Source organism: Pseudomonas sp. SWRI22, assembly GCF_014268395.2.
GTDB classification, from domain to species: domain Bacteria; phylum Pseudomonadota; class Gammaproteobacteria; order Pseudomonadales; family Pseudomonadaceae; genus Aquipseudomonas; species Aquipseudomonas paracarnis.
Genome location: NZ_JABWQK020000003.1, coordinates 56978 through 113443 on the forward strand (window position 1 = coordinate 56978; position 56466 = coordinate 113443).

Annotated in this window: 54 protein-coding genes (2 of these 54 only partly in view); 24 read left to right on the forward strand and 30 right to left on the reverse strand. The window is 61.4% G+C overall.

Annotated features, from left to right (window positions below; translation table 11 throughout):
* Positions 1-927, reverse strand: the 5' portion of a protein-coding gene (locus HU730_RS23190) for an L-cystine transporter (RefSeq protein WP_034128965.1). Its footprint begins 465 nt before the window's first position; only the first 927 of its 1392 coding nucleotides appear in the window; it begins with the start codon at positions 925-927; the stop codon falls past the left edge of the window.
* Between the two features lie 242 nt (positions 928-1169).
* Here HU730_RS23190 and HU730_RS23195 point away from each other — a divergent pair, with 242 nt between their 5' ends.
* The 4 genes from HU730_RS23195 (at position 1170) to HU730_RS23210 (ending at position 6492) form a co-directional block, all read left to right on the forward strand.
* Positions 1170-2231 (forward strand): phosphorylcholine phosphatase, encoded by a 1062-nt coding sequence (locus HU730_RS23195; protein ID WP_096142962.1) that lies wholly within the window; start codon positions 1170-1172, stop codon positions 2229-2231.
* A gap of 212 nt (positions 2232-2443) precedes the next feature.
* Positions 2444-2977 carry an RNA polymerase sigma factor gene (locus tag HU730_RS23200; RefSeq protein ID WP_034128963.1) on the forward strand — a complete coding sequence of 178 codons (534 nt, stop codon included), beginning with the start codon at positions 2444-2446 and terminating at the stop codon, positions 2975-2977.
* The gene (locus HU730_RS23205) at positions 2974-3921 is read left to right on the forward strand and encodes a FecR family protein (RefSeq protein WP_034128962.1); all 948 of its coding nucleotides are present in this window, start codon (positions 2974-2976) and stop codon (positions 3919-3921) included. Before HU730_RS23200 ends, HU730_RS23205 begins: the two co-directional genes overlap by 4 nt.
* Positions 3922-4050: 129 nt before the next feature.
* Positions 4051-6492, forward strand: coding sequence for a TonB-dependent siderophore receptor (locus HU730_RS23210; protein ID WP_186527469.1), 2442 nt, complete (start codon positions 4051-4053; stop codon positions 6490-6492).
* Positions 6493-6678: 186 nt separating this feature from the next.
* On the opposite strand, the gene ilvD is transcribed toward HU730_RS23210, so the two are convergent.
* Positions 6679-8520 carry a dihydroxy-acid dehydratase gene (gene ilvD, locus HU730_RS23215; protein WP_003195159.1) on the reverse strand — a complete coding sequence of 614 codons (1842 nt, stop codon included), beginning with the start codon at positions 8518-8520 and terminating at the stop codon, positions 6679-6681.
* Positions 8521-8906: 386 nt separating this feature from the next.
* On the opposite strand from ilvD, the gene HU730_RS23220 reads away from it, so the two are divergent.
* Positions 8907-9365, forward strand: coding sequence for a transposase (locus tag HU730_RS23220; protein WP_186527468.1), 459 nt, complete (start codon positions 8907-8909; stop codon positions 9363-9365).
* 130 nt (positions 9366-9495) lie between these two features.
* On the opposite strand, the gene HU730_RS23225 is transcribed toward HU730_RS23220, so the two are convergent.
* A complete protein-coding gene (locus HU730_RS23225) occupies positions 9496-10692 on the reverse strand; it encodes a class I SAM-dependent rRNA methyltransferase (RefSeq protein WP_003195152.1) in 1197 nt (398 codons plus the stop codon).
* Between the two features lie 276 nt (positions 10693-10968).
* Between HU730_RS23225 and HU730_RS23230 the strand changes: the two genes are divergently transcribed.
* A complete protein-coding gene (locus HU730_RS23230; RefSeq protein WP_169921966.1) occupies positions 10969-11781 on the forward strand; it encodes an HDOD domain-containing protein in 813 nt (270 codons plus the stop codon).
* A 21-nt stretch (positions 11782-11802) separates the two neighbouring features.
* Entirely contained in the window at positions 11803-12615 is an 813-nt protein-coding gene (gene mutM / locus HU730_RS23235; RefSeq protein WP_003195148.1) for a bifunctional DNA-formamidopyrimidine glycosylase/DNA-(apurinic or apyrimidinic site) lyase, read from the forward strand.
* A 123-nt stretch (positions 12616-12738) separates the two neighbouring features.
* Here mutM and HU730_RS23240 read toward each other — a convergent pair whose 3' ends face one another.
* The 5 genes from HU730_RS23240 to HU730_RS23260 form a co-directional block, all read right to left on the reverse strand.
* The gene (locus HU730_RS23240; RefSeq protein WP_003195146.1) at positions 12739-12990 is read right to left on the reverse strand and encodes a YfhL family 4Fe-4S dicluster ferredoxin; all 252 of its coding nucleotides are present in this window, start codon (positions 12988-12990) and stop codon (positions 12739-12741) included.
* Between the two features lie 162 nt (positions 12991-13152).
* On the reverse strand, positions 13153-13632 hold the full coding sequence (gene coaD, locus HU730_RS23245) for a pantetheine-phosphate adenylyltransferase (protein WP_003195136.1): 480 nt from the start codon (positions 13630-13632) through the stop codon (positions 13153-13155).
* 103 nt (positions 13633-13735) lie between these two features.
* Positions 13736-15331 carry a GMC family oxidoreductase gene (locus HU730_RS23250; protein WP_060763948.1) on the reverse strand — a complete coding sequence of 532 codons (1596 nt, stop codon included), beginning with the start codon at positions 15329-15331 and terminating at the stop codon, positions 13736-13738.
* 53 nt (positions 15332-15384) lie between these two features.
* On the reverse strand, positions 15385-15930 hold the full coding sequence (locus tag HU730_RS23255; protein WP_020301931.1) for a hypothetical protein: 546 nt from the start codon (positions 15928-15930) through the stop codon (positions 15385-15387).
* Positions 15931-15959: 29 nt separating this feature from the next.
* Entirely contained in the window at positions 15960-17387 is a 1428-nt protein-coding gene (locus tag HU730_RS23260; protein ID WP_060763946.1) for a coniferyl aldehyde dehydrogenase, read from the reverse strand.
* 145 nt (positions 17388-17532) lie between these two features.
* Between HU730_RS23260 and HU730_RS23265 the strand changes: the two genes are divergently transcribed.
* Together HU730_RS23265 and HU730_RS23270 are read left to right on the forward strand one after the other, a co-directional pair.
* Positions 17533-18204 (forward strand): TetR/AcrR family transcriptional regulator, encoded by a 672-nt coding sequence (locus HU730_RS23265; RefSeq protein WP_005792294.1) that lies wholly within the window; start codon positions 17533-17535, stop codon positions 18202-18204.
* A gap of 33 nt (positions 18205-18237) precedes the next feature.
* The gene (locus tag HU730_RS23270; RefSeq protein ID WP_054897588.1) at positions 18238-19092 is read left to right on the forward strand and encodes a sulfurtransferase; all 855 of its coding nucleotides are present in this window, start codon (positions 18238-18240) and stop codon (positions 19090-19092) included.
* 116 nt (positions 19093-19208) lie between these two features.
* Here the strand turns inward: HU730_RS23270 and HU730_RS23275 are convergent, their stop codons facing one another.
* The 4 genes from HU730_RS23275 to HU730_RS23290 all read right to left on the reverse strand — a co-directional run bounded on the left by HU730_RS23275 (position 19209) and on the right by HU730_RS23290 (position 23823).
* Complete coding sequence (locus HU730_RS23275; RefSeq protein ID WP_054897587.1) at positions 19209-20207, reverse strand: hydrolase; 999 nt, start codon at positions 20205-20207, stop codon at positions 19209-19211.
* A 160-nt stretch (positions 20208-20367) separates the two neighbouring features.
* A complete protein-coding gene (rsmD, locus tag HU730_RS23280; protein ID WP_034128953.1) occupies positions 20368-20985 on the reverse strand; it encodes a 16S rRNA (guanine(966)-N(2))-methyltransferase RsmD in 618 nt (205 codons plus the stop codon).
* Entirely contained in the window at positions 20985-22475 is a 1491-nt protein-coding gene (locus HU730_RS23285) for a pitrilysin family protein (RefSeq protein WP_186527467.1), read from the reverse strand. The genes rsmD and HU730_RS23285 overlap by 1 nt, the downstream gene beginning before the upstream one ends.
* A complete protein-coding gene (locus HU730_RS23290) occupies positions 22468-23823 on the reverse strand; it encodes a pitrilysin family protein (RefSeq protein WP_003195117.1) in 1356 nt (451 codons plus the stop codon). The genes HU730_RS23285 and HU730_RS23290 overlap by 8 nt, the downstream gene beginning before the upstream one ends.
* Positions 23824-24055: 232 nt before the next feature.
* Here HU730_RS23290 and ftsY point away from each other — a divergent pair, with 232 nt between their 5' ends.
* From ftsY to rpoH, 4 genes are all read left to right on the forward strand, one after another.
* Complete coding sequence (ftsY, locus tag HU730_RS23295) at positions 24056-25456, forward strand: signal recognition particle-docking protein FtsY (protein ID WP_186527466.1); 1401 nt, start codon at positions 24056-24058, stop codon at positions 25454-25456.
* Entirely contained in the window at positions 25453-26124 is a 672-nt protein-coding gene (ftsE, locus tag HU730_RS23300; protein WP_003195112.1) for a cell division ATP-binding protein FtsE, read from the forward strand. Before ftsY ends, ftsE begins: the two co-directional genes overlap by 4 nt.
* Entirely contained in the window at positions 26121-27143 is a 1023-nt protein-coding gene (gene ftsX / locus HU730_RS23305) for a permease-like cell division protein FtsX (protein WP_003195111.1), read from the forward strand. The genes ftsE and ftsX overlap by 4 nt, the downstream gene beginning before the upstream one ends.
* Before the next feature lie 130 nt (positions 27144-27273).
* Entirely contained in the window at positions 27274-28128 is an 855-nt protein-coding gene (gene rpoH, locus HU730_RS23310; protein WP_003176698.1) for an RNA polymerase sigma factor RpoH, read from the forward strand.
* Positions 28129-28316: 188 nt separating this feature from the next.
* On the opposite strand, the gene mtgA is transcribed toward rpoH, so the two are convergent.
* Entirely contained in the window at positions 28317-29039 is a 723-nt protein-coding gene (mtgA, locus tag HU730_RS23315) for a monofunctional biosynthetic peptidoglycan transglycosylase (protein ID WP_054897583.1), read from the reverse strand.
* A gap of 74 nt (positions 29040-29113) precedes the next feature.
* Here mtgA and HU730_RS23320 point away from each other — a divergent pair, with 74 nt between their 5' ends.
* The 4 genes from HU730_RS23320 to trmB all read left to right on the forward strand — a co-directional run bounded on the left by HU730_RS23320 (position 29114) and on the right by trmB (position 31352).
* Complete coding sequence (locus tag HU730_RS23320; RefSeq protein ID WP_054897582.1) at positions 29114-29488, forward strand: DUF423 domain-containing protein; 375 nt, start codon at positions 29114-29116, stop codon at positions 29486-29488.
* A gap of 79 nt (positions 29489-29567) precedes the next feature.
* A complete protein-coding gene (gene thiS, locus HU730_RS23325; RefSeq protein WP_186527465.1) occupies positions 29568-29768 on the forward strand; it encodes a sulfur carrier protein ThiS in 201 nt (66 codons plus the stop codon).
* A gap of 54 nt (positions 29769-29822) precedes the next feature.
* Positions 29823-30617: a thiazole synthase gene (locus tag HU730_RS23330; RefSeq protein WP_014720334.1), complete on the forward strand. Its 795-nt coding sequence runs from the start codon at positions 29823-29825 to the stop codon at positions 30615-30617.
* A 9-nt stretch (positions 30618-30626) separates the two neighbouring features.
* A complete protein-coding gene (gene trmB, locus HU730_RS23335) occupies positions 30627-31352 on the forward strand; it encodes a tRNA (guanosine(46)-N7)-methyltransferase TrmB (protein WP_003195101.1) in 726 nt (241 codons plus the stop codon).
* Positions 31353-31490: 138 nt separating this feature from the next.
* Here the strand turns inward: trmB and HU730_RS23340 are convergent, their stop codons facing one another.
* The 9 genes from HU730_RS23340 to HU730_RS23380 form a co-directional block, all read right to left on the reverse strand.
* Complete coding sequence (locus HU730_RS23340; protein ID WP_003195099.1) at positions 31491-31814, reverse strand: DUF3392 domain-containing protein; 324 nt, start codon at positions 31812-31814, stop codon at positions 31491-31493.
* Positions 31815-31833: 19 nt separating this feature from the next.
* Entirely contained in the window at positions 31834-33036 is a 1203-nt protein-coding gene (gene hemW, locus HU730_RS23345) for a radical SAM family heme chaperone HemW (RefSeq protein ID WP_054897580.1), read from the reverse strand.
* Positions 33033-33629, reverse strand: a complete 597-nt coding sequence (rdgB, locus tag HU730_RS23350; protein WP_072445592.1) for an RdgB/HAM1 family non-canonical purine NTP pyrophosphatase — start codon at positions 33627-33629, stop codon at positions 33033-33035. Before rdgB ends, hemW begins: the two co-directional genes overlap by 4 nt.
* Positions 33626-34060 (reverse strand): DUF4426 domain-containing protein, encoded by a 435-nt coding sequence (locus tag HU730_RS23355; RefSeq protein WP_057014172.1) that lies wholly within the window; start codon positions 34058-34060, stop codon positions 33626-33628. The genes rdgB and HU730_RS23355 overlap by 4 nt, the downstream gene beginning before the upstream one ends.
* A gap of 21 nt (positions 34061-34081) precedes the next feature.
* Positions 34082-34702 carry a methionine biosynthesis protein MetW gene (gene metW / locus HU730_RS23360; RefSeq protein ID WP_003195091.1) on the reverse strand — a complete coding sequence of 207 codons (621 nt, stop codon included), beginning with the start codon at positions 34700-34702 and terminating at the stop codon, positions 34082-34084.
* On the reverse strand, positions 34699-35850 hold the full coding sequence (locus tag HU730_RS23365) for a homoserine O-acetyltransferase (protein ID WP_034128945.1): 1152 nt from the start codon (positions 35848-35850) through the stop codon (positions 34699-34701). The genes metW and HU730_RS23365 overlap by 4 nt, the downstream gene beginning before the upstream one ends.
* A 216-nt stretch (positions 35851-36066) precedes the next feature.
* Positions 36067-36654, reverse strand: coding sequence for a YggT family protein (locus tag HU730_RS23370; RefSeq protein WP_003195087.1), 588 nt, complete (start codon positions 36652-36654; stop codon positions 36067-36069).
* A gap of 25 nt (positions 36655-36679) precedes the next feature.
* Positions 36680-37498, reverse strand: coding sequence for a pyrroline-5-carboxylate reductase (proC, locus tag HU730_RS23375; RefSeq protein WP_014720329.1), 819 nt, complete (start codon positions 37496-37498; stop codon positions 36680-36682).
* 34 nt (positions 37499-37532) lie between these two features.
* Positions 37533-38219: a YggS family pyridoxal phosphate-dependent enzyme gene (locus tag HU730_RS23380; RefSeq protein WP_054897577.1), complete on the reverse strand. Its 687-nt coding sequence runs from the start codon at positions 38217-38219 to the stop codon at positions 37533-37535.
* Between the two features lie 57 nt (positions 38220-38276).
* Here HU730_RS23380 and HU730_RS23385 point away from each other — a divergent pair, with 57 nt between their 5' ends.
* Entirely contained in the window at positions 38277-39311 is a 1035-nt protein-coding gene (locus tag HU730_RS23385) for a type IV pilus twitching motility protein PilT (protein WP_096142971.1), read from the forward strand.
* 148 nt (positions 39312-39459) lie between these two features.
* Here HU730_RS23385 and HU730_RS23390 read toward each other — a convergent pair whose 3' ends face one another.
* A complete protein-coding gene (locus HU730_RS23390) occupies positions 39460-40098 on the reverse strand; it encodes a C40 family peptidase (protein WP_034128941.1) in 639 nt (212 codons plus the stop codon).
* 249 nt (positions 40099-40347) lie between these two features.
* Here HU730_RS23390 and HU730_RS23395 point away from each other — a divergent pair, with 249 nt between their 5' ends.
* Complete coding sequence (locus HU730_RS23395; RefSeq protein WP_034128940.1) at positions 40348-40776, forward strand: TM2 domain-containing protein; 429 nt, start codon at positions 40348-40350, stop codon at positions 40774-40776.
* 125 nt (positions 40777-40901) lie between these two features.
* On the opposite strand, the gene HU730_RS23400 is transcribed toward HU730_RS23395, so the two are convergent.
* The 7 genes from HU730_RS23400 to gshB form a co-directional block, all read right to left on the reverse strand.
* A complete protein-coding gene (locus tag HU730_RS23400; protein WP_089041474.1) occupies positions 40902-42173 on the reverse strand; it encodes a dihydroorotase in 1272 nt (423 codons plus the stop codon).
* On the reverse strand, positions 42170-43174 hold the full coding sequence (locus HU730_RS23405) for an aspartate carbamoyltransferase catalytic subunit (protein WP_034128938.1): 1005 nt from the start codon (positions 43172-43174) through the stop codon (positions 42170-42172). Before HU730_RS23405 ends, HU730_RS23400 begins: the two co-directional genes overlap by 4 nt.
* A 24-nt stretch (positions 43175-43198) precedes the next feature.
* A complete protein-coding gene (pyrR, locus tag HU730_RS23410) occupies positions 43199-43705 on the reverse strand; it encodes a bifunctional pyr operon transcriptional regulator/uracil phosphoribosyltransferase PyrR (protein WP_019817751.1) in 507 nt (168 codons plus the stop codon).
* Between the two features lie 132 nt (positions 43706-43837).
* Complete coding sequence (gene ruvX, locus HU730_RS23415) at positions 43838-44275, reverse strand: Holliday junction resolvase RuvX (RefSeq protein WP_003195067.1); 438 nt, start codon at positions 44273-44275, stop codon at positions 43838-43840.
* Positions 44275-44844 (reverse strand): YqgE/AlgH family protein, encoded by a 570-nt coding sequence (locus HU730_RS23420; RefSeq protein WP_017139445.1) that lies wholly within the window; start codon positions 44842-44844, stop codon positions 44275-44277. Before HU730_RS23420 ends, ruvX begins: the two co-directional genes overlap by 1 nt.
* Before the next feature lie 173 nt (positions 44845-45017).
* Positions 45018-45923, reverse strand: coding sequence for an energy transducer TonB (locus tag HU730_RS23425; RefSeq protein ID WP_034128937.1), 906 nt, complete (start codon positions 45921-45923; stop codon positions 45018-45020).
* A 77-nt stretch (positions 45924-46000) separates the two neighbouring features.
* The gene (gshB, locus tag HU730_RS23430; RefSeq protein WP_034128936.1) at positions 46001-46954 is read right to left on the reverse strand and encodes a glutathione synthase; all 954 of its coding nucleotides are present in this window, start codon (positions 46952-46954) and stop codon (positions 46001-46003) included.
* A gap of 238 nt (positions 46955-47192) precedes the next feature.
* Here gshB and pilG point away from each other — a divergent pair, with 238 nt between their 5' ends.
* From pilG to HU730_RS23455, 5 genes are all read left to right on the forward strand, one after another.
* Positions 47193-47600, forward strand: a complete 408-nt coding sequence (pilG, locus tag HU730_RS23435) for a twitching motility response regulator PilG (protein WP_014720321.1) — start codon at positions 47193-47195, stop codon at positions 47598-47600.
* Positions 47601-47646: 46 nt separating this feature from the next.
* The gene (gene pilH / locus HU730_RS23440) at positions 47647-48012 is read left to right on the forward strand and encodes a twitching motility response regulator PilH (protein WP_014720320.1); all 366 of its coding nucleotides are present in this window, start codon (positions 47647-47649) and stop codon (positions 48010-48012) included.
* A gap of 11 nt (positions 48013-48023) precedes the next feature.
* Positions 48024-48548, forward strand: coding sequence for a chemotaxis protein CheW (locus HU730_RS23445; RefSeq protein ID WP_034128935.1), 525 nt, complete (start codon positions 48024-48026; stop codon positions 48546-48548).
* Positions 48545-50596 (forward strand): methyl-accepting chemotaxis protein, encoded by a 2052-nt coding sequence (locus tag HU730_RS23450; RefSeq protein WP_034128934.1) that lies wholly within the window; start codon positions 48545-48547, stop codon positions 50594-50596. The genes HU730_RS23445 and HU730_RS23450 overlap by 4 nt, the downstream gene beginning before the upstream one ends.
* Before the next feature lie 175 nt (positions 50597-50771).
* Positions 50772-56466, forward strand: partial view of an Hpt domain-containing protein gene (locus HU730_RS23455; RefSeq protein ID WP_186527464.1) — the 5' portion only. It continues 125 nt past the right edge of the window; only the first 5695 of its 5820 coding nucleotides appear in the window; the start codon lies at positions 50772-50774; its stop codon lies off the right edge, out of view.

Here is a 56466-nt window from a genome sequence, read left to right on the forward strand (position 1 = left end):
GCTGGAGCGGCTGGTGAAGGCGAAGGTCAGCACCGGCCACACCTTGCGGAAGAAGCGCAGCGGGTTGATCCCGGCCAAGGACAGCAGCAGGCCGTGCACCACGAACATCAGGCCCAGGGCCAGGTACGACACCACCACGAAACTGCCCAGCTTGATGATGTCTTGCAGGTTGGAACCGGCGACCACTTTGGTCATCAGCGCCAGCACACCGTAGGGGGTCAGCTTCATCACCAGGCGCACCAGGCGCATCACCCAGGCTTGCAGGGTGTCGATGGCGTTAAGGACTTTCTGGCCTTTTTCCACGTCGTCCTTGAGCAGTTGCAGCGCGGCAACCCCAAGGAACGCGGCGAAAATCACCACGCTGATGATCGACGTCGGCTTGGCCCGGGCCAGGTCGGCGAACGGGTTGGCCGGTACGAACGACAGCAGCAACTGCGGGATATTCAGGTCGGCAACCTTGCCTGCGTAATCACTCTGGATCACTTGCAGGCGCGCCATTTCCTGGGTGCCGGCCACCAGGCCTTCGGCAGTGAGGCCGAACAGGTTGGTCAGGCCGATGCCGATCAGGGCCGCGATGGCCGTGGTGAACAGCAGCGTGCCGATGGTCAGGAAGCTGATCTTGCCCAGGGACGAGGCGTTGTGCAGGCGTGCCACGGCACTGAGGATCGAGGCGAATACCAGCGGGATCACGATCATTTGCAGCAGCTGCACATAGCCGTTGCCGACCAGGTCAAACCAGCCGATCGAAGCTTTGAGCACCGGGTTGCCGTCGCCGTAGATCGTATGCAACGCCGCACCGAACAGCACGCCAAGCACCAGGGCGAACAGCACCTTCTTGGCGAGGCTCCAGTTAGTACGGCCAGTTTGTGCCAGGCCCAGCAACAGGGCCACGAACACCAATAAATTGAGAATCAGGGGCAGATTCATTGAAGCTCCGTTGAGAAGGCAGCCAATCGCGTGAGCCTGCGATTGCGAACCGGGAAGCCTAACAGCTTGAAATATATTGATTTAATACCAATATGGAATGGCGACTGTCGTTTTTGGAATAAGCGTTTGACGCCCAGGCGTATGCCCTTGGCGCAATCGCGACGTCAGCGGTCGCGCACGGGCGATAACTGTCATACGGATTTGTTAGCGTCGATGTCTTTCACTTGAGGGAGACAACGCCTATGAAGCTCGCGCCGAAACTACTGTTATCCGCCGCCTTTTGCCTCGGGCTCGTCAGCCAGGCGTTTGCCGCCACCGAGTTGAAACACTGGCCGGCACCTGCCGCCAAACAACTCAATGAAATGATCGCCGCCAACGCCAACAAGGGTAACTACGCGGTGTTCGATATGGACAACACCAGTTACCGCTACGACCTTGAAGAGTCCTTGCTGCCGTTCATGGAAAACAAGGGCCTGATCACCCGCGAAACCATGGACCCTTCGCTCAAGCTTATCCCCTTCAAAGACACCGCAGACCATAAGGAAAGTCTGTTCAGCTACTACTATCGCCTGTGCGAAGTCGACGACATGGTCTGCTACCCCTGGGTTGCGCAGATTTTTTCCGGCTTCACCCTCAAGGAACTCAAAGTGCAGGTCGACGAGCTGATGGCCTCCGGCAAGCCCGTGCCGGTCAGCTATTTCGAAGGCGACGTGGTGAAAAAATCCGAGGTACAGCCGCCGAAAGTCTTCACCGGCCAGGCCGAGCTGTACAACAAACTGATGGAAAACGGCATCGAGGTCTATGTGATGACCGCCGCGTCCGAGGAGCTGGTGCGCATGGTCGCGGCTGATCCGAAGTACGGCTACAACGTCAAACCCCAGAACGTCATCGGCGTGACCACCTTGCTCAAGGATCGCAAGACCGACGAGCTGACCACCGCACGCAAACAGATCACTGCCGGCAAGTATGACGAGAAGAGCAACCTCGGCCTGGAACTGACCCCCTACCTGTGGACCCCGGCGACCTGGATGGCCGGCAAGCACGCGGCGATCCTCACCTACATCGACGAATGGAAAAAACCAGTGATTGTCGGCGGTGACACACCGACCAGCGACGGCTACATGCTGTTCCACGATGTGGATGTGGCCAAGGGCGGCATCCACCTGTGGATCAACCGCAAAGACAAGTACATGACCCAACTCAACGGCATGATCGCCAAGCACGCGGCGGCGCAAGCCAAGGAAGGGCTGCCGGTGACGGCGGACAAGAACTGGGTGATCGTCAAGCCGGAAGAGATCCAGTAAGACCGAGTCACCTGCATCGCAGACAAGCCAGCTTCCACCGTCGACCGCATTCTCATGTTGGGGCGCGGTCAACTGTGGGAGCGGCTTGCCCGCGAAGGCGGTCTTAAGAACACCGCAGACTCAAAGGCAAAATAGATATCAATTGCGAACTAATCTCATTCTTTGCTAGCGTGCGCACTCCCTGAACCGTCCGTTCTTCTCAAGGTAGTGCTGTGTCCTCCTGGAATACGCAGATCGCGCGCCTGTTCGCGGAGCAGAAGAAAGCCCTCGAAGCCTTCGTCACGCGCCGCACCGGCAGCGCCCAGGTGGCTGCCGACCTGACCCAGGAATCCTTCCTGCGCCTGGCGCGCCTGGAGTCCGGCGAGAAGATCGATAACCTACCCGCGTTCCTCTTCACCATTGCCAGCAACCTGGTGCGCGACCACCAGCGCCAGGCTATCCGCCGCGAGCGTCTGGATGCCGGCGCACCGAGCGAAGAACTGCCCTGCAGCAACCCCGGTGCCGACGAACAGCTGGCCGCCTATCAGCAGGAGCAACTGATGCAGGATGCGATCCTGGGCCTGCCCGAGGCGACTCGGCAGATCTTCCTGCTCTATCATGTCGACGAGCTTTCCTACCGCGAGATTGGCGAACGCCTGTCGATCAGCCCGCGCAGTGTGGAATACCAATTGCGTCGCGCCTTGATTGAATGCCGTGGGTACATCAAGACGCGCCTAGCCTGCGATGCACAAGGACGTCGGTCATGACTGCCCTGCCTACTGCTGATGTGTTGTTCGAAGAGGCGTCCGGCTGGTATTTCCGCCTGCACGCCGAGGACTTGACCCCGGCTGAAATGGACGCCTTTGCTGCGTGGCTCGGTCAGGGCCAGGCGCAGGATGATGCCTGGCAGGAAGTGCAGGCGATGCTCGGTGGCCTGCGTGAGCCGGCGCGCGTCATTCGCCGTGCCGAGCAGGCCACCTGGCGTAAACCGCTGCGGCGCTGGGCGTATGCGGCTGCCGTATTGCTGGCCGTGGGCCTGACCGTGCAGAACACTCCCTGGCTTGACCGTTTGCGCGCCGACTACGCCACCGGCACTGGCGAGTCGCGCACCATCGAACTGGCCGATGGTTCCCACCTTCAGCTCAACACCGACAGTGCGGTGCAAATCCGCATGACTGCGGGTGAGCGGCAGATTCGTTTGCTGCGTGGCGAAGGTTTCTTCGATGTGACCAAGGACCCCGCACGGCCCTTCGTGGTGCAGTCGGGCGACGGCTGGGTGCGAGTGGTCGGCACCCAGTTCAGTGTGGCGCGGCGTGATGACCAGACGCGTGTGCAGGTGGCGCAGGGCAAGGTTGAAGTCAGTGCAGGGAGCGGCACGCCGGTCTATCTGGAACCGGGGCGGGCCGTGGAGTATCAGAGCCGGCACCTTGCACACGTCCACGGTTTCGACCCGGCCAGCGGCTTTGCCTGGCGTCAGCGGCAACTGGTGTTCCGTCAGCAACCTTTGTCGGTGGTGGTCTCTGAACTGAACCGTTACTGGCCCGGCAAGACGCTGGTGCTCGGTGATGCGTTGCGCAGTCGGGTAGTGTCCGGCGTGTTCGAAATCGACAAGCCCGATGCCGTGCTCAAGGCGTTGGAATACACCCTCAACCTGCGCGCCGAGCACTACACCCCGTATTTGCTGGTGTTGCGTGAAGGCAATGCGTCCTGACGGCAATTTCTCAAAATATTTTCAGGGTTTCCCCGCAAGCCATCGTCCTTGATCACTGAGGCGTAAATAGTAAGCACTCTCAAGTAGTGCGGCGCCGATCACAGACTTTTGTACCGGGGAGCACCATTCATGGCACACCGATTCGCCACACGGCCCTTGCTGGCCTTGGCCATTTCCTTGGCCAGCTGTATCGCGCCGTCGTACCTGCAGGCCGCTGAGGCCAAGCAGGCCCAGACCTACCGCTTCGATATTCCCGGGCAGGGCCTGGACGCTGCGCTGGCGGCGTTCTCGGCGGTGACGCGGGTTCAGGTGCTAGTGAATGGGGAGTTGACCCAGGGGGTGATATCGCCGGGTGTGAAGGGCAACCTGGGGCAGCGTGAAGCCTTGGGGCAACTGCTCGGCGGCACGGGACTGAGCGCGGCGTTTATCAATGCCGATACCGTCACCCTGGAAAAACGTGTGGTACCAGGTTCTGCCCTGGAAGTGGGCGCCACCACCATCACGGCCGAACGCCTGGGCGTCACCACCGAAGGCACGGGCTCGTACACCACGGGGGCCGTGACCCTGGGCAAGGGCGAGCAAAAACTCAAGGACATCCCGCAGTCGGTCAGCGTCATGACCCGCAAGCAGATGGATGATCAGAACACCACCAAGCTCTCTGAAGTGGTCAAGCGCACGCCCGGCCTGACAGCGACCAAGTCTCCCGGCTCCGGTATGTTCATCTTCTCCCGTGGCTTCGAGGTTGGCACCCTGCAATACGACGGTTTGGGGATTCCACGTAACACTTACACCTTGGGCAGCTATCTCACCGAAAACATGGCCATTTACGACCGCGTCGAGACGCTGCGCGGCCCGGCCGCCTTGCTGCAAGGTGCCAACAGCCCCGGCGGCACCATGAACCTGGTGCGCAAGCGCGGGCAGCAAGCGCCGACGGCGACCATTACCGCCAAGGCTGGCTCATGGGACCACTACGGCACTCAGGTCGATGTCGGTGGCCCGCTGAACGCCGAAGGCACCTTGCGCGGACGCTTCGTGGCGGATTACGACACCACCGACTCCTTCGTCGACTATGCGGGCGGCTGGAACCAGACGGTTTATGGCGCCGTCGACTACGATTTCACTCCCGACACCACCGTCGGCCTGGGCATCAGTAACCAGAAGGGCCATTCGCGCCCCAACTTCATGTCGTTGCCCCGTTATGCCGACGGCAGTGATATCGGTCTGCCGCGTTCGACATTTGTCGGCGCCAGTTGGAACCGCAGCGTCAACAATCAGACTCAGGTGTTTGCCGACATCGAGCACCGCTTCAACGATAACTGGAAAGTGAAAGCCGCACTGGTAGCCATGGGTGAGCACAACGACGCAACCTACCAGGCGACGTGGGACACGGTACCCGTCGGCGGTGGCGCTGTGCCCTATGTAGATTGGATCACCGACTTCAATACCAAGAGCCGCGGCGCGGATGTGTATGTAAACGGCAAGTTTGAGGGGCTGGGCTTCCAGCAGGAAGTGGTGCTGGGCGCCAACTATTCCAAGCTCACCACCGACGACCAGTGGGCACGGGCTTCAAACCCCGGCGCGGATATCTTCAACATCGACCACAACCGCCCACAGCGCGACAAATACCAATTGTTCCAGGAGGGTGCCGCCTCGAAGAGCTGGTATGACATTCGCCAGAAAGGCATCTATGGCACCTGGCGTGTGAAAGTCCTGGACCCGCTGACGTTGATCGTCGGTGCGCGTACCAGTTGGTATGACTATTCCTACATTGGCCAGAGTGGTTTCAAAGGCACATATGGTGCCCCGCAAGACAATACCACCCAGTCCAATGGCAAGGTTACGCCCTACGCCGGCCTGGTCTATGCGCTCAACGAGCAGTGGTCGGCCTACGCCAGCTATGCCGATGCCTTTGAGCCGCAAACCAACCTGACCACCTCCGGCTCCCTGCTCAAGCCTATCGAGGGCAAAAACTACGAGTTGGGCATCAAGGGAGAGCTGGCTGACGGGCGCCTCAATACCTCGTTTGCGATCTTCCGTTACGATCAGGAAAACCGTAGCGTGCAGGACCTGCAAGGGCCAATGAACTGCAATGGTTGGTACTGCTCGGTCGCTTCCGGCAAGGTCCGCAGCCAAGGCTTTGAAGCCACACTCAGTGGTGAGGTGCTGCCAGGCCTGCAGCTGGCCTCCAGCTACACCTACAACACCACTAAATTCCTCAAGGACAATACCTACGAAGGCAAGATTTTCAGCACCTGGACCCCCAAGCACTTGCTCAAGGTCTGGGGCGATTACCAGTTGCCGGGCGATTGGCAACATTGGAGCGTGGGTGCCGGTGTGACCGCGCAAAGCAGCACCGAAGCCTATGACCGTACGTTCAGCGTGCCGGGCAATGCATTGTGGGATTCGCGGGTGGCCTACAAGATCAACCAGGAATTCACCGTGGCGGCAAACCTGAACAACATGTTCGACAAGAAGTATTACATCCCGGCCTACAACGCGAACTGGGGCAGCAACTACTACGGGGACCCACGCAATGTGATGTTCACCATGACCTATACCCCACAGTTCTAAGAGATTACCTATATCCAATGCGGGGGCTGGCTCGCCCGCAATGGCGGTGTGCCAAACAAGAACTCACCGGCAGGCCTATAGCTATCGCAGGCAAGCCAGCTCCCACAGTTGATCCTCGGTGTTGTGGAGGTTTTGGCCAGGCATAAAAATGCCCCGCACCTGGCGGGGCTTTTTTATGCGCGGGGCTTACAGGCCGTCGAGCATGGCTTTGTTGCGTACGGCACCCTTGTCGGCACTGGTGGCCAACAACGCGTAGGCCTTCAATGCGGTGGTGACTTTGCGCGGGCGCTTCTCCACTGGCTTCCAGCCTTTCTTGTCCTGCTCAACGCGGCGTGCTGCCAGTTCTTCATCGCTGATCAACAGGTTGATCGAGCGGTTCGGGATGTCGATCAGCACCTTGTCGCCATCCTGCACCAGGCCAATCGCGCCACCGGCAGCGGCTTCCGGCGAAGCGTGGCCGATGGACAGGCCCGACGTGCCGCCGGAGAAACGGCCGTCGGTCAGCAGGGCGCAGGCTTTGCCCAGGCCTTTGGATTTCAGGTAGGACGTGGGGTAAAGCATCTCCTGCATACCCGGGCCGCCTTTAGGGCCTTCGTAGCGGATGATCACGATATCGCCTTCCTTGACTTCGTCCGCGAGGATGCCGCGTACCGAGCTGTCCTGGCTTTCATAGATCTTGGCGCGGCCTTCGAAGACGTGGATGGACTCATCCACGCCCGCCGTTTTCACCACACAGCCGTCGAGGGCGATGTTGCCGTACAGCACGGCCAGGCCGCCTTCTTGCGAGTAGGCGTGCTCGACACTGCGGATGCAGCCGTTTTCACGGTCGTCATCCAGGGTGTCCCAACGGGTCGACTGACTGAACGCCGTCTGCGTCGGGATACCGGCCGGGCCGGCCTTGAAGAAGGTGTGCACGGCTTCGTCGTCGGTCTGGGTGATGTCCCACTTGGCGATGCCTTCGGCGATGGACTTGCTGTGCACGGTTGGCAGGTCGGTGTGCAACAGGCCGCCACGGGCCAGGGAGCCGAGGATCGAGAAGATCCCGCCGGCGCGGTGCACGTCTTCCATGTGGTACTTCTGGATGTTCGGCGCGACTTTGCACAGTTGCGGCACGTGACGGGACAGGCGGTCGATGTCGCGCAGGTCGAAGTCGATCTCGGCTTCCTGGGCCGCGGCCAGCAGGTGCAGGATGGTGTTGGTGGAACCGCCCATGGCGATGTCCAGGGTCATGGCGTTTTCGAACGCCTTGAAGTTGGCGATATTGCGCGGCAACACCGACTCATCGTTCTCGCCGTAGTAACGCTTGCACAGCTCGACGATGGTGCGGCCGGCCTGCAGGAACAACTGCTCGCGGTCGCTGTGAGTGGCCAGTGTGGAACCGTTGCCCGGCAAGGCGAGACCCAGGGCTTCCACCAGGCAGTTCATCGAGTTGGCGGTGAACATGCCGGAGCACGAACCGCAGGTCGGGCAGGCGCTGCGCTCGTATTCCGCGACCTTCTCGTCAGAAGCGCTGGAATCGGCGGCGATCACCATGGCGTCGACGAGGTCGAGGCCGTGGGAGGCGAGCTTGGTCTTGCCGGCTTCCATCGGGCCGCCGGAGACGAAGATCACCGGGATGTTCAGGCGTAAGGCAGCCATCAACATGCCGGGGGTGATCTTGTCGCAGTTGGAAATGCACACGATGGCGTCGGCGCAGTGGGCGTTGACCATGTACTCCACGGAGTCGGCGATGATCTCGCGGCTCGGCAGGGAATACAGCATGCCGTCATGGCCCATGGCGATGCCGTCATCCACGGCGATGGTGTTGAATTCTTTTGCCACGCCACCGGCGCGTTCGATCTCGCGGGCGACCAGTTGGCCGAGGTCCTTGAGGTGGACATGGCCCGGCACGAACTGGGTGAACGAGTTGGCAATCGCGATGATCGGCTTTTTGAAGTCGTCATCTTTCATCCCCGTGGCACGCCACAGTGCGCGCGCGCCGGCCATGTTGCGGCCGTGGGTGGATGTTTTCGAGCGGTAATCAGGCATTGGAGCACTCCGGGCGGCTAATCAAGTACTAAAGGGGAGTGAGCTTCTAATTGACGACTGGAACACTCAGAAAATGGCCGTGTGTCCGGAAGTTGCCACTCGCATCGCGGGATCGCCGCTTGCTTGGGCCTCGAGCTCATAAACCCGCCGGGGGATGACTGGCGATGAATAGGGCCGATTCTACACCGACTTCTTGTAGGAGCGAGCTTGCTCGCGAAAATCGTCAACGATGACGCAGTGCTATCAGGTGGACCGGGGTGACTATTCGTTTTTCGCGAGCAAGCTCGCTCCTACAACGGCAAGACATATCTGGAACCACTGTTTAAGGCCTCGCTGGCGCGCTGGCTCCTACCGTTTATCTTCCAATCACAGAAGAGGACGAAGGAATGTCCACCCAGCAAAATTCTCATCGGCTGCGTAAAGGGCGCTATTCGGAATCGGGCCGTATCTACTTGCTAACGGCTGTCACCCATCAACGGCAACACATTTTTCAAGACTGGCTTATCGGTCGCTTGCTGGTCCGCGAATTCAGAAAGGCTCAGGAGGAAGGAGATGCAACGTCACTAGCCTGGGTGGTCATGCCCGATCATTTCCACTGGCTGGTGGAATTGCACAACGGCGATTTGCCCAGGCTCATGCAGCGAACCAGATCGCGAAGTGCGCGTGCAGTCAATAAGGCAAGACAGTCCTTCGGAGTGCTTTGGCAAAAAGGCTATTTCGACCGAGCGCTGCACCGTGAGGAAGACTTGAAGGCAATGGCTCGCTACATCGTCGCAAACCCCTTGCGCGCAGGCTTGGCCGAGCACATTGGCCAATACCCACTATGGGACGCCATCTGGCTATAAGGCACCCTTCCCTGTAGGAGCGAGCTTGCTCGCGAAGATCGTCAACGATAACGCAGCGCTATCAGGTAGCCCGTGGCGTCTATTCGTTCTTCGCGAGCAAGCTCGCTCCTACAAAAGGGGTCGGTTTTAATCAGCTATTGGGCAACAACCGGCACGTAATGCTCTTGATATAGCGCGTTTCGGCAATCGCCGGGTGCACCGGGTGGTCCGGGCCTTGGCCGCCGCGTTCGAGCATCTGGATGTTGCGGTCCAGATGGCGGGCGCTGGTGAGCAGAATGTTTTGCAGGTCGTCTTCCGGCAGGTGCATGGAGCACGAAGCGCTGACCAGGATGCCGTCTTTGCTGAGCAGGCGCATGGCTTGCTCGTTGAGGCGGCGGTAGGCACCTTCGCCGTTTTTCATGTCTTTTTTGCGTTTGATGAAGGCCGGTGGGTCGGCGACGATCACGTCGAAGCGTTCTTCGCTGGCTTTCAGTTCTTTAAGCGCTTCAAAGACGTCGCCTTCGATACAGGTCATCTTCTCGGCAAAGCCGTTCAGCGCGGCGTTGCGCTCTACGCCGTCGAGGGCGAAGGCCGAAGCGTCGACGCAGAACACTTCACTGGCACCAAAGGCGGCGGCTTGCACGCCCCAGCCGCCGATGTAGCTGTACAGGTCCAGTACTCGCTTGCCCTTGGCATACGGGGCCAGGCGGGCGCGGTTCATGCGGTGGTCGTAGAACCAGCCGGTCTTTTGGCCCTGAATCACCGGGGCTTCGAACTTGACGCCGTTTTCTTCCAGCGCCACCCACTCCGGCACCAGGCCGAACACGGTTTCGACGTAGCGGTTGAGGCCTTCGGCGTCGCGTGCGGCGGAGTCGTTCTTGAACAGGATGCCGCTGGGCTTGAGCACTTGGGTCAGCGCGGCGATCACGTCTTCTTTATGCGCTTCCATGGTCGCCGAGGCGATCTGCACTACCAGGATGTCGCCGAAACGGTCGACCACCAGGCCCGGCAGCAGGTCGGAATCACCGTAGACCAGGCGGTAGAACGGCTTGTCGAACAGGCGGTCACGCAGGGACAGCGCGACGTTGAGGCGGTGTACCAGCAGCGACTTGTCCAGCGGCAACTTGATGTCGCGCGACAGCAGGCGGGCACAGATCAGGTTGTTCGGGCTCATGGCCACGATGCCCAGGGTCTTGCCGCCGGCCGCTTCCAGGATAGCCTGGTCGCCTGCCTGGAAGCCGTGGAGTGGGGTGGCGGCCACGTCGATTTCGTTGCTGTAGACCCACAGGTGGCCGTTGCGCAAACGACGATCGGCGTTGGCTTTGAGACGCAGGCTTGGCAGGGACATGACGTCGCTCCGGAAAAAAGAGCGGGAGTATACCCTTTGCGCACTCTTTCATGTGGGAGCTGGCTTGCCTGCGATATGGGCGGCGCGGTGTATCAGACGTACGGTGGTGAGGCTATCCAGGCAAGCCAGCTCCCACATTTGATCGGGTTTCAGTTGGGTTTTTGGGTGTCGGCCACGTCTGCATAAGGGGTAGAATTCGCGCCTAGCCCAGAGTGTGTACTTATGTCCCAAGAGCTTTCCCCCGAGCAGATCCAACAGGCCCTGCAAGGCATCAGCGTGCCGCCCCAACCGCAAATCATGGTGGATTTGCAGATGGAGCAGTACATGCCCGACCCGGACCTGGAAGTGATTGCGCGGTTGATCTCCCAAGACCCGGGCTTGTCCGGCGCACTGCTGAAGATCGTCAATTCGCCGTATTACGGCCTGAGCAACAAAATTGCATCGATCCAGCGCGCGGTAAACCTGTTGGGCAGCCGCTCGATCATCAATTTGATCAACGCGCAGTCAATCAAGGGCGAGATGTGCGACGACACCATCGTCACCCTCAACCGCTTCTGGGACACTGCCCAGGATGTGGCCATGACCTGCCTCACACTGGCCAAGCGCACCGGTTCGCAAACCGTCGACGAAGCCTATGCCCTGGGCCTGTTCCACGATTGCGGCGTGCCGTTGATGCTCAAGCGCTTCCCCAACTACATGTCCGTGCTGGAACAGGCATACGCCAACGCCGGCCCGGATTGCCGCGTGGTCGATACCGAGAACAATGCGTTCCACACCAACCATGCGGTAGTCGGCTACTACACCGCCAAGTCCTGGCGCCTGCCGGAGCATGTCACCGACGCCATCGCCAATCACCATAACGCCCTGGTGATTTTCAGCGATGAGACCACGCGCAACCCGCAGCTCAAGAACCTGCTGGCCATTTTGAAGATGGCCGAGCATATCTGTTCGTCTTACCGCGTACTGGGTAACCAGCCGGTGGACCATGAGTGGAATGCCATCGGCCACCTGGTGCTGGATTACGTGGGCCTGTCGGACTACGACTTCGAGAGCCTGAAGTTGTCGATCCGCGAACTGGGCGCGCACTGACCCGTCATTCAAGAGGTACACATGCCCGAGTTACCAGAAGTCGAAACCACCCGACGCGGCATTGCCCCGCACCTGGAAGGCCAGCGCGTCAGCCGCGTGGTAGTGCGTGAGCGGCGCCTGCGCTGGCCAATTCCGGAAGACCTGGATGTGCGCCTGTCAGGGCAGCGCATCGTGCTGGTGGAGCGCCGGGCCAAATACCTGTTGATCAATGCCGAAGTGGGCACCTTGATCAGCCACTTGGGCATGTCGGGCAACTTGCGCCTGGTTGAGGTAGGTATGCCGGCGGCCAAGCATGAACATGTGGATATCGAGCTGGAATCGGGTATGGCCCTGCGCTACACCGACCCGCGGCGCTTCGGTGCGATGCTCTGGAGCCTCGACCCGCACAACCATGAGTTGCTGATGCGGCTGGGGCCGGAGCCGTTGACCGACCTGTTTGATGGCGAGCGTTTGTTCCAGCTGTCTCGAGGCAAGTCGATGGCGGTGAAGCCGTTCATCATGGACAACGCGGTGGTGGTAGGCGTGGGCAATATCTATGCGACCGAGGCGCTGTTTGCAGCGGGGATTGACCCGCGTCGCGCCGCCGGTGGGATTTCACGCGGGCGCTATTTGAAGCTGGCGATTGAGATCAAGCGGGTGCTGGCCGCTGCCATCGAGCGGGGCGGTACCACGTTGCGGGACTTTATCGGTGGCGATGGGCAGCCGGGGTATTTCCAGCAGGAACTGTTCGTATATGGCCGGGGCGGCGAGGCGTGCAAGGTCTGCGGCACTGAGCTGCGCAATGTGGTGCTGGGGCAGCGGGCGAGTGTGTTTTGCCCTAGGTGTCAGAGCTGATGGTTGGGTGAGGGCTGAGATTGCTATCGCAGGCAAGCCAGCTCCCACATTTGAATGTATTCACATATCCAAGTGTGGGAGCTGACTTGCCTGCGATGAGGCCTTTACGGGCAACGAAGAGGCTTAGGCCTTACCGGTAATCTTGCGGTACTTCTCCATCAACTGCTCTTCAGTCTCAGGGTGTGCCTCGTCCAGAGGAATGCAATCGACCGGGCATACCTGCTGGCACTGCGGTTCGTCGTAGTGGCCGACGCACTGGGTGCACAGGTTGGGGTCGATCACGTAGATCTCTTCGCCTTGGGAAATGGCGGCGTTCGGGCACTCGGGTTCGCAGACGTCGCAATTGATGCAATCGTCGGTGATGATCAGGGACATGGAAACTCCTGCCAGGGCACTCTGCCAAGGCATCTGAAAACTAATGCGCGCAATTGTGCCGCATTGGCGCCCGCAGTGCGAGCCTGTCTCTGTGGTGAGGGATGAAAGGATTGGGACTGCTGCGCAGTCCAGCGGGAGCAAGCTCCCTCGCCACAATGAGCCTTACTTCTTGAAGCGCAATGTCAGTGCGTCTGCTACAGCTGGATGCACGAACTTGGTGATATCTCCGCCCAAAGCAGCGATTTCACGAACCAACGTCGAGGAAATGAACGAATAACGCTCCGACGGCGTGAGGAACAGGCTTTCCACGTCCGGCGCCAATTGGCGGTTCATGTTGGCCAGCTGGAATTCGTATTCGAAGTCCGACACCGCGCGCAGGCCACGCAGGAACACATTGGCGTTCTGCTCCTTGGCGAAATGCGCCAGCAGTGTCGAAAAGCCCACTACTTCCACATTCGGCAGGTGCTTGGTGACCTCTTGCGCCAGCTCCACACGTTGTTCCAGGGGAAACAGCGGGTTTTTCTTGGGGCTGGCCGCGACCGCGATGATCACATGGTCGAACAGGCGAGAGGCGCGTTCGACCAGATCGCCATGGCCTTTGGTAATCGGGTCGAAGGTACCTGGGTACAACACTCGGTTCATCGCGTCGTCCTGGCGGAGTCCGTTGGGGAACCGGATGGTATCGCAGCATTACCGGTGGGCCAAGTCGACTTATGTAGATAGATACCGTGAATACCCTGTCTTTTCATGCCGTTTTCAGACGTTCGGCCAATGCGCTCGCCAGTTGCGCGGTCAACCCATACACCGACAATTGCGGGTTGGCGCCAATGCTGGTGGGGAACAGCGAGCCATCGTGGATCGACAGGTTACGCAACTGATGATGGCGACCCAGGCTGTCGGCGACGGCATCTTTCGGATCTTCACCCATGGCACAACCGCCCATCACGTGGGCGCTGCCCAGGGTGGTGCGATGCAGTTCCAGGCCCAGACCGTCGATCACGCTGCGCGCTTCGGCCAAGTTGTTCACAAAGCGCGCGTCGTGATGCAGGGGCTTGACCGATTTGGCCCCCGCCGCGAACTGAATCTCGGCCATGCTGTGGAAGGCCCGGCGCAGGCCGTCCCAGGCGTAGGGCGAGACCTGATAGTCGAGCACTGGGGTGCCGTCACCGCGTAACTCCACCGTACCGCCCGGGCTGTCGGGGTGAAAGCCGTCGCGCAGCAGGGCGAGCATGGCGTGGGTGTGGGGTAATTGGTTCATGTCCAGGGCGTTCTGGTTGCCGTAGCCACCAAACAGGGTGCTCGCCAGGCCTGGATGCAGGGGCGGTGCTTCCAGTTTGTAGGACATTTTGCCGGTAGTGCCGTCCTGCCATTGGAAATGGTCGGAGTAGATGGATTGCGGCGCACCGTAGAAGGGGTTGATCACTTCGTCGAACAGCCCGGCGGAGAAATTGACCAGGTGCAGGAAGGTGCGCTTGCCCAGCCGCGAGTGTGGGTCGGGCGCGTCGGAGCGCATCAGCAGGGCCGGGCTGTTGATGCCGCCGCCCGCCAGCACATAGTGCTTGGCTTTCACCCTGATCTTGCGCCCTGTGGGCGCTACGCAGCGTTCGTCCATGGCCACGCATTCGAGGCTGCTGATGGTGTCGCCGCTGTATGTGAGCCGTTCGGCGCGAGCCAGGTAAAGTAGTTCGCCGCCCTTTTCCAGGGTGGACGGGATGGTCGTCACCAGCATTGACTGCTTGGCGTTGACCGGGCAGCCCATGCCGCAATACCCCAGGTTGAAGCAGCCGCGCACATTGCGCGGGATCACATGCCAGCTGTAGCCGAGCTTTTCACAGCCTTTGCGGATCACATCGTTGTTGGCATTCGGCGGCAGCGCCCAGGGCGCGATGCCCAGGCGCTGTTCCATTTTTTCGAACCAGGGCGCCATTTCGGCGCTGCTGTGGCCTTTGACCGCATATTCGCTGGCCCAATGCGCGAGGGTAGCGTCAGGGGTGCGAAAGCTGGAGGTCCAGTTAATCAAGGTGGTACCGCCCACCGCCCGGCCCTGCAGGATGGTGATAGCGCCGTCCTTGCTCATGCGGCCGATGCCTTCCTGGTAAAGGCTGGCGTAGGCTTCGTCTTCCAGCAGCTTGAAATCACTACTGGTCTTGAGCGGGCCTTCTTCGATCAGCAACACTTTGTAGCCGGCGGCGCTGAGGATTTCGGCGGTGGTACCGCCCCCGGCGCCGCTGCCGATGATGGCGACATCCGCTTCCAGGGTCAGGTCGTGATCCAGGGCGGCGCCATTGTGGGTTTTCCAGCCACGGGCCAGGCCGTCGCGGAACAGATCGGGTACGGGCATAGGTGTGCTCTCTTATTCTTGTCGGAAGATGCAATCTTGGGGGATTGCCCAGGCTAGATCTTGGGCGGGCCGGGGTAGCCGCAATGGGCCCAGGACTCGGGCCGGAAGTACCAGGCCATGATCACCAGTTTGAGCAGCGAGCCCTGGCCCATGCGCAAAAGGTTCAGGTAACTGTTTTCCCAGCGGTGCAGGAAATTGCGGATCTGTTCGCTGCTGGCGTTTTCCCAACTGCCCCAGATACCGGTCAGTGGGCCGCGGGTAATGCCCATGCCCAGTACGTCGAATAATTGCTGGGTGAGCTTGAACATCTCGGGCGACAAGTGCTGCAGGCTGTAATCGAGCTTTTTCAGGGTGCCCTCAATACCTGCAAGCACTTGTTCGGCACTGGCCGCGCCTTCTAGCAGCACCGGGATTACCGCCCGCAAGAACGGCAAGTCGCTGGTGCGCAACATCGCAAAGCCGCTGGCCGGTGTACTGCTGGAGCAACCACTGAGGCTGGCGCCCAACCCGGCGGTGGCGAGGAAGGCGCTGGCACACAGGCCGATTTTCAAGACGCCGCGCCGTGACAGCGCGGGTGAATCAGTCAGGCTGGGGTTCATTGTTTTTATAGTCCCGAAGGTGGCGGTTATCAGCGGATAAACAGCTTCTGGATCAGCTTCTGGATCGACTTGCCATAGGGCGGGTAGATCAACTTCGCCGCGTTCAGGCGCTGTTTGACCAGCACACCCTTGGCCTTGCTGAACGTCAGGAAACCTTCGTGACCGTGGTAATGGCCCATGCCTGACGGGCCGATGCCACCGAACGGCATATCGTCCTGGGCGACGTGCAGCAAGGTGTCGTTCAGGCACACACCGCCGGAATGGGTTTCGTGGAGCACCCGCGCTTGTTCGCCTTTGTTGTAGCCGAAGTAATACAAGGCCAGTGGGCGAGGGCGCTGGTTGATGTAGGCAAAGGCTTGGTCAAGGCCGCGATACGGCACGATGGGCAGGAGCGGGCCGAAGATTTCGTCCTGCATCACGGTCATGTCGTCACTGACATTCAACAGCATGCTGTGGGCCATTCGCCGAGCCTGGCCTTGCTCGTACAGCGGGATGAGGGTGGCGCCTTTGTCGGTGGCGTCCTTGGCGTAGGCATTGAGCCGGGCCAGTTGGCGTTCGTTGATGATGGCGGTGTAGTCCGGGTTGTCGGCCAGGGTCGGATAAAACCCGCGCACGGCTTTGGAATACGCCTCGACAAAGCCCTCCACGCGATCTTCCGGTACCAGAACATAATCCGGCGCTACGCAGGTTTGCCCGGCGTTCAAGGCTTTGCCGAAGGCGATGCGTTCGGCAGCATCCTTGAGCGGCACGTCGGCCGAGACAATGGCTGGCGATTTGCCGCCCAGCTCCAGGGTCACCGGCGTGAGGTTTTCGGCCGCCGCACGCATCACGTGCTTGCCTATACTGGTAGCGCCGGTGAACAGCAGGTGATCGAAGCGCAACTTGGAAAACGCCATGCCCACGTCAGCTTCGCCCAGCACGACGCACACCAGGTCCTCGGGGAAGATCTTGGCCAGCAACGCCTTGAGCAGCTCGCCGGTGGCCGGCGTGGATTCGCTGAGCTTGAGCATCACCCGGTTACCGGCAGCCAATGCCCCAACTAGCGGGCCGATGGCCAGGTACAGCGGGTAGTTCCACGGCACGATGACGCCGACGACGCCCAGTGGCTGGTAAATGACTTTGGCTGAGGCGGGCTGGAAGGCAATGCCTACAGCGCGGCGGGAAGGTTTCATCCAGCCCTTGAGGTGTTTGCTCGCGTAGTGAATGCCATGCAGGCTAGGCATCAATTCGGCAAACAGGGTTTCGTCGGCGCTGCGATGGCTGAAATCCTGGCTGATCGCATTGATCAGCGCCTGGCGTTCGTCGCTCAGCAGATCCCGCAAAGCCTTGAGCCATTGCTGGCGCTGCCCGGCCGGCGGCATCGGGTTGGCGACGAAGGCGCGGCGTTGGGCGTTGAACAGGTTCTGGAGCTGATCCAGCGCCTGGGAATCTTGCAGGTAGGCAACGTTGGCAGACATGGCGCGGCACCGATTGTTATTGGTCTGCCTGGATTTTTAGAGTCATTGCTCTAAATTGTCAAATAACATTGCAGTAACATCCAGATTTATCCTGGCCGGGTTAGGCCGTAAGATGCCCCATCCCGTGTATAGAAGCTGATCCCCTATGGCACCACGAGTAAAGACCAGCGAGCGCATTGTGCAAACCAGCCTGGAGCTTTTTAACCAGCAGGGCGAGCGCAGTGTCAGTACCAACCACATTGCCGCCCACATGGAAATTTCCCCGGGCAACTTGTACTACCACTTCCCTAACAAGCAGGCGATCATCGCCGTGCTGTTCCGCGAATATGAAGCGCTGGTAGACAGTTTCCTGCGCCCACCACAGGGACGCACGATGGTGGTGGAGGATAAACGCTTTTATCTGCAAGCCGTATTGGCCGGCATGTGGCGTTATCGCTTCCTGCACCGCGACCTCGAACACCTGCTGGAGAGCGACCCGGAACTGGCGACTGGCTACCGGCGGTTTTCCCAGCGTTGCCTGATCCAGGGCGGCGCGATCTACCAGGGCTTTGTCGATGCCGGCATTCTCAATATGGACCCGGTGCAAACAGAAGCCCTGACCCTGAATGCGTGGATCATCCTCACCTCGTGGGTGCGCTTTTTGTGTACCACCAATGAAAAATCCACCCACCTGAGCGCCGAGGCGATCAAGCGTGGGGTTTATCAGGTGCTGGTGCTGGAGGCGGGGTTTGTCACGCCACAGGCCAAAGAGGCGGTGGACGCCTTGTTCAAAGAGTTTTACGTGCCGTTGAATCAGGCACTGGAAGAAGTGAAGTAAGACCTTTCCCCTTTGTATTCACAGGAGTCAGTCATGCCGCTTGCCCAACTGATCAGCCCCCAGCAATTGGCCGAGCGCCAACAGTCGAGCGGGTGGGTGATCCTGGATTGCCGCTTTGCCCTGGAAGACCCGGACTACGGCTTGTGCAGTTACGCCGAAGGGCATATCGAGGGCGCGCAATACGCCGACCTGGAGCGCCACCTGAGCGGCCCGGTGACCAAGGGCGTGACCGGTCGTCATCCTTTGCCGGCGGCGGACACGTTCGCCAGGCAACTGCGGGCCTGGGGTATCAGTGCCGACACCGATGTGGTGCTGTATGACGACGGCCCCGGTGCCTACGCCGCCCGTGCCTGGTGGCTGCTGGCCTGGCTGGGCAAGCGTGATGGTGTGTTTATTCTGGATGGTGGCCTCAAGGCCTGGCATGCCGCCGGTTTCCCCCTGAGCCTGGACGCGCCCGTGGTTGAGCCAGGTACCTTCGCCGGTACGCCGGATCATCGTCTGTTGCTGGATGCCGAACACCTGCAAAAACGCCTGGGCCAACCCGGCCTGACCTTGATCGACGCCCGCGCCCAGCCGCGCTTTCGTGGTGAAGTAGAACCCATCGACCCGATTGCCGGGCATATCCCTGGCGCGCAATGCGCGGCGTTCAGTGAAAACCTGGGCAGTGATGGTCGTTTCTTACCGGCTGATCAGCTCAAGCAACGCTTTGCCGCGCAGCTGCAAGGGCGCCCGCCGCAGGAGTTGGTGGCGTATTGCGGGTCTGGGGTGACGGCGTGCCATAACCTGTTTGCGTTGAGCCTGGCGGGGTACCCGTTGGGCAAGTTGTATGCGGGGTCGTGGAGTGAGTGGATTACTGATCCAGCTCGGGAAATAGCCACGGGCGAGTAAACGACCGGTGTAAACGTTTCATTGAAATGTGGGAGCTGGCTTGCCTGCGATAGCAGAGTGTCAGCCACCTCAACATTGGCTGGCCCACCGCTATCGCAGGCAAGCCAGCTCCCACACTATTGACCGTATTGGGTCTGGAGCCACTGCGGGATTCGGCGTTCCAGGTAGTAACCAGGGCGCTTCAACGAACCCTCCACAAACCCCACATGCCCGCCCTTGGCCAGCAACTCGAACTCGGTGCAGGCCGACAGCTCACTGGCGTCAGGCAAGCTGTGCGCAAACACAAACGGATCATCAGCCGCCTGGATAATCAGCGTCGGCGTGCGGATACCGCCCAGGTAATAGCGGCTGGAAGCGCGGCGATAGTAATCCTCGGCACTCAAGAAACCGTGCAGCGGCGCGGTTACCCGCCCGTCGAAGTCCCAGAACGTGCGCATCTTTTCCAGGGAGCCAAGGGCCTCGAGGGTTTTGAGCCCATCCTCACGACCGTCCTGCAGGAATTGGCGTTGCTTGACGCGGATATACGCCAGCATCTCGCGCATGAAGTGCTTCTGATACACCCGCGAGAACCCCAGCCCAATGCGATCCGCGCATTGATCCAGGCGAAACGGCACCGACACCGCCGCCGCGCCCTGCAGCCCTGAGGCCTCGCCGGTTTCCCCCAAATGCTTGAGCAACACGTTGCCGCCCAGGGAGTAACCCACCGCGTACAAGGGCGCCAAAGGCCGCTTGGCGCGCAGATGAGCAATCGCGGCTGCCAGGTCTTCGCTGGCGCCGGAGTGATAGCTGCGAGCCAGCAGGTTGGGCTCGCCAGAGCAGCCGCGCCAGTTCAACGCAGCACTGGCCCAGCCTTGGGTGGCGAGGACTTTTTGCAGGCCGGCCACATAGGGCGAATTGGACGAACCGGTCAGCCCATGCAACACCAGCACCAAAGGCGCTTGCACGTCATGAGGCCCGTGCCAGTCGAGATCGAGGAAGTCGCCATCCTCCAGCCACAGGCGCTCACGCTGACGCTCGATGTGGGTGGTCGGCCGCCACAGCGGTCCCCACAGTGTCTGCAAGTGAGGGTTGCCGAGGCCGAAGGCGGGTTTGAACAGGTCGCAAGAAGGGGTCATGACGCTCTCGGTGGCAAGTGAACTCACTGTGGCGAGCGAGCTTGCTCGCGCTGGGCCGCGTAGCGGCCCCATCAAGAACACTGCGTTTATTCAGTCGGAACACCTTGGCAGGTTTCAGGGCCGCTTCGCAGCCCAGCGGGAGCAATCTCTAGCCACACGATTAGGCGGCGTTTTCGACCAAACGATGCCACAACGCGTAATACACCCGCCCGGACTTCTGCTCCCGGTGCAGGCGCCAGCCACTTGGCAGGCCGAGCGTGGAGGGCGCGGTCTCGCTCTCAGTGTAGATCCAGGCATCCGGTGCCAGCCACTGGCGTTCTTCCAGCAGTGTGCAGACGGTCGGCAGCAGGTTCTGGTTGAACGGTGGATCGAGGAACACTACGTCGTATTCAGTGGCCGCCTGGGTTTCCAGGTAGCGCAGCGCGTCGGCCGTCTGCACCTGGCCGGTGGTGCAACGCAGCGTGCCCAGGTGCTCCTTGAGGCTGGACACCGCCACATTGCTGGCGTCCAGCGCCTGGCCCTGGGCCGCGCCACGGGACAGCGCCTCCAGGAACAGCGCGCCGCTGCCGGCGAACGGGTCCAGCACTTTGGCCCCGCCTATGTACGGCGCGAGCCAGTTGAACAGGGTTTCACGCACGCGATCGGGCGTCGGGCGCAGGCCCACGACGTCGGGGAAGCTCAGCTTGCGGCTGCCCCATTCACCGCCAATGATGCGCAGTTGGCCCACACCGTTATGCACGTTGTGGACAGGTTTTTTCGGGCGAGATGAACTGGCCATTAATGCTCCGGAACCCCGAGCGGCTGCTCGGCAGGTTTATCAGTGGGGGGCGGTAGTGGCTTTTGCGCAATCGTCGGGCCGGCGGTCACAATGACCATCTTGTCGGCGCTCAAGTGTTTGTTCATTGCAGCCTTGACCTGATCGACGGTCAGGGCCTGGGATTGTTTCATGAAATCTTCCAGATAGCTCAGCGGCAGTTTGTAGAAACCCATGGCGCCCAACTGCCCGACGATATCGGCGTTGCTGGCGGTGGACAGCGGGAAGCTGCCGGCCAGTTCGCGCTTGGCGTCGTCCAGTTCTTTTTGTGTTGGGCCGTTCTTGAGGTAATCAGCCAGTACATCCTCAACCAGGCGCAGGGTGCCGCCGCTCATTTCGGCGCGGGTCTGCAGGTTGATCATGAACGGGCCGCGCACCTGCATCGGTGAGAAACCGGAGTACACGCCGTAGGTCAGGCCGCGTTTTTCACGCACCTCGCTCATCAAACGGGTACCGAAGCCGCCGCCGCCAAGGATCTGGTTGCCCAGGGACAAGGCTGCGTAGTCCGGGTCGGCGCGGTCGATGCCCAATTGCGCAAACAGCAGGTGGGTTTGCTTGGACGGAAACTCGATACGGCTCAGGCCGGCTTTTGGCTCGGTCGGTTGAGCGATCTTGGCCATGGCCGGGCCTTTGGGCAGCGATGCCGACACTTTGGCCGTCATGGCCTCGGCTTCTGCACGGGTCAGGTCGCCGACGACTGCAATCACGGCATTGCCCGCCGCATAGGCTTTGGCATGGAACGCCTGCAACTGTGCCAGGGTAATTTTCGGCACGCTTTCTGGGGTGCCTTCGCTCGGATGCGCGTAAGGATGGTCGCCGTACAGACGCTTGAACAGCTCGATGCTCGCCAGTTTGCCGGGGTTCTGTTTCTGGTACTCAAAACCGGCCAGGATCTGGTTCTTGATGCGTGCCAGAGAGTCTGCCGGGAAAGTCGGCTGGCCAATCACCTGGTTGAACAGTGACAGGGCGGCGTCGCGCTTGGCGCTGTCGCTCAGGCTGCGCAGGGTCACCAGCGCCATGTCGCGGTAGGCGCCGTTGCCAAAGTCGGCTCCCAAGCCTTCGAACCCACTGGCGATCTGGCTGACATCCTTGCCCGGCACGCCTTCGTTGAGCATGGCGTTGGTCATCAGCGCCAGGCCTGGCACGTCGCCATCCTGGCTGCTGCCGGCGGCAAACAGCAGGCGCATGTCGAACATCGGCAATTCGTGGGCTTCGACGAACAGCACCTTGGCGCCTTCGGCGGTGGTCCAGGTTTGTACGTCGAGCTTGCGGTTGGTCGGTGCCTTGCCATCCAGTTCCGCCAGGGACTGCAGGGTGCTGGCCGTTTGAGCCTTGTCCAGGGCCTGGCTGGCGACCGACTCGCTCGGGCGCAAAAAGTAAACGGCGCTGGCCGCCATCAGGGTGACGGCGATCAGGCCGGGCAGGATCAGGCGGCTGTTTTTGCGATCACTCATGAGCGGTCTCCTCAGGCAAAACATGGGCGACGCTCAGACGTTCGCGGGTGAAGTAGGTGCGTGCGGCCTTCTGGATGTCTTCCGGGGTCACGCTTTGCAGGTCGGCAAGCTCCGTGTCCATGAGCTTCCAGGACAGGCCGACCGTTTCCAGGGAGCCGATGGCCGTGGCCTGGCTGGTGATGGAATCACGCTGGTACACCAGGCCGGCAATGACCTGGGCACGGATGCGCTCCAGTTCTTCGGCGGTCGGCGGCTTGGCCTTCAACTCATCGAGCAGGCGCCACAGGCCGGCTTCGGCTTGGGCGACGGTTTTCTTCTTCTGCTGGTTCGGCGTGGCCGAGAGCGTAAACAGGCTGTCGCCGCGGGTGTAGGCGTCGTAGTTGGTGGAAGCCGCGGACACAAGTTCCTCACCGCGCTCCAGTTGCTCGGAGATCCGTGCACTGTAGCCGCCGTCCAGCAGCGCCGAGATCAGGCGCAGGGCCTGCACCGAGCGTTTGTCTTCGGCGGTGGCCAGGCCAGGCACGTTGAAGCCCAGGAACACGCTTGGCAATTGGGTCTGCACGTGCAGGGTCAGCAGGCGCTCGCCGGGCTCGGCCAGTTCCATCGGGATTTTTGCCGGCGGCACGTCACGCTTGGGGATCGGGCCGAAGTAACGTTGGGCGAGGTTTTTCACCTCGTCCGGGGTCACGTCGCCGACCACCACCAGGGTGGCGTTGTTCGGCACGTACCAGGATTGGTACCAGTGGCGCAGTTCCTCGACCTTCATGCGGTCCAGGTCGGCCATCCAGCCGATGGTCGGCGTGTGGTAGCCGCTGGCGGGGAAGGCCATGGCCTTGAAGCGCTCGAACGCTTTGGACATGGGGTTATCGTCGGTGCGCAGGCGGCGTTCTTCCTTGATTACTTCGATTTCACGGCTGAATTCGTCGGCCGGCAGGCGCAGGCTGGCCATGCGGTCGGCTTCCAGCTCGAAGGCCACACCCAGGCGATCACGGGCCAATACCTGGTAGTACGCGGTGTAGTCGTCGCTGGTGAAGGCGTTTTCTTCGGCGCCCAGGTCGCGCAGGATCAGCGAGGCTTCGCCGGGGCCAACCTTGGCGCTGCCCTTGAACATCATGTGTTCCAGGGCGTGGGACAAACCGGTCTGGCCCGGGGTTTCGTAGCTTGAGCCAACCTTGTACCAGACCTGGGAAACCACCACCGGCGCGCGATGATCTTCGCGCACGACCACCTTGAGGCCGTTATCGAGGGTGAATTCATGGGTGGGTTGTGGATCGGCAGCCAAAGCTGAGAGAGGCAGACAAACTGTGCTGAACAGCAGGCCTGCGGCGCGGCGGGCTAGAGCATTCATTCGTTTTTAAACCTGTTGGGCTGCCCGCTTGGTCTTAGCGTCGGCGGGCGAGGAGGTGCTAGGATACTGATCCGACCTAGGGACGGCCACTGTGGCTGTCTTGTTGAGGCCCTATTTAGGCCTTACAAAATGTTGCGCATGAACGAGCTGGCTAAAAAACAGTCTGTTACGCATCGAATTTTATTTACCGACGCGCACTGTGGCGCGTCGCTACCTTGAGATAGCCGTCTCCATGTTTGGTTCCAACGACGACAAGAAGACCCCAGCTGCGGCTGGCGAGAAGAAAGGCCTGTTCGGATGGCTGCGCAAAAAGCCGCAGGAAACCGTCGTCGAACAGCCGCAGGTTCACGCTGAACCCACCCCTGAACCCGTAATAGAAGCCGAACCGGTTGCCGAGACGCCAGTTCCGGTGGTGTTGCCTATGGCTGAGCCGGTGTTGCAGCCGGTCGTCGAGGCCGAGCCGGAACCTGAGCCTGCGCCCGAGCACAAGCCCTGGTTGGAGCTGCCCGTGGCCGAAGAGCCCGTGGCGTTGGTGGAGGATGTTCAGGCCGAGCACGTCGTGCCGCCGATTCCTGCAGTGGTTGAGCCGGCGCCGGTAGAGGTTGCGGCTGAAGTACCGCCCGTTGTTGAAGTTCCTGTCCCGGTTGTTGCCGCACCTGCCGTCGTCGAGCCAGAGCCTGCCGTTGCCACCACCGAAACCAGCAAAACCGGATTTTTCGCCCGCCTCAAGCAGGGCCTGAGCAAGACCAGCGCCAGTATTGGCGAAGGCATGGCCAGCCTGTTCCTGGGCAAGAAAGTCATTGATGACGAGCTGCTGGAAGACATCGAGACCCGCCTGCTCACCGCCGACGTGGGCGTCGAAGCCACCGCCGTGATCATCCAGAGCCTGACGCAGAAGGTCGCGCGCAAGCAGTTGACCGACGCCGACGCCCTGTACAAATCCCTGCAGGCTGAGCTGGCCGCCATGCTCAAGCCGGTTGAAGCGCCGCTGGTGATCACCCCGAAAAAGCCGTTCGTCATCCTCGTTGTAGGTGTAAACGGCGCTGGCAAGACCACCACCATTGGCAAACTGGCCAAGAAGCTGCAGGGGGAGGGCAAGAAAGTCATGCTCGCCGCCGGTGACACCTTCCGTGCCGCGGCCGTCGAGCAGTTGCAGGTGTGGGGCGAGCGCAACAAGATCCCGGTGATTGCCCAGCACACCGGTGCCGACTCTGCGTCCGTGATCTTCGATGCCGTGCAAGCCGCCAAGGCGCGTAACATTGACGTGCTGATCGCCGACACAGCCGGCCGCCTGCACACCAAAGACAATTTGATGGAAGAGCTGAAGAAAGTGCGCCGCGTGATCGGCAAGCTTGACGCCGATGCACCCCATGAAGTCCTGCTGGTGCTTGACGCCGGTACTGGCCAGAACGCCATCAGCCAGGCCAAGCAATTCAATCAGACGGTGCAGCTGACCGGCCTGGCATTGACTAAGCTCGACGGCACGGCGAAAGGCGGTGTGATTTTCGCCCTGGCCAAACAGTTCGGGTTGCCGATTCGTTATATCGGCGTCGGTGAAGGCATCGACGACCTGCGCACCTTTGAAGCCGAACCCTTTGTACAGGCACTGTTTGCCGAGCGGGAGCGTTCATGATTCGATTCGAGCAGGTCGGTAAACGCTATGCCAACGGGCATGTGGGCTTGCATGAGCTGAGCTTTCGAGTGCGTCGCGGCGAATTCTTGTTTGTCACCGGCCATTCGGGCGCAGGCAAAAGTACGCTGTTGCGCCTGTTGCTGGCCATGGAGCGCCCGACCACCGGCAAGTTGTTGCTGGCGGGTCAGGACCTGGCCACTATCAGCAATGCGCAAATTCCATTCCTGCGCCGCCAGATCGGCGTAGTGTTCCAGAATCACCAGTTGCTGTTCGACCGCACGGTGTTCAACAACGTGGCCCTGCCGTTGCAGATACTCGGGCTGTCCAAGGCCGAGATCGTCAAGCGCGTGGATTCGGCCCTGGAGCGTGTAGCCTTGTCGGACAAGACCGACCTCTTCCCCGGCGACCTGTCCACCGGCCAGCAACAGCGTGTCGGTATCGCCCGCGCCATCGTCCATCGCCCGGCCTTGCTGCTGGCGGACGAACCCACCGGTAACCTCGACCCGCGCCTGGCGGCCGAGATCATGGGGGTGTTCGAAGACATCAACCGCCTGGGCACCAGCGTCTTGATCGCCAGCCACGACCTGGCCTTGATTGCCCGTATGCGCCATCGCATGCTCACCCTGCAACGCGGCCGCCTGATCGGCGATGGGGAGGCTGGCGTATGAGTGCTACACGCAGCCCTAAAGTTTCCGAACGGGTGGCTCCGAAGCCAGCCGACCCGCAACCGAAAAAGAAAAAACACGACGAAGACGACGGCCCGGACTTCGGCACCCTGGTGCACGCCTGGATCGAAAGCCACCGCGCCAGCCTGCTGGACAGCCTGCGGCGCCTGGGCAAACAGCCGATCGGTAGTTTTTTCACTTGCCTGGTGATGGCGGTGGCCTTGAGCCTGCCGATGGGCTTGTCGCTGTTGCTTAATAATGTGGAGCGCCTGGGCGGCTCCTGGCAGCGGGCGGCGCAGATTTCGCTGTACCTGAACCTGGACACCAGCAGCAAGGAAGGCGAAGCGCTGCGTGACGACATCAAGAACATCCCGGGGGTAGCCGAGGCCGAGTACATCAGCCGCGACCAGGCCCTCGAAGAGTTCCAGCAGCAATCGGGCCTGGGCGAGGCGCTCAAGGAGCTGCCGCAGAACCCGCTGCCGGGCGTGGTGTTGGTAACGCCGAACGAGGTCGACAAGCCGGCGCTGGAAGCCCTGCGACAAAAACTCGCAGAGATGCCGAAGGTGCAACAGGCGCAACTTGATCTAGTCTGGGTAGAGCGCCTGGCCGCGATCCTCAAGCTGGGTGACCGCTTTGTGTTCGGCCTGACGGTGTTATTAGTGTCTGCATTACTTTTGGTGATAGGTAATACCATTCGTCTTCATATTGAAAACCGTCGCACCGAGATAGAAGTGATTAAACTGGTGGGAGGCACAGACAGCTATGTGCGTCGGCCTTTCCTGTACATGGGCGCGCTGTATGGCCTGGGTGCGGGGATCTTGTCCTGGGGCGTACTGGCGTTTGGCCTGGATTGGTTGAACGACGCGGTTGTCGGCTTGGCCGGGCTCTACGGCAGTGATTTCGCTCTGGCCGGTGTGCCGGTAGCCGATGGTCTGAGTCTCTTGCTTGGCGCGGTGTTGTTGGGGTATATCGGTGCGTGGATTGCGGTGGCACGGCATTTACGCGAGCTGGCGCCGAAGTAGTTAATGCCAGATTAATGTGGTTTCGTTTGTATTGACCGTATCAGCGGTTTAGGGAACTTGTCCTACGGTTCCCAGGTCAATTTTCGCAGTGCTGAACTGCACGAGTTATGTGAGTCGGAGGTTTTTTCGTATGACCACTTCTTTGCAACCTGCTTATGCCTTGGTCCCGGGTGCGAACCTGGAAGCCTATGTGCACACGGTCAACAGCATTCCATTGCTGACGCCCGAGCAGGAGCGTGAACTGGCCGAGAGTCTCTACTATGAGCAGGATTTGGGGGCGGCTCGGCAGATGGTGCTCGCCCACCTGCGTTTTGTCGTACATATCGCCCGTAGCTATAGCGGCTACGGTCTGGCCCAGGCCGACCTGATTCAGGAAGGCAACGTTGGCCTGATGAAGGCAGTGAAGCGTTTCAACCCTGAAATGGGCGTGCGCCTGGTTTCGTTTGCCGTGCACTGGATCAAGGCGGAAATCCACGAGTTCATCCTGCGCAACTGGCGCATCGTGAAAGTGGCCACTACCAAGGCCCAGCGCAAGCTGTTCTTCAACCTGCGCAGCCAGAAAAAACGCCTGGCGTGGCTGAACAACGAAGAAGTCCACCGCGTGGCCGAAAGCCTCGGTGTGGAACCGCGTGAAGTGCGCGAGATGGAAAGCCGTCTGACCGGCCATGACATGGCCTTCGACCCAGCCGCCGAAGCGGATGACGACAGCGCCTTCCAATCGCCGGCCAACTACCTGGAAGACCACCGGTACGACCCGGCGCGTCAACTGGAAGACGCCGACTGGAGCGACAACTCCAACCACAACCTGCACGAAGCGCTGGAAGTGCTGGACGACCGCAGCCGTGACATCCTCTACCAGCGTTGGCTGGCAGAAGAAAAAGCCACGCTGCACGACCTGGCGCAGAAGTACAACGTGTCGGCCGAGCGGATTCGTCAGCTTGAGAAAAGCGCGATGAACAAGCTGAAGTTGTCGATCGCCGCTTAAAATGCAGCGAACAAAAAATGCTCCGGTCGAAAGACCGGGGCATTTTTGTTTGTGTTCGAAAAGTCTCAAGCCCAACTCGGTTTAATGTGGGAGCTGGCTTGCCTGCGATGAGGCCGTGTCAGATGAAGCATGGGTTACTGACCCACCGCTATCGCAGGCAAGCCAGCTCCCACGGGTCCCATATTGTGTCAGTCGGACCAGGGTGCCTTTCGAGAGTTGTTCAGCTCCATCAGGTAACCATCCCCGCCCAATTGGCTCATCTGCTGGCGAATCCACGCCGCCCGCCGTGCCACATAAGCCGTCGGATGGCTGGCACTCCACACCCTAGGGTTGGGCAATACCGCCGCCAGGTAGCTGGCCTGCTGCCGCGAAAGGCCCTTGGCGCTCACGCCAAAATGGTGCCGCGCCGCTGCCTCTGCGCCAAACACACCTTCATCCCATTCCACGCTGTTGAGGTACACCTCAAGAATCCGCTGCTTGGGCCACAACACCTCGATCAAACCGGTAAACCACGCCTCCAGGCCTTTGCGCAAATAGCTGCGGCCGGCCCACAGGAACAGGTTTTTCGACACCTGCTGGCTCAGGGTGCTGGCACCGCGAATCGAGCCGCCGCGTTCGTTGTGCAGAATCGCCGCCTGGATCGCGCCGAAATCAAAACCCCAATGTTGTGGGAAGCGCTGGTCTTCACCGGCCATCACCGCCACTTTCAGGTCATCGGATATTTCATCCCATGGCACCCAGCTGCGTTGCAGGTCGATAGGCTCACCGTCGACCCAGGACTCGACCTTGCGCTCCACCATCAGCGCAGTGAACGGTGGCGGCACCACACGAAACAGCAGCACCAGCAACACACTGCCGATGGCAAACCATTTCACGACGTTGAGAAAGCGTTTGAAGAGGACACGCAGCATAGAGATGGCTTGGCCGAACCCGTTGAGCGGGCCATTATACAGACCCTGCCCGATGAGTCTGACTGGAGTTCCCCATGCTGCGTAGCTTTCTGATGCTGGCTGCCTTTTTCGGCTTTACCGGTGTCGCCCTGGGCGCGTTCGCCGCCCACGGCCTGAAAAACCGCCTGAGCACCGACTACCTGGCGATCTTTCATACTGGTGTGACCTACCAGTTGGTGCATGCCCTGGCACTGTTCGGCGTGGCCTTGCTGGCGGCGCATATTCCGGGTCGGCTGGTCACTTGGGCGGGTATTTCGTTTACCGTCGGTATCCTGCTGTTCTCGGGCAGCCTGTATGTGCTGACGATGACCGGCATCAGTAAACTGGGGATCATCACGCCGTTTGGCGGGCTGGCGTTCCTGCTCGGCTGGTTCTTCCTGGGCCTGGCGGCGTGGCGCTTGCAGCTTTGACCGCTTGACGCTTGGAGCTGACCTTCAGGTTCCAATCGCGCTAGAATGCGGGCCCCTAAAAACGATGGCGGCCCGTGGCATGCGCATTCAGTTGAACGGCGAACCCTTTGAACTGCCCAACGGCGAAACCGTTGCGGCCCTGCTGACCCGTCTGGACCTGACCGGGCGTCGCGTCGCAGTGGAGCTCAACCTGGATATCGTCCCGCGTAGCCAGCACGCCGAGACTGTGCTCACCGAAGGTGACCAGATCGAAGTGGTCCACGCCATCGGCGGCGGCTAGCCCGCCACGGCCGCAACGCATTCTGCAGAACCTCATCCAACCAGAGGATTTCCCATGAGCATCGTTCGTAGCGACAAGCCTTTCGTCCTGGCCGGTCGTACCTACCAGTCCCGTCTGCTGGTCGGCACCGGCAAGTACCGCGACATGGAAGAAACCCGCCTGGCCATCGAAGCCTCGGGTGCCGAGATCGTCACCTTCGCCGTACGCCGCACCAACCTCGGCCAGATCGAGGGCGAGCCGAACCTGCTCGAAGTGCTGTCGCCGGAGCGCTACACCTTCCTGCCAAATACCGCGGGCTGCTACGACGCCATCGAAGCCGTGCGCACCTGCCGCCTGGCCCGTGAGCTGCTCGACGGCCACAACCTGGTGAAGCTGGAAGTGCTGGCCGACCAGAAAACTCTGTTCCCCAATGTGATCGAAACCCTCAAGGCCGCCGAGACCTTGGTCAAGGAAGGCTTCGACGTGATGGTCTACACCAGCGATGACCCGATCATCGCGCGCCAACTGGCAGAAATCGGCTGTATCGCCGTGATGCCGCTGGCTGGTTTGATCGGTTCCGGCCTGGGCATCTGCAACCCGTACAACCTGCAGATCATCCTTGAAGAAGCCAAGATCCCGGTGCTGGTTGATGCGGGCGTGGGCACTGCCTCCGACGCAACCATCGCCATGGAACTGGGCTGCGACGCGGTGCTGATGAACTCGGCCATTGCCCATGCCCAGCAACCAATCATGATGGCCCAAGCCATGAACCACGCCATCGTCGCGGGCCGCCTGGCCTACCTCGCCGGGCGCATGCCGAAAAAACTCTATGCCAGCGCCTCTTCGCCGCTGGATGGTCTGATCAAGTAAGAGCTATTGATGACTGAATCAAACGAAACGCCGAACACCGTGGAAGAAGGCGACGAGTCCAAGCACCGCCGCATCAAGAGTTTTGTGATGCGCGCCGGCCGCATGACCGAAGGCCAACAAAAGGGCCTGGAACAGGGCACGCCGCTGTTCGTCTTGCCCCTGGCCGACGCGCCGGTGGACTATGACCAAGTGTTCGGCCGTTCAGCCCCACGCTCCCTGGAAATCGGTTTCGGCATGGGTCATTCCCTGCTGGAAATGGCCGCAGCCGCGCCGGAGCAGGATTTCATCGGTGTGGAAGTGCACCGCCCAGGCGTCGGCGCATTGCTCAACGGTGTGTTGACCCAAGGCCTGAAAAACCTGCGGGTCTACGACTGCGATGCGATTGAAGTGCTCAACCGCTGCATCGCCGACAACAGCCTCGACCGCCTGATGCTGTTCTTCCCCGACCCATGGCACAAGGCCCGTCACCACAAGCGCCGCATCGTCCAGGCGTCCTTCGCGGAACTGGTGCGCAGCAAGCTGAAAGTGGGCGGCATCCTGCACATGGCCACCGACTGGGAACCGTACGCGGAATACATGCTGGAAGTGATGAACGTCGCCCCCGGCTACCGCAACCTGGCCGAAGACGGCAAATGTGTGCCACGCCCGGCCGAGCGGCCGATCACCAAGTTCGAACGCCGTGGCGAGCGATTGGGGCATGGGGTGTGGGATTTGAAATTCGAGAAGCTGGCTTAAACAGTCATCAGCTTGAAACGCAATCAAATGTGGGAACTGGCTTGCCTGCGATAGCATCACCTCGGTATCACTGATACACCGAGGTGTCTGTATCGCAGGCAAGCCAGCTCCCACATTTGTTTTGTAGTGCCTGCTGAGTCAGCGGCGGTCTGCTACCACGCCAATCAACACCAGCACCACGATCAACACCGGCGCCAGGCTGTAGTTATTGAACTGGCTCAACCCTCGCACAATCCACGGCGTGGCGTAGATCAACGCCGCACCGCTGCCGATCAGGCACAGCAGGGCCATCAAGGGTACGCGCAAGGCGCCGGCGATGCTGCCCAGGCGCGCTTCGACCCAGCCCTTGATGTCGGCGCCGAACAGCACCAGCAAACAGCCCACAAGGGCCAACGAGATTTCCGACAGGTTGCTACGGCTCCAGCGGGATACGGTGGCGAGCAGGTCGAGTACCAGATCCATTCGATTTCCTTAAGAGCTATCAGCTCAAAAACTTCTGCAACAGGTCATTGAGAAAGAGTTGCCCGCGGTCGGTGGCCGCCAGGCGTGACGGTTCGACCTGCATTAATCCACTTTGTTCTGCGTCGCGGCGGCCTTCATCGAGGCTCGCCAGATCGAGGCCGGTGCGCTCGGCGTAGAGCTTGGCATCAACCCCTTCGGTGAGGCGCAGCGCGTTCATCAGAAACTCGAACGGCAGTTCATCGTTGGTCAGTTCTTTCGCGCCGGCCTGGAAGCTTTTGGCCGGGTTGAGGTAGTCCTTTGGTGCACGGGTTTTCCAGGTGCGGATAATGCGCCCGTCCGGGTGGCTGAGCTTGCCGTGGGCCCCGGCGCCGATGCCGATAAAGTCGCCAAAGCTCCAGTAATTGAGGTTATGCCGCGCCGGCCGCCCCGGTTGGGCGTAGGCCGAGACTTCATATTGTGCGTAACCGTGTTCGGCGAGCAGTGCCTGGCCGGCTTCCTGAATATCCCACAGCGTGTCGTCTTCCGGCAACGCGGGTGGCTGGTTCCAGAACACGGTGTTGGGTTCCAGGGTCAGTTGGTACCAGGACAGGTGCGTCGGCTTGAGTGCAATGGCCTGGCGCAGGTCGCCCAAGGCGTCCTCCAGGGACTGGTTGGGCAGGCCGTGCATCAAGTCCAGGTTGAAGTTGTCGAACCCGGCCTGGCGCGCCATGCCGGCTGCGCGCACGGCTTCATCGCCATTGTGGATACGGCCCAGGGCTTCAAGCTTCTCTTGCTGGAAGCTCTGGATGCCGATGGACAGGCGATTGATCCCCAGTTTGCGGTACGCCACGAACTTCTCTTGTTCGAACGTCCCGGGGTTGGCTTCCAGGGTGATCTCGATATCGTCAGCAAACGGGATACGCGCTTGAACGCCCTTGAGCAGGCGGCCCAGTGCAGCCGCGCTGAACAGGCTGGGCGTGCCGCCGCCAAAGAAGATCGAACTCAGCTTACGGCCATATACGGCGTGCAGGTCTTGGTCCAGGTCGGCCAGCAGGGCATCCACATACTCTTCTTCCGGCAGCACTTTGCTCGCGGTGTGGGAGTTGAAGTCGCAATACGGGCATTTGCGCACGCACCACGGGATATGGATGTACAGCGCCAGGGGCGGCAGATGGGGCAGGGCCGCCCGTGGTGTTTGCGCGCCACCGTGGATCAGCGGCTGCGCAGAGGTGTTCTGGGTCATTTCAAACCCAGGCGCTGGCGCAGCAACGCCATGGCGCGGGCGCGGTGGCTGATCTGGTTCTTGTCGGCCGGGCTCAGTTCGGCGCTGGAGACATTGCGCTCCGGCACCCAGAACAGCGGGTCATAGCCAAACCCATGCTCACCGCTGGCCGCGTGCAGGATGCGCCCGTGCCACAAGCCTTCACACAGGATCGGCAGCGGGTCGTCGGCATGCCGCACCAGGGCCAACACGCAGACGAACTGCGCACCACGCTCGGCCTCCGGCACGTCCTTGAGGGCGTCGAGCAGCTTGGCGTTGTTGGCTGCGTCGCCCCGGCCTTCGGCGTAACGTGCCGAGTAGATTCCAGGGGCGCCGCCGAGGAAATCCACGGCCAGGCCCGAATCATCCGCCAGGGCCGGCAGGCCAGAGATACGCGCAGCATTGCGGGCCTTGAGGATGGCATTCTCGACGAAAGACAGGCCGGTCTCTTCCGGTTCGACCTGGCTGAACTCGCCGATCGAACGCAGTTGCACAGACTCACCGAGCATGGCCTGCAGTTCTTTGAGTTTGCCGGCGTTATGGCTGGCGAGTACGAGTTGGGTAAGGTTCATCATTGGGCGGGGAACAGTTCTTGGTTGAATTGGAAGCCGTGGGCCTTGCCGCCGGTTTCAACGTTGATGGTGAAGGTCTTGTATTCCCGTTGCGTCACGGTGTAGGGCGCGAGGTAGCTGATGCCGCCTTTTTCTTCGATCTGCTTGAACGTCAGGATCTCGCTTTTGCCGCCGAGGTCCTTGATAGTGCCGGTGACTTGCGCGGCCACTGGGCTTACGCCCTTGATCACGGTGACGTTGATCAACCCCTTCTCCTTGCTGCGCACCACGCCGACTTTCTGGGCGGTCTCGGGTGGCAGGAAGCTTGAAGTGAAGGTGTTGTAATGAACGGTGATATCGCCGAAGTCTTTTTTGCGATTAGCGTCGATAGCGTCGGCGGCCATGGCGCTGGCGCCCAGGCATGCGGTCAATAGAAAAATAGCCAAACGACTCATGAACGTCCCTCTTGAAGATGATTAGACGGCAACTTTGTGGTCGGTCAGGCCAGGGCTGCTGACCCGGTAGATACCAATTTCGCCCAACAGGTTGGGCCATAGCTTACTCGCCCAGCCGTGGCGGTGCTGTTGATCGACGGCAAGGCGGTTGATCACCTTGGCTTCACGCTCGCCACACAGGGCTTCGAAGTCTTCGAAGGTGCAGAAGTGGATGTTCGGCGTGTTGTACCAGGTGTACGGCAGGAAGTCGGAGACCGGCATGCGCCCCTTGGTGGCCAGGTACCAGCGGCAGCGCCAGTGGCCAAAGTTGGGGAAGGTGATGATGCATTGGCGGCCCACGCGCAGCATTTCGTCAAGGATGCGGTCCGGGTAGTGCACCGCTTGCAGGGCCTGGGTCATCACCACGATATCGAAGCTGTTGCTGGCAAAGTTGCCCAGGCCCTTGTCCAGGTCCTGCTCGATCACGTTGATGCCCTTGGCCACGCATTGGGCGATGTTGTCCGGGTCGTTTTCCAGGCCGTAGCCGGTGACTTGCTTGTGGTCGCGCAGCCAGCTCAGCAGTTCGCCGTCGCCGCAGCCCAGGTCGAGCACGCGGCTGCCGGCGGGGATCCAGTCTTGGATGATTTCCAGGTCGGCTCTCATGGCGTTCTCACAAGCGAAATACGGTTCATGTAGTTACTGAACGCCTGCAGGTAGCGTGGGATCGGAATCAGGAAGGCGTCGTGGCCTTGCGGTGCATCGATCTCCAGGTAGCAGACGTCTTTCTTGGCGGCCATTAGGGCATCCACCAGCTCACGGGAGCGCGCTGGCGAAAAGCGCCAGTCGGTGGTGAACGACATCACGCAGAACTTGGCCGTGGCGTGCTCGAAGGTTTTTGCCAGGTCGTCATCGTGGTTGGCGGCCGGGTCGAAGTAGTCCAGAGCCTTGGTCATCAGTAGGTAGGTGTTGGCGTCAAAGCGCCCTGAGAATTCCTCGCCCTGATAACGCAGGTAGCTTTCCACCTGGAACTCGACGCTGTGGAAGTCGTAGTTGAGCTTCTCGCTCTTGAGGCCTCGGCCGAATTTCTCGCCCATGGAATCGTCGGACAGGTAGGTAATGTGGCCGACCATCCGCGCCAGCATCAGGCCGCGCTTGGGGATCACGCCCGCTTCCTGGAACGAACCGCCGTGGAACTCGGGGTCGGTGAGGATCGCCTGGCGCGCCACTTCGTTGAAGGCGATGTTCTGCGCCGACAACTTGGGCGCCGAGGCGATGGCCAGGCAATGACGCACGCGGTCCGGGTAGGTGATGGTCCATTGCAGGGCCTGCATGCCGCCCAGGCTGCCGCCAATCACGGCGGCCCACTGGCTGATGCCCAGCAAGTCGGCCAGGCGCGCCTGGCTGTGCACCCAGTCTTCCACGGTCAGCACCGGGAAGTCGGCGCCGAACGGCTTGCCGGTTTCCGGGTTGAGGCTGCTGGGGCCGGTGGAACCGTTGCAGCCGCCAAGGTTGTTCAGGCTGACCACAAAGAACTTGTTGGTGTCGATGGGCTTGCCGGGGCCGATGCAACTGTCCCACCAGCCGGGTTTGCGGTCGTCAACGCTATGGAAGCCGGCGGCGTGATGATGGCCGGATAAGGCATGGCAGATCAGCACGGCGTTGCTCGCCGTGGCGTTCAGTTGGCCATAGGTTTCGTAGATCAGGTCGTAGGCTGGCAACGAACGGCCGCAGGCCAGGGCCAGGGGTTCGCTGAAATGCGCCACTTGTGGCACGACCAGTCCAACAGAATCGGGGGGGAAGGCAGCTGGCATCGACCCTGCTCTCGTTTAAATGAGGCGTAAGTCTAAAGAGCGGGGACCCTAGCGGCAAGCAAAGGTCGGGGGTTAGCGTGATCGTTCCCACGCTCCGCGTTTGATCGTTCCCATGCTCCGCCTGGGAATGCCTCTTGGGACGCTCTGCGTCCTGCCCTGGTGACGCGGAGCGTCACGGGCTGCATTCCCACGCAGAGCGTGGGAACGATCTATCGGTCAGATCAGGCCAAACAACTCTTTTGGCATGTAGGCAAAGTACGCCAGGCGCGGAATCACCCAGCTCTGCAGCAACTGAATCACGATAAACGCAAAGATCGGCGAGATATCCAGGCCCCCCAGGTTCGGGATCAGGCGACGGAAGGGTGCCAGCACGGGCTCGGTGATCTGAGCCACCAATTCGGCACCTGGGCTACGGCTGCCCGGTGCGACCCACGAAAGGATCACGCTGATGATCATCGACCAGAAGATGATCTTCAGGAACAGCGAGAAAATACCGATCAGGCCCCATGGCAACAGCAGCACGGTGAAGGCCTGGTAGCCGTTGAGCATCAGGATCACCACGAACAGCAGGATTTGCAGCAGCAACGCCAGCACCAGCGACGACATGTCCAGGCCGAACAGGCTCGGGATCACCCGGCGCAGCGGCTTGAGCAGTGGTTGGGTGGCCTTCACCACGAACTGGCACAGCGGGTTGTAGAAGTTTGCACGCACCAGTTGCAGGATAAAGCGCATCAGCACGATCAGCAGGTACAAGCTGCCCAGGGTCTGGATGATGAAAATGGCAGCGTCATTGATTCCGAGCATGTTTGATTACCTTGGTAAGGGACGACTATTTGCCCAGTTGCTCAGCCATCTCGGCTGAACGATGTGCGGCGGCACCCAGTGCTGTTTCCACCAGGGCTTCAAAGCCCCCGGCCTGGAACGACTCGATAGCCGCTTGTGTGGTGCCACCTGGCGAGGTGACGCGACGGCGCAGTTCGGCGGCATCCACCTCGCTGCCGACCGCCATTTTCGCGGCGCCCAGGGCAGTTTGCTCCGCCAGTTGCTCGGCCACGTCGTGGGGCAGGCCCAGCTTGACGCCGGCGGCCGTCATGGCCTCGATCAGCAGGAAGAAGTAGGCCGGGCCACTACCGGAAACGGCGGTAACCGCATCCAGTTGCTGTTCCTGCTCCAGCCATACGGCGAGGCCCACCGCAGACAGCAGTTCCTGGGCCTGGTCACGTTGCTGCGCGGTGACTTCGCCAGTGGCATACAAACCGCTGACGCCCTGGCGCAGCAGCGCCGGGGTGTTGGGCATGCAGCGCACGATGGGCTGGGCGCCGAGCCAGTTGGTCATGCTGGCGCAGGTGATGCCAGCGGCAATCGACACCACCAGTTGGTGAGGTTGCAGGCTCGGGCGCAGGCTCTCGCACACGGCCTTCATGGCCTGGGGCTTGACCGCCAGCACGATCACATCGACGCCGTGGATGGCCTCGGCGTTATCGGCGAAGGTCTGGATACCGTGTTCGGCGCTGACGCGCTCGCGGGTCTCGGCGCCCGGGTCGCTGGCGCGGATCTGCTCGGCGTCCAGGCCCTTGGCCCGCAGGCCACCGATCAGGCTGGCCGCCATGTTACCGGCGCCGATAAAGGCAATACGCGTGTTGCTCATGACAGGTCCTTATTTTCGAGGGATGTCAGCCATTTCACGGCTGGCCGTAGTCGCGGGCGCCAAACAGGGCGGTACCGATCCGCACCCAGGTGGCGCCTTGGGCAATGGCCGACTCAAGGTCATGGCTCATGCCCATGGAAAGTGTGTCCAGCGGCAGGTTCAGGCTGGCTTGCAGGTCGCGAACAGTGGCAAACGCCGCATCCTGCTCCGCCCGGTCTTCAGTCGGCTCGGGAATTGCCATCAAACCCCGCAGCTTCAAGCGCGGCAGGGCGCTGATCGCCGTGGCCAGGGCCGGCAGGTCGGCGGGTGTGCAGCCGGACTTGCTGGCTTCGCCACTGACATTGACCTGAATGCAGATATTGAGCGGCGGCAGGTCGGCCGGGCGTTGTTCGGACAGGCGTTGCGCGATTTTCAGGCGGTCCACGGAATGCACCCAAGCGAAGTTCTCGGCGATGGCGCGAGTCTTGTTCGATTGAATGGGGCCGATGAAGTGCCAACTCAAGGGCAGGTCGGTCAAATCCGCCTGTTTGCCCAAGGCTTCCTGCAGGTAGTTTTCCCCAAAGTCGTGCAGCCCGGCGGCATAGGCGTCGCGTACCGCCTGCGCGGGTTTGGTCTTGCTCACGGCCAGCAGGTGGATGCTGCTTGCGTCACGTTGCACGGCGTCGGCTGCGGCGCGGATGCGCTGGCTAACCAGGCCGATGTTGTCTGCTATCGTCGACATTCAAGATGCGCCCGTGGATATGGAGTCCGCGGCATTCTACTGGAAATGGAAAGCCCTATGGATATCACGCAATTGCTGACGGCCAGCGTAAGCCGAGGCGCCTCAGACCTGCATCTGTCAGCCGGCCTGGCACCGATGCTGCGCATTGATGGCGAGGTTTGGCCGCTGGATGGGCCAGCGCTGAACGCTACCCAAGTGGTCGACTTATTGAGCCCTTTGCTGAATAAACATCAACAAAAGGATTTCGAAACATCTCTTGAAACGGATTTTGCCTTCGAATTGCCAGGCGTCGCCCGGTTCCGGGCGAACGTGTTCCGCCAGGATCGCGGCGTGGGTGCGGTGTTCCGGGCTATTGCGACTGAGGTCCAAAGCCTGGAGGACCTGGGACTGGGCGAGGTGTTCCAGCGTATCGCCCGCCTTCCTCGCGGCCTGGTGCTGGTGACCGGGCCCACCGGCTCGGGCAAGTCTACGACCCTGGCGGCGATGATCGACGACCTCAACCGGCATCGACGCCAGCATATCCTTACGCTGGAAGACCCCATCGAGTTTATCCACAGGCCGAAACTGGCGCTGGTCAACCAGCGCCAGGTGCATCGAGACACCCACAGTTTCTCGGTGGCCCTGCGTTCAGCCCTGCGAGAAGACCCGGATGTGATCCTGGTGGGTGAATTGCGCGATCTGGAAACCATCCGCCTTGCGCTGACGGCGGCAGAGACCGGACACCTGGTGTTCGGCACCCTGCACACCTCGTCGGCGGCAAAGACAGTGGACCGGCTGGTAGACGTCTTCCCGGCCGAGGAGAAGGCCATGGTCCGCTCGATGCTGTCGGAGTCGTTGCAGGCGGTGGTGTCTCAGGTGCTGGTGAAGAAGGTGGTCGGTGGGCGCGTGGCCGCTCATGAAATCATGCTGGGCACCCCGGCGATTCGTAACTTGATTCGCGAAGACAAGGTGGCGCAGATGGTTTCGGCTATCCAGACGGGAGGGGCGTTGGGGATGAAGACCCTGGATATGAGTTTGAAGGCGTTGGTCGGCGCGGGGCTGGTCAGTCGGGAAGAGGCCCGGGAGAAGGCGAGGGTACCGGCAGATATCTAGAACACACAGATGCACAATGTGGGAGCTGGCTTGCCTGCGATAGCGGACTGTCAGGCACTCTCTCTGCCAACTGACACTCCGTCATCGCAGGCAAGCCAGCTCCCACATTTGATCGCATTTCAAATGGGGAGCTTCAGTGGCGCCTGGCTTAGCGCTGCACGATCCGCAGGTTGTTGTTCTGCTCTTTAGGCAGTACCCGCTTGGCAATCACGTAGTTCTTGTCCCAGAACGGCTTTTTCAGTGTGTCGATGCTCACCGACTTGCCACGGCGCGGTGCGTGGATAAAGCGGTCGTTGCCCAGGTAGATGGCGACGTGATTGACCTGGCGGCTCTTGAGTTTGAAAAACAACAGGTCGCCCGGTTTCAGGTCTTTACGGTCCACCTTCAACCCATGGCCGGCCGCCATGGCGTTGGAAGTGCGTGGCAGGTCCACCGCTTTTACATCGTTAAATGCATATTTCACCAAGCCGCTGCAGTCGAACCCTTTACTTGGGCTGCTGCCGCCCCAACGATAAGGTGTACCGAGCACGTTGACGGCACGGCTCAAGACGTTGCTGCTTTGCTTGGTGTTCACGGCCAACTGGGTGGAAAGCGCTTTGCCGTGGGCCTTGCTCAGTTGAGTCGGGCGGCTGACGGTCGGCTTTGCCGATTTGGCAGTGCTGGGCGTGCTATGGACTTTAGGGGTGAAACCGTTAACGTTCGGAAGTCGTTGCTCACGATTGGTGGCGTGGGCGGCCAGTGGCATTAATAGGCAAATGGTTAGCCATGTCTTGAAAAATGGTCGCATTAGGCGTGGCTCTTATGGGTTTGCGCGCAACTTTATAACAGCTTTTTGTGCTGTTCTCAGCCCGTTTGTCGACTGAACCTTGGGGTCAAATTCAGGAAAAACGCGACGATTCGCCGCAATTGTCCTACACAAGTCAGGCGCTACAAGGCTTTGAGGGCAGAACGATACCATTTGCCGTACGTCGGGCGCCCGTAAAAAAGTCACAAAGAAAATGAAAAAATTTATCTATCGAAGCAAAAGAGGTCCTTCATGAACACCTATCAACAGGTTGCTCAGCATCAAGACACCCACAGCAAGGCGATTGGTTACCTGCTGTGGATTTTCGGTTTTACCGGGGCTCATCGCTTTTATTACGGCAAGCCTGTGACGGGAACGATCTGGTTTTTCACCTTCGGCTTGTTCGGCATTGGCTGGTTGATCGACTTGTTCCTGATCCCGGCCATGGACCGTGAAGCCGACCTGCGGTTTACCGCAGGGCCGATTGAATACAGCGTGGCGTGGATTTTGTTGGCGTTCCTGGGGGTGTTTGGTGTGCACCGTATGTATCAGGGCAAATGGATCACCGGCCTGATCTACCTGCTGACCGGCGGTTTGTTCCTGATCGGGGTGCTGTATGACTTCTGGACGCTGAACACGCAGATCTCGATCCGCAATGCCGAGCGCAACAGCGGGCGCTGAGCACTGATCGTTCCCACGCTCCGCGTGGGAATGCAGCCCAGGACGCTCCGCGTCCACCTTTGGAGTGCTGACGCAGAGCGTCACAGAATGCGTTCCCACGCAGAGCGTGGGAACGAGCTTGCGCGTCAAGCCTGGTAGCTGATCCGTCCATCCATCAAGGTATACCGCACCGTCGCCGGCAGGCTGTGGCCGATGAACGGGCAGTTTTCGCCCTTGGACAACCAACGCTCACCAGCCACCGTCGAGCTTGCCAGGTCGAACAGCACCAGGTCCGCCGGTGAACCCACCGCCAACTGGCCCGCCGGCAAGCGCAGGGCCTCGGCCGGGCCGGCGCTCAGGCGTGCCAGCAGTGTCGGAAGGTCCAGCAAGCCGTCTTCCACCAGCGTCATCGCCAGTGGCAACAACAACTCCACGCTGCTGATGCCTGGCTCGGTCGCGCCAAACGGTGCCAGCTTGGCGTCTCGCTCGTGAGGTTGGTGATGGCTGGAAATCGCCGACACCACACCCGACTTCACCGCCGCACGCAAACCGTCACGGTCAGCCTTGGTGCGCAGCGGGGGCTGTACGTGGTACAGGCTGGAGAAGTCGATCAGCGCCTCATCCGTCAGGATCAGTTGGTACAGGGCGACATCCGCGGTGACCCGCAAGCCGCGGGCCTGGGCCTGGGCGATCAGAGCCACGCCCCGGGCGCTGGTCAACTGGCTGAAATGCGCACGCACGCCGCTTTGCTCCACCAGCAACAGGTCACGAGCGAGAGCCACGGTTTCTGCTGTTTCCGGAATGCCCGGCAGGCCGAGGAAGCTGGCCACTGCGCCTTCGTGGGCCAGGCCGCCTTCGGCCAGGTCGCGGTCCTGGGAATGGAAGATCACCGTCAAGTCGAAGGTGGCCGCGTATTCCAGGGCGCGGCACAAGGTGCGCGTGCTGCGAAAGCTTTCCAGGCCATTGCCGAAGGCCACGCAACCGGCGTCACGCAGGGCGATCAATTCGGCGAGTTGTTCGCCATCCAGGCCCTTGCTCAAGGCACCAATGGGAAACACTTTGCAGTTGCCGGCTTCGCGGGCGCGGTCGAGGATCAGCTCGGTCACGGCCGACGTGTCCAGCACCGGCTTGGTGTTGGGCGGGCAACACAGGCTGGTCACGCCACCGGCTGCCGCGGCCTGGGTTTCGCTGGCGATATTGCCTTTGCGGCTGTAGCCCGGCTCGCGCAGTGCGACATTCAGGTCCACCAGCCCAGGCGCGGCCACCAGGCCCTTGGCATCGATGCTCTGGCCGGCGTTGAAGCCTGCGGGGGCGGCGCCCATGGCGACGATCTTGCCGGCGTCCAGGTGTAGATCGGTAACTTGGTCCAGGCCACTGGCCGGGTCGATGACTCGGGCGCCGAGAATGCTGAGCTTCACTGGGCCTGCTCCTGCTCGAATTGACGTTGCGCGGTTTGCCCGCTCATGGCCATGGACAGCACGGCCATGCGCACGGCGATGCCGTAGGTCACTTGGTTGAGAATCACCGACTGCGGGCCATCGGCCACCGCCGACTCAATTTCCACGCCGCGGTTGATCGGCCCCGGGTGCATCACGATTGCATCCGGCTTGGCCATGGCCAGGCGTGCGGTGGTCAGGCCGAACAGGCGGTAGAACTCACCTTCGCTGGGCAACAAGCCCCCGGCCATGCGCTCGCGTTGCAGGCGCAGCATGATCACTACGTCCACATCCTTGAGGCCCTCGGCCATGTCGGTGTAGACCTTCACGCCATACTGTTCAATGCCGATTGGCAACAGGGTCTTGGGCGCGATCACGCGGATATCCGGGCAACCCAGGGCCTTGAGAGCCAGCATGTTCGAACGTGCAACCCGCGAATGCAGGATGTCGCCGACGATGGCTACCGAGAGGTTTTCAAAGCTGCCCTTGTGCCGACGAATGGTGAGCATGTCGAGCATGCCCTGGGTCGGGTGCGCGTGACGGCCGTCGCCGCCATTGATGATCGCCACGTTCGGGCACACATGCTCGGCGATGAAATGCGCAGCGCCGGAGTCGCCGTGGCGTACCACGAACATGTCGGCGGCCATGGCTTCCAGGTTGCGCAGGGTATCGAGCAGGGTTTCGCCCTTGCTCGCCGACGAGGTGGACACGTTCAACGTGATCACATCGGCCGACAGCCGCTGGGCCGCCAGTTCAAAGGTGGTGCGGGTGCGGGTGGAGTTCTCGAAGAACACGTTGCAGATGGTTTTACCGCGCAACAGCGGGACTTTCTTCACTGCCCGGCCACCGACTTCCAGGAACGAATCGGCGGTATCGAGGATTTCGGTGAGCAGTTCGCGGGGCAAACCGTCGAGGGACAAGAAGTGTTGCAACTGGCCCTGAGCATTGAGCTGCAGCGGGCGCTTGGCATCTAGAGGCGTCATCGCGGGGACTCTTTACAAGGCGGTTTAAAGGGCAAGGTCTTGCAGTTCGAGTTCGAGCGGCGTGGGACCGGACAATTTTACCCGCTGCTGGGGGGCAAGCGACAGGGTCGCGCCTACGACGTCCGGGCTGATCGGCAGTTCGCCGGCATCCAGGTCCAGCAGGCACACCAGGGTCACGCTGGCCGGGCGGCCATAGTCGAACAGTTCGTTCATGGCGGCGCGGATGGTGCGGCCGCTCATCAGCACGTCGTCGATCAGTACCAGGTGCTGGCCTTCGATCTCGAAGGGCAGGGCCGAAGGGCGCACTTGTGGATGCAGGCCGTTCTGGCTGAAATCGTCGCGGTAGAAGGACACGTCCAGCGTGCCCAGGGGCGAATCGCTGCCCAGTGCTTCCAGCAATGCCTGGGCTACCCACACGCCACCGGTGCGTATGCCGATAAAACGCGGTTCGCTGATGGCACGGTGTTCCAGGTGCGCCTTGAGGCGTATCGCCATCTGGCTGATCAGTTCGGCAGGGTTCGGCAAGCTCATGGTGGCTCCTTATCAAGTGTGTAGGAGCGAGCTTGCTCGCGAAAAACTCATGGGCACCGCGTTCATCCAGTCTTCTCGCGGTATCGTTAACGTTCTTCGCGGGCAAGCCCGCTCCCACAGGATCGCGGCGGGTCAGGATTCAAATAAAGCGGTGTTTTCATCCAGCCAGCCCTGCAACAGCAAGGCCGCGGCGATGGCGTCTACCGGGTTGTCGCGGTAACTGCCCTTTTGCCCGCCACGGTCGCGGCGCTCCCCCTTGGCTTCGAAGGTGGTGAGGCGTTCGTCGTGGGTATAGAAGGGCAGGTTGTAGCGGCCATTGAGGCGGCGCGCGAACTTCTCGGCGCGCAGGCACATGTCACTGGGGGTGCCATCCATGTTCAGGGGCAGGCCGACCACTACCGCGTCAGGCTTCCACTCTTTGATCAGGGCTTCGACCTGGTTCCAGTCCGGCACGCCGTTCTGGGCCTTGAGGGTGCACAGCTCGCGGGCTTGGCCGGTAATGACCTGGCCAACCGCTACGCCGATCTGTTTGGTGCCGTAGTCAAAACCGAGGATCAGACGCAAGGCCATCAGGCGTGCCCCGCCTGGCTGGTCAGCAGGCTGAGGTTGACCCGCAGCTTGGCTGCTGCCGCTTCCAGGCGCAGTTCGCTGGCGGTGTTGAACAGGATGTCAGCGTCGAACGGGCAGGTCAGCCAGGCATTGCTGGCCAGTTCGGCCTCCAGTTGCCCGGCTTCCCAACCGGCGTAGCCGAGGGTGATCACACTTTGCTCAGGGCCGACGCCGTCGGCGATGGCGAACAGCACGTCCTGGGATGTGGACAATGACACACCCTCAAGGTCTACCGTGGCCTGGAACTTGGGCCCGGTGGGGTGCAGCACAAAACCGCGATCGGTCTGCACCGGCCCGCCGATGTAGATCGGTACGCCCTGGCAACGCGCCGGCGGGTCGATTTCCGGGCGCAGTTGCTCAAGGATATCGGCCAGGTTCAGCTCCTGCGGGCGGTTGACCACCAACCCCATGGCACCATTGGCCGTGTGCTCGACGATGTAGGTCAAGGTCTGCGCAAAGTTCGGGTCGGCCATATGGGGCATGGCGATCAGGAATTGGTGCTTGAGGTAGGTCGGGCTGACGTTTTTCATGTCCGCTAGTGTGGCGTTGGAGGGGCGAACTGACAAGTGCGGGCGCGAGCCTGATCGCTGATCGTTCCCATGCTTTGCGTCGGATTGCATCCCGGGGCGCTCCGCGTCCCAAGAGCAGACGCAGAGCGTCCATGGCGGCATTCCCACGCGGAGCGTGGGAACGATCTGTGCGATCAGTTGCTGGACAACCGGTCGCCCTTGGCGAACCGCCAGGTGCGGATGATTTCCAGGCGGTCCACGTCGCTCAAGTCGCCGCTGAACGGCGCAAAGGGCGCGGCCAGGCGCACGATGCGTTGCGCAGCCTGGTCCAGCAGCGGCTGGCCGGAGGACTCCAGCACCTGCACCTCATACAGCGAGCCGTCACGGTTGATCGACACCAGCAAGCGCAAATTGCCATAAATCTGTTGGCGCCGCGCCTCGTCCGGGTAATTGAGGTTGCCGATGCGTTCGACTTTCTTGCGCCACTCGTCCTTATACCAGGCACCTTTATCGCGCATGGTTGAGGCGGCGTTCAGACGGTAGATGCGGGGGCGCTTGGCATAAAGCTGTTGCTCATGGGCCAGTTCGGCTTCCAGGCTGGAAATTTCGTCGGATAACGTCGAACTGTCGAACGTCGGCGCAGGTTTCACTGGCTCGGGCTTGGGTTCGGTCTTGGCCTTTTCGCGCTGGGTCGGGGCTTTTTGCGGTTTGGGCGCGACAGTCGTCACCGCAGCCTTGGGCGTGGCCTGCCTGACCTCAGGCTTGGGCGCTGGCGGCGGAGTGACCTTCTTGACCTGGTTGTCATGGAAGGGCGCTACCTCGGTGGTCTTGGGCACGGCTTTCTTGTCGAGGGTGCCGCTGCCCTGTTGGTTGTCCTGGGCGAGAAAGTCAGCCTTTTCGGGCTTCTTTTCGCTTTTGAACGTGGCGAGAGTGATTTCCAGGGTCTTGGTGATCTGCTTGGGTTCGACCAGGGTGAACCCCACACCCAGGAGCAGGGCGAGATGAATCAAGGCAGCGAGAAACAGGGTAAAACCGAGACGATCGGCCGGGCGCACGCCGCTGGGGGAGAATTCGGGGGGCAGATCGGACGGGAGTGTCATGACAAGAAAACCAACATCGCGCGTTTCACAGGTGGCGCATGATAACGCAATGTTGGTAGGTGTCCGGCTGTTCTATGTCACTTGGCTTGTAGCTTGCGTTCAATGGCGGCCATCAGCATTTCGCCGATGTTCGTGCCAAATGCGTTGTCGATCTCGCGAATACAGGTCGGGCTGGTGACGTTGATTTCAGTGAGGTTCTCGCCAATTACGTCTAGTCCGACAAATAGCAGACCTTTTTCCCGCAGGGTTGGACCGACTTGAGCGGCGATCCAGCGGTCTTTTTCTGACAACGGCCGCGCTTCACCGCGACCACCGGCCGCCAGGTTGCCACGGGTCTCGCCGGCTGCCGGGATCCGCGCCAGGCAATAATCCACCGGCTCGCCGTCAATCATCAGGATACGTTTGTCGCCATCCTTGATCGCCGGCAGGTAGGCCTGGCCCATGATCTGCTGGGTGCCCAGGGCGGTCAGGGTTTCGAGGATCACCGACAGGTTCGGGTCGCCGGCGCGGTGACGGAAGATCGAGGTGCCGCCCATGCCGTCCAGCGGCTTGAGGATCACGTCGCCATGCTTGGCGGCGAATTCACGCAGTACATCGGCGCGGCGGCTGACCACGGTCGGTGGCGTGCACTGCGGGAACAGGGTGGCGAACAGTTTTTCATTACAGTCGCGCAGGCTTTGCGGCTTGTTGACGATCAACACGCCCGCGCGTTCGGCCTGCTCCAGCAGGTAGGTGGAGTACACAAATTCCATGTCGAACGGCGGATCCTTGCGCATCAGGATCACGTCGAGGTCGCTCAGCGGGCTGTCGATTTCGTCAGAAAGCTCGAACCACTTCTCGGGGTTGGCAAACACCTGCAGCGGGCGCATGCGTGCGCGGGCCTCGCCGTCACCCTGGTAAAGGTCGCGCTGCTCCATATAGAACAAGGTCCAGCCGCGGGCCTGGGCGGCCAGGAGCATGGCCAGCGAACTGTCCTTTTTATAGGAAATGCTGGCGATAGGGTCCATGACAATGCCGACGCGAACGCTCATGGGGATTTCCTCTAGCAAATTAGGGCGCATAAAAGTGGCGTCAGAGTGGCGCTGCGGCTGTTGTGGGTCAAGGAAAAACCATTGGGCGGGTGCCTCGATAGATTGCGCCAGGAGACTGTGCTAAAAAGGCTGGCACGGCGCAGCAGCCCTTGAATTCCAAGGCTTGCGGCGTTCATCCTGTGCAACATCAGGCAGTACACACCGAAAACCGATTCGCTGTGGCGATGGTAGAGCAGATATGGAACAGCATTCCAACGCCTTGAAGGTGATGGTAATCGACGATTCGAAAACGATCCGCCGCACCGCCGAGACGCTGTTGAAGAACATGGGGTGCGAGGTCATCACGGCGATCGACGGTTTCGACGCCCTGGCCCGTATTGTCGATCATCACCCGCACATTATCTTTGTCGACATCATGATGCCGCGCCTGGACGGCTACCAGACCTGCGCCCTGGTGAAGAACAACCCGGCGTTCAAGTCGATCCCGGTGATCATGTTGTCTTCCAAGGACGGCCTGTTCGACAAGGCCAAGGGGCGCATCGTGGGTGTCGATCAATTTTTGACCAAGCCTTTCAGCAAGGAAGAACTGCTGGGGGCGATCAAGGCCTATGTGCCTGGGTTCGCCGCAGTAGAACAAGCACACTGACGCCGCCTCACGAGGGCCGGCGCCGACCAATGTAGCGGGGAAAACCATGGCACGTGTTCTGATCGTCGACGATTCGCCGACCGAAATGTACAAACTCACCGGCATGCTGGAAAAGCATGGCCACCAGGTGCTCAAGGCCGAAAACGGCGCGGACGGCGTGGCCCTGGCCCGTCAGGAAAAGCCCGACGCGGTGCTGATGGATATCGTGATGCCCGGCCTCAACGGCTTCCAGGCCACGCGCCAGTTGTCCAAGGAGCCGGAAACCAACGGTATCCCGATCATCATCATCACCACCAAGGATCAGGAAACCGACAAGATCTGGGGCGCACGCCAGGGCGCCAAGGACTACCTGACCAAGCCTGTGGATGAAGAAACCCTGATTGCCACCCTGAACAAGGTGCTGGCCGGCTAAGGCTTGCGATCATGACCGAGTCGCAAACCGCCTTCGAGCTGCTGCTGGACATCGACCGCCGCTGCCGCTTGCTGGCCGCGGACCTGCCGTCCCAGGAAACGCGCCTGCAACGCTGGAGCGGCATCGCTTTCCGCATAGGGCCAAACGCCTACGTGGCGCCCATGGGCGAAGTCGCCGAGGTGTTGCATGAGCCACGTTGCACCTTGATGCCGGGGGTCAAGCCCTGGGTCAAGGGCGTGGCCAACCTGCGCGGGCGCTTGCTTCCGGTGATGGACCTGGGCGGTTTCCTGGGCCTTGAGTTGTCCAGGGCGCGCAAGCAACGGCGGGTGCTGGTGGTGGAGTTCAACGACCTGTTTGTCGGGCTGCTGGTAGATGAGGTGGTAGGCATGCAGCATTTCCCATTGGATGCCTGGGTGGCGAGCGCTGCCTCGAGCGCGCCGTTTATTCAGGGCCAGTTCGACGGCGACCCGCCGTGGCAAGTCTTCAGCCCCTTCGCCCTGGCCCAGGCCCCTGGCTTCATGGATGTTGCCGCATGAGCACCGCTACCACGCCCAAACCCCAGGCCGCTTCGCGCAGCCGTTCGCAGATCATCGTGCTGTTTATCGCCTTGATCGTGTTCATCATGCTGCTGTTCGCCAACTTCGCGTACCTCAACACCCAGTCCACTTACGATAAGCAGTACATCGGCCACGCCGGTGAGCTGCGCGTGCTGTCCCAGCGCATTGCCAAGAACGCCACCGAGGCCGCTGCCGGGAAAGCGGCGGCGTTCAAGCTGCTGGGCGATGCGCGCAACGATTTTGCCCAGCGCTGGGGCTACCTGAAAAAAGGTGACCCGCAAACCGGCTTGCCGGCGGCGCCCAGTGCGGTGCGCGCCGAAATGCGGGCGGTGCAGACCGACTGGGAGGCGTTGCTGAAAAACACCGACGCCATCCTGGCCAGCGAGCAGACCGTGTTGTCGTTGCACCAGGTGGCGGCGACCCTGGCCGAAACCGTACCGCAACTGCAGATCGAGTCGGAAAAAGTCGTGGATATCCTGCTGCAACGCGGCGCCCCGGCCAGCCAGGTAGCCTTGGCCCAACGCCAGTCGCTGCTGGCCGAACGTATCCTGGGGGCGGTCAACACGGTGCTGGCGGGGGATGAAACCGCCGGGCAGGCCGCCGATGCCTTCGGTCGCGATGCCAACCGTTTTGGCGTGGTGCTCAATGGCATGCTCAACGGCAACCCGGGGCTGCGTATCACCCAGGTCGAAGACCCGGATGCCCGGGCGCGGCTGGCGGACATCGCCGAGCTGTTCGAATTTGTCTCCGGCTCCGTGGATGAAATTCTCGAGACCTCGCCGCAGTTGTTCCAGGTGCGCGCCTCGGCGAGCAATATTTTCAACCTGTCGCAAACCCTGCTCGATGAAGCCTCGCACCTGGCCACGGGTTTTGAAAACCTCGCCAGCGGGCGCAGCTTCGACACCATCGGCGGTTACGTGCTGGGCTTGCTGGCGCTGGCCTCGATCATCCTGATCGGCCTGGTCATGGTGCGCGAGACCAACCGCCAACTGCATGAAACCGCGCAGAAGAACGAGCGCAACCAGAACGCGATCATGCGCCTGCTGGATGAAATCGAAGACCTGGCTGACGGCGACCTCACCGTCACCGCCTCGGTCACCGAAGACTTCACCGGCACCATCGCAGACTCCATCAACTATTCCGTGGATCAACTGCGCGACCTGGTCGCCACCATCAACCTCACTGCCGGGCAGGTCGCCGGTGCGGTGCAGGACACCCAGGCCACCGCCATGCACCTGGCCCAGGCGTCGGAGCATCAGGCCCAGCAGATTGCCGAAGCGTCCACGGCGATCAATCAGATGGCGCAGTCCATCGACCAGGTGTCGGCCAACGCGGCCGAATCCTCGGCGGTAGCTGAACGTTCGGTAGAGATCGCCAACAAAGGCAACGAGGTGGTGCACAACACCATCCACGGCATGGACAACATTCGCGAGCAGATCCAGGACACCGCCAAGCGCATCAAGCGTTTGGGCGAATCGTCCCAGGAAATTGGCGACATCATCAGCCTGATCGACGACATCGCCGACCAGACCAACATCCTCGCTCTCAACGCCGCGATCCAGGCCAGCATGGCCGGCGACGCCGGGCGCGGTTTTGCGGTGGTGGCCGATGAAGTGCAACGGTTGGCCGAGCGCTCCTCGGCGGCCACCCGGCAGATCGAAACCCTGGTGCGCACCATTCAGGCCGACACCAACGAAGCGGTGATTTCCATGGAGCAGACCACCACCGAAGTGGTGCGCGGCGCACGCCTGGCCCAGGACGCCGGGGTGGCGCTGGAGGAGATCGAAGGCGTGTCGAAAACCCTGGCAGCGCTGATCCAGAGTATTTCCAACGCGGCGCAGCAACAGACCTCATCGGCGGGGCAGATTTCCCTGACCATGAACGTGATCCAGCAGATCACCACACAGACGTCGTCGGGTTCCACCGCCACCGCAGAAAGCATTGGTAACCTGGCGAAGATGGCCAGCCAGTTGCGCAGGTCGGTATCGGGTTTTACCTTGCCGCCGCCCAAGCAGGTCGATGATTGAAATACGACCTGAAGAACACCACAGTCCAACTATGGCAGCTGGCTTGCCTGCGATAGCGGTCTGTCAGATACAGAAATAGTGCTGACCCACCGCTATCGCAGGCAAGCCAGCTCCCACATTGGATCTCCATTGTTTGTGAGATACCAGCAACTCATGAATTCTAAGCGGAGCAGTTATGGTTGATCGGCACGACTATGTGGCCCTCGAATGGGTCAAGGGCGATATTGCCGAAACCCTGAAGCAGGCCCGGTCGGCCCTGGACGCGTACGTTGAAACCCATGACGACGACGCTCTAAACGAATGCCTGGCCGGTATTCACCAGGTACATGGCGCGCTGCAAATAGTCGAGTTCTACGGCGCGGCGCTGCTGGCCGAAGAAATCGAGGAACTGGCCCTGGCACTACAGGCCGGGCACGTTGGCCAACGCGATGAAGGTATCCGGCTGCTGCAACAAGCCCTCGGCCAACTGCCGCTGTACCTCGACCGCGTGCACAGTGCCCGCCGCGACTTGCCGCTGGTGGTGCTACCGCTGCTCAACGACCTGCGCAGCGCCCGTGGTGAAAGCCTGCTATCGGAAACCAGCCTGTTCAGCCCGCAACTGCTATCGATCGAACCGTTGCCTGAGCAAGCCCTGGCCCAACGGGCCACGCCGGATCTGCATGAGCAGTTGCGCCAATGGCGCCACCTGCTGCAACAAGCCCTCGCCGGATTGCTGCGTGAAGACCACGGCCCCAGCAACCTGGAAGACATGGCGCGGGTGTTCGCACGCCTTGAAGCGCTATGCCAGGGTGCGCCGCTGCTGCCGTTGTGGCAGGTCACCTCGGCGCTGGTCGAAGGCATGCTCACCGGCGTGGTCGCCAACAGTCCGGCGCTGCGCAGCCTGCTCAAGGCCAGCGACAAGCAACTCAAGCGCTTGCTGGTTCAAGGCATCAATGGCATCAACCAGCCGGCACCGGACGAGTTGCTCAAGAGCCTGTTGTTCTACGTCGCCAAAGTCACCCGGCCGACGCCGCGCATGCAGAGCCTGAAGGAGCGCTACGGCTTGGACGAAGCGTTGCCCGACAGCGCCGTGGTCGATGCTGAACGTGCACGGCTGGCCGGGCCGGATCGCAATGCCATGGGCTCGGTACTCGGGGCGTTGTGTGAGGAACTGGTGCGGGTCAAGGAACGCCTGGATCTGTTCGTGCGCAGTGATCGCCAGCACACCCAGGACCTCGAGCCGTTGCTGGCGCCCTTGCGGCAGATCGCCGATACCCTCGCGGTGTTGGGTTTCGGCCAGCCGCGCAAAGTGATCATCGACCAACTCGCCGTAGTGTTGAGCCTGGTCCAGGGGCAGCGCGAACCCAATGACGCGGTGTTGATGGATGTGGCCGGCGCGTTGCTGTATGTCGAAGCGACGTTGGCCGGGATGATCGGCACCGTCGAACCGCAAAGCCGTGAAGACAGCCGCTTGCCCACCACCGACCTGACCCAGATCCATCAGTTGGTGATTCGTGAATCGTGCCAGTGCCTGCGCCAAGCCAAGGAGCTGATGATCGACTGCATTGAGGCTGATTGGGATCGTCAGCGCCTGGAGTCCTTGCCCGAGCTACTGAGCCAGGTGCGTGGTGCCCTGGCGATGATTCCCTTGCCGCGTGCGGCGAGCCTGATGCGCGGTTGCACCGATTACGTCGACGAGCAATTGATGATCAACGAGGCCGCCCCTTCGGCGACACAACTGGCGCATTTCTCCGAGGTGGTCAGCAGCCTGGAGTACTACCTCGAGCGCATGCTTCAAGACCCTGACGCGGCAGGGGAAAAAGTGCTGGAGTTGGCCACCCAGGGCTTGAATGCATTGGGCTACCTGCCGGTGGAAAAACCCTGGCGGCAGGCCCTGGCTGCGCCCGAGGGGGCGCTGTCCACCGAGGCTGCGCCAAACCAATCCCAGTTCGATGCCTTGGCCAGCCCTGCATCACGTCTCAACCCTCCAGCCTTGCAGCGTCCCGGTAGCCTGTTGCCGCCGCCGGCCGGTGAAGAACCGATTGACGATGAACTGCGCGAAGTCTTCCTTGAAGAAACCGATGAAGTCCTCGACGTGTTGCATCGCTACCTGCCCGACAGCGCGGACAAAGTCGCCCAGGGCGAAATGCGCCGGGCTTTCCATACCCTCAAGGGCAGCGGCCGCATGGTGCGCGCCCTGGTGCTGGCCGAGCTGGCCTGGGCCGTGGAGAACCTGCTCAATCGCGTGCTGGAACGCAGTGTAGTCCTTGGCCCTGAGGTGCGGCAGGTGTTGGATGAGGCCGTGGCCCTGCTGCCGGAGCTGATCGCCGATTTCGCTAGCGACGACCAGCGCCAGCGCGATGAAGTCGACGCCTTGGCCGCCCGTGCCCATGCCCTGGCCAGTGGCGCTGCAACATCGACCACCGAGCCCCATGACCCAATGCTGCTGGAGATCTTTCGCAACGAAGCCCAGGGCCATCTGGACAGCCTCGACCACTTCCTGCAACAGGCCGCCGAGCAGGTGCCGCTGCAGGTCAGTGATGAACTGCAACGCGCCTTGCACACCCTCAAGGGCAGCGCCTACATGGCCGGCGTGTTGCCCATTGCCGAACTGGCGCGCCCGCTGGATCACCTCACCCGTGAGTACAAGGCCCACCGCGTGCCGCTGGACAAGGACGAAGTGGCGTTGTTGCTTGAGGCACAAGGGCTGTTCCAGCGCGGGGTGCGTGACCTGGACAACAATCCCCTGGCGCCGATCCACGGCGCGGCCAGCGTGATCAGCCGCACCCAACACCTGCTGGAGCATCAACTGGCCGCCTTGCTCGACGCCCCCACGGCCGGCCTGCGCGTCAAGCGTGACCCGCACTTGATCACCAACTTCCTGGCCCAGGGCATGGACATCCTGCTCGACGCCGAAAGCCTGCTGCGTCGCTGGCAGCAACACCCCGGCGACCGTCTGGAACTCACGGCGTTGCTGGACGAACTGACCACCCTGGGCGAGGGTGCGCACCTTGCCGACCTGCATCCTATCGACGCGTTGTGCGAAGCCTTGCTCGACCTGTATGGCGCGGTAGAGGAAAGCAGCCTGGCGGTCAGCGCCCGGTTCTTCCAAGAGGCTGAACAGGCCCACGACGCGCTGATCAACATGCTCGACCAGTTGGCCGCCGGCCAGGAAATCAGCCCCGCGCCTGCACGGCTGCAGGCGTTACGCGCGTTGCTGGACGAAGCCTTAGACCCGTCCGCCACAGGCCTGATCAAAAGCGACGGCAGCCGCGCCCTGAGTATCTCCGAATTGGGCGCGGCCACCGCGCAGCTGGATCACGCCACCGCGATGGACGACGAGATTGTTGAGATCTTCCTTGAGGAGGCCGTAGACATCCTCGACAGCGCCGGCCAGTCGCTCAAGCGATGGTTACTGGAGCCCGACAGCGCTGCGCCCTTGTCCTCGTTGCAGCGGGATCTGCACACCCTCAAGGGCGGCGCGCGCATGGCCGAAATCGACCCGGTGGGCGACTTGGCCCACGAGCTGGAATGCGTTTATGAGGGGCTGGTGGACCGCCGCTATAGCTACTCTGTCGAGCTATCCCAGGCACTGATGGCCAGCCACGAACGCTTGGCTCAACAATTGGAAGAGCTGCAACAACAGCAACCCCTGAGTGACGGCGCCGAACTGGTCGAAAGGCTGCGGGAATTGCGCCAGGCCAGCAGCCCGGCAGCGCCGGCTGCGGTGGCGCCAGCCTCGGGTGCCGACCCGGAATTGCTGGATATATTCCTCGAAGAAGCCGCCGATATCCTCGACAGCTCAGGCAGCGCGCTTTTGCGCTGGCAGGACGAGCCGGGCAATCGCCAGGAAGTGGAAACCCTGCTGCGTGACCTGCACACCCTCAAGGGCGGTGCACGCATGGTCGAGATCGGGCCGATCGGCGATCTGGCCCATGAGCTGGAATTTCTCTACGAAGGGCTTTCCGCCGGTTTGCTCGCGCCGACCCCTGAGTTGTTCGCACTGCTGCAAGGTTGCCATGATCGCCTGGCGCAAATGATCGACGCCGTGGCCGAGGGATTGCCGGTGGGTTCGGTGGATAAACTCATCGAGCGCATCAAGAGCCTGGTGCACCCCAGTGATGAGCCGGTCACACCGGTGGCGCTGCCGGCGGGCAAGGCCGAAGCGGTCGCCGACCCGGCCGCCGACCTGGTGAAAATCTCTGCCGACTTGCTCGATGACCTGGTCAACCTGGCCGGCGAAACTTCGATCTTCCGTGGGCGTATCGAGCAGCAAGTCAAGGATGCGCGCATTGCCTTGAGTGAGATGGAAACCACCATCGAGCGCATGCGCGACCAATTGCGCCGGCTCGACAGCGAAACCCAGGGCCGCCTCTTGAGCCGCCAGCAAGCCGAGGCCGAACGCCTGGGCTACGAAGAGTTCGACCCGCTGGAAATGGACCGCCACTCGCAGCTGCAACAGCTGGCCCGTGCGCTGTCCGAATCTGCCTCCGACCTGCTCGATCTCAAAGAGACCCTTGAGCGTCGCAACCAGGATGCCTACAACCTGCTGCAGCAACAGGCACGCATCAACACCGAATTGCAGGAAGGCCTGATGCGCACGCGCATGGTGCCTTTCGAGCGCATGTTGCCACGCCTCAAGCGCATCGTGCGGCAAGTGGCGGGCGAGTTGGGCAAGGACGTGGAGTTTATCGTCGGCAATGCCGAAGGCGAGATGGACCGCAATGTGCTGGAACGCATGGCGGCCCCCTTGGAGCATATGCTGCGCAACGCGGTCGACCACGGCCTGGAGTCCCGCGAAGTGCGGCTGGCTGCGGGTAAACCGGAGAAGGGCCGCATCACCCTGGACCTGACCCACGAAGGCGGCGACATCGTCTTCGACATGCGTGACGACGGCGCGGGTGTGCCCCTCGAAGCGGTGCGACGCAAGGCGATCAAGCGCGGCCTGCTCGCCCCCCATCAAGAGATCAGCGACCGTGACGTGTTGCAGTTCATCCTGCAACCGGGCTTTTCCACTGCCGAAAAAATCACCCAGATTTCCGGGCGCGGCGTGGGCATGGACGTGGTGCATGAGGAAGTGCGCCAGCTCGGCGGCTCGATGGTGATCGACTCGACGCCGGGCATGGGCGTGCATTTTCGCATTCGCCTGCCGTTTACCGTGTCGGTCAATCGTGCGCTGATGGTGCACTGCGCGGACGACCAATACGCGATCCCGCTCAACACCATCGAAGGCTTGGTGCGCGTGCTGCCCCACGAATTGGCGGGGCACTACCAGCAAGACCCGCCGCACTATGAATACGCCGGCCAGCGCTACGAGTTGTTCTACCTCGGTGACCTGCTGCACACCGCCAGCCGCCCTAAACTGCTGGGCCAGTACCAGCCGGTGCCGGTGCTGCTGGTGCACTGCAATGAACGCCGCGTGGCGGTGCACGTGGATGCCATGGCCGGTACTCGCGAGATCGTGGTCAAGGGCCTGGGGCCGCAGTTCTCCGGGGTGCAGGGCGTGACCGGCGCGACCATCCTGGGCGACGGCCATGTGGTGCTGATCATCGACCTGCTGGCGCACATCCGCGCTCGGCAACCGGCCTTGCCGGCCCAGGCAGTGGATGCGCCGCTGATCCTCAACGACCCACTGAAAAAACGCCCGCTGCTGGTGCTGGTGGTGGACGACTCGGTCACCGTACGCAAAGTCACCAGCCGCCTGCTGGAGCGCAACGGCATGAACGTGCTCACCGCCAAGGACGGTATCGACGCCCTCGCCATCCTGGAAGAACACACCCCGGACCTGATGCTGCTCGACATCGAAATGCCTCGCATGGACGGCTTCGAAGTGGCCATTCAGATACGCAACGACCCGCGCCTGATGCGCTTGCCGATCATCATGATCACCT

Coding starts and splice junctions, on each gene's coding strand:
- HU730_RS23390 (WP_034128941.1), bottom strand. CDS start 40,098: ATGCGACCATTTTTCAAGACATGGCTAACCATTTGCCTATTAATGCCA.
- HU730_RS23290 (WP_003195117.1), bottom strand. CDS start 23,823: ATGAATGCTCTAGCCCGCCGCGCCGCAGGCCTGCTGTTCAGCACAGTT.
- mutM (WP_003195148.1), top strand. CDS start 11,803: ATGCCCGAGTTACCAGAAGTCGAAACCACCCGACGCGGCATTGCCCCG.
- HU730_RS23420 (WP_017139445.1), bottom strand. CDS start 44,844: ATGAAAAACGTCAGCCCGACCTACCTCAAGCACCAATTCCTGATCGCC.
- HU730_RS23205 (WP_034128962.1), top strand. CDS start 2,974: ATGACTGCCCTGCCTACTGCTGATGTGTTGTTCGAAGAGGCGTCCGGC.
- metW (WP_003195091.1), bottom strand. CDS start 34,702: ATGAGAGCCGACCTGGAAATCATCCAAGACTGGATCCCCGCCGGCAGC.
- ftsE (WP_003195112.1), top strand. CDS start 25,453: ATGATTCGATTCGAGCAGGTCGGTAAACGCTATGCCAACGGGCATGTG.
- HU730_RS23260 (WP_060763946.1), bottom strand. CDS start 17,387: ATGTCTGCCAACGTTGCCTACCTGCAAGATTCCCAGGCGCTGGATCAG.
- HU730_RS23355 (WP_057014172.1), bottom strand. CDS start 34,060: ATGAGTCGTTTGGCTATTTTTCTATTGACCGCATGCCTGGGCGCCAGC.
- HU730_RS23220 (WP_186527468.1), top strand. CDS start 8,907: ATGTCCACCCAGCAAAATTCTCATCGGCTGCGTAAAGGGCGCTATTCG.
- HU730_RS23275 (WP_054897587.1), bottom strand. CDS start 20,207: ATGACCCCTTCTTGCGACCTGTTCAAACCCGCCTTCGGCCTCGGCAAC.
- HU730_RS23370 (WP_003195087.1), bottom strand. CDS start 36,654: ATGCTCGGAATCAATGACGCTGCCATTTTCATCATCCAGACCCTGGGC.
- HU730_RS23265 (WP_005792294.1), top strand. CDS start 17,533: ATGGCACCACGAGTAAAGACCAGCGAGCGCATTGTGCAAACCAGCCTG.
- HU730_RS23210 (WP_186527469.1), top strand. CDS start 4,051: ATGGCACACCGATTCGCCACACGGCCCTTGCTGGCCTTGGCCATTTCC.
- mtgA (WP_054897583.1), bottom strand. CDS start 29,039: ATGCTGCGTGTCCTCTTCAAACGCTTTCTCAACGTCGTGAAATGGTTT.
- HU730_RS23250 (WP_060763948.1), bottom strand. CDS start 15,331: ATGCCCGTACCCGATCTGTTCCGCGACGGCCTGGCCCGTGGCTGGAAA.
- HU730_RS23425 (WP_034128937.1), bottom strand. CDS start 45,923: ATGACACTCCCGTCCGATCTGCCCCCCGAATTCTCCCCCAGCGGCGTG.
- rsmD (WP_034128953.1), bottom strand. CDS start 20,985: ATGGCCAGTTCATCTCGCCCGAAAAAACCTGTCCACAACGTGCATAAC.
- rdgB (WP_072445592.1), bottom strand. CDS start 33,629: ATGATGAACCTTACCCAACTCGTACTCGCCAGCCATAACGCCGGCAAA.
- ftsY (WP_186527466.1), top strand. CDS start 24,056: ATGTTTGGTTCCAACGACGACAAGAAGACCCCAGCTGCGGCTGGCGAG.
- HU730_RS23380 (WP_054897577.1), bottom strand. CDS start 38,219: ATGTCGACGATAGCAGACAACATCGGCCTGGTTAGCCAGCGCATCCGC.
- HU730_RS23225 (WP_003195152.1), bottom strand. CDS start 10,692: ATGTCCCTGCCAAGCCTGCGTCTCAAAGCCAACGCCGATCGTCGTTTG.
- pilG (WP_014720321.1), top strand. CDS start 47,193: ATGGAACAGCATTCCAACGCCTTGAAGGTGATGGTAATCGACGATTCG.
- HU730_RS23365 (WP_034128945.1), bottom strand. CDS start 35,850: ATGCCAGCTGCCTTCCCCCCCGATTCTGTTGGACTGGTCGTGCCACAA.
- HU730_RS23195 (WP_096142962.1), top strand. CDS start 1,170: ATGAAGCTCGCGCCGAAACTACTGTTATCCGCCGCCTTTTGCCTCGGG.
- HU730_RS23320 (WP_054897582.1), top strand. CDS start 29,114: ATGCTGCGTAGCTTTCTGATGCTGGCTGCCTTTTTCGGCTTTACCGGT.
- coaD (WP_003195136.1), bottom strand. CDS start 13,632: ATGAACCGAGTGTTGTACCCAGGTACCTTCGACCCGATTACCAAAGGC.
- HU730_RS23240 (WP_003195146.1), bottom strand. CDS start 12,990: ATGTCCCTGATCATCACCGACGATTGCATCAATTGCGACGTCTGCGAA.
- pilH (WP_014720320.1), top strand. CDS start 47,647: ATGGCACGTGTTCTGATCGTCGACGATTCGCCGACCGAAATGTACAAA.
- gshB (WP_034128936.1), bottom strand. CDS start 46,954: ATGAGCGTTCGCGTCGGCATTGTCATGGACCCTATCGCCAGCATTTCC.
- HU730_RS23385 (WP_096142971.1), top strand. CDS start 38,277: ATGGATATCACGCAATTGCTGACGGCCAGCGTAAGCCGAGGCGCCTCA.
- HU730_RS23450 (WP_034128934.1), top strand. CDS start 48,545: ATGAGCACCGCTACCACGCCCAAACCCCAGGCCGCTTCGCGCAGCCGT.
- HU730_RS23340 (WP_003195099.1), bottom strand. CDS start 31,814: ATGGATCTGGTACTCGACCTGCTCGCCACCGTATCCCGCTGGAGCCGT.
- pyrR (WP_019817751.1), bottom strand. CDS start 43,705: ATGAGCTTGCCGAACCCTGCCGAACTGATCAGCCAGATGGCGATACGC.
- HU730_RS23405 (WP_034128938.1), bottom strand. CDS start 43,174: ATGACGCCTCTAGATGCCAAGCGCCCGCTGCAGCTCAATGCTCAGGGC.
- ruvX (WP_003195067.1), bottom strand. CDS start 44,275: ATGGCCTTGCGTCTGATCCTCGGTTTTGACTACGGCACCAAACAGATC.
- HU730_RS23285 (WP_186527467.1), bottom strand. CDS start 22,475: ATGAGTGATCGCAAAAACAGCCGCCTGATCCTGCCCGGCCTGATCGCC.
- HU730_RS23330 (WP_014720334.1), top strand. CDS start 29,823: ATGAGCATCGTTCGTAGCGACAAGCCTTTCGTCCTGGCCGGTCGTACC.
- rpoH (WP_003176698.1), top strand. CDS start 27,274: ATGACCACTTCTTTGCAACCTGCTTATGCCTTGGTCCCGGGTGCGAAC.
- proC (WP_014720329.1), bottom strand. CDS start 37,498: ATGAGCAACACGCGTATTGCCTTTATCGGCGCCGGTAACATGGCGGCC.
- HU730_RS23395 (WP_034128940.1), top strand. CDS start 40,348: ATGAACACCTATCAACAGGTTGCTCAGCATCAAGACACCCACAGCAAG.
- thiS (WP_186527465.1), top strand. CDS start 29,568: ATGCGCATTCAGTTGAACGGCGAACCCTTTGAACTGCCCAACGGCGAA.
- ftsX (WP_003195111.1), top strand. CDS start 26,121: ATGAGTGCTACACGCAGCCCTAAAGTTTCCGAACGGGTGGCTCCGAAG.
- trmB (WP_003195101.1), top strand. CDS start 30,627: ATGACTGAATCAAACGAAACGCCGAACACCGTGGAAGAAGGCGACGAG.
- HU730_RS23445 (WP_034128935.1), top strand. CDS start 48,024: ATGACCGAGTCGCAAACCGCCTTCGAGCTGCTGCTGGACATCGACCGC.
- HU730_RS23255 (WP_020301931.1), bottom strand. CDS start 15,930: ATGAACCCCAGCCTGACTGATTCACCCGCGCTGTCACGGCGCGGCGTC.
- HU730_RS23270 (WP_054897588.1), top strand. CDS start 18,238: ATGCCGCTTGCCCAACTGATCAGCCCCCAGCAATTGGCCGAGCGCCAA.
- ilvD (WP_003195159.1), bottom strand. CDS start 8,520: ATGCCTGATTACCGCTCGAAAACATCCACCCACGGCCGCAACATGGCC.
- hemW (WP_054897580.1), bottom strand. CDS start 33,036: ATGACCCAGAACACCTCTGCGCAGCCGCTGATCCACGGTGGCGCGCAA.